Consider the following 54,918-nt stretch of genomic DNA (forward strand, 5'->3'; position numbering starts at 1 on the left):
TCGATGCCAAGACCAACCTGAAAAACGTCAAGGGCGGCCCACCCGGCGGCACCAGCGATGGCGACATGGTCCCGTTCACCACGGTTCCGATGGGCTTCTTCGTCAAGCAACTGGGTAACGGCTGGGCATTGGGTCTGGGGGCCTATGCACCCTTCGGTCTGGTTACCAACTATGAGTCCAGCTCTGCCAGCCGTTATTACGGCGACAAGAGCGTAGTCAAGGTTGTCACTCTGCAACCGACTGTCAGCTATGCCTTCAATGACATGGTGTCGATCGGCTTTGGTCCGACCATCAACCGCCTGAGCGGTGAACTGACTTCTGCTACCCCGTTTCCAAACCCTGCGCTCTTCGGCCGCAATGACGGCAGCGTGAAGATCAAGGGTGACGATACCGCCATCGGCTACAACGTCGGTATTATCGTGCAGCCTACCGAGACCACTCGTCTGGGTCTGACTTACCACTCGAAGGTCAAGTACAAGCTCGAAGGCCACACCAACATTGCCGGCCCGGGCTTTGGTCCGTTCAACGGCGGCCGTTACGATGCTTCGCTGGACATCACCACCCCGGAAGTCGTCGACTTCTCGGTCACCCAGAAGCTGGATGACCAGTGGACCGTCTACGCAGGTAGCACCTGGACTCGCTGGAGCCGCCTGAAAGACATCACCGTGAACAACGAAGGCGTGCCTGCGCTGCTCGGCGGCTCCAGGGGCCCGGTCGGTACCATCACCGAGCCACAGAACTGGCACGATACCTGGGCCTCGGCTGTAGGTGTCTCCTACAAGGTCAACAAAGAGTGGGTTCTGCGCAGCGGCCTCTCGGTTGACCAGGCGCCAACCAACAACACCGACCGTTCCGTACGTATCCCTACCGGTGACCGTAAGGCAATCAGCTTCGGTGCCGGCTACAGCCCGACTGATGACCTGACCCTGGACCTGGCGGTTTCCTACCTGAAGGAAGAAGACGTCAACGTCAACAGAACCGGCAAAGGCAACGCCTACAGCGCTACCTACCAGAACAGCGCATGGGGCTATGGCCTGGGCGCTACCTACAAGTTCTAACGAACGGTAGATCGCGCAGTTTCAAGCCAATAAAAAACCCGCACATGCGGGTTTTTTTATTGGCCATTGAATGAACCGAGTCAGGGCTTCGACGCCAACGCCTTCTCCACCGCTTCAATGAACTCCGGATTATCCGGCTTGGTCAGGCTGGAAAAGTTGGCAATCACATTGCCCTGACGATCCACCACATACTTGTAGAAGTTCCACTTCGGCGCGCTGCTCTGCTCGGCCAGCACCCTGAACAGATGCACCGCATCCGCTCCCCTAACCTTCTGCGGCTCGATCATGGTGAAGGTCACACCGTAATTGACGTAGCAGACCTTGACGGTCTGTGCAGCATCCTTGGACTCCTGCTTGAAGTCATTGGACGGCACACCCAGCACCTCCAGCCCTTGGTCCTTGTAGCGCTGGTACAACTCCTCGAGGCCTTTGAATTGAGGAGCGAAGCCGCAGAAGCTGGCCGTGTTGACCACCACCAGCGGCTTGCCGGCAAAACGCTGGCACAGATCGATGGATTCCTTGGCGTGCAGCTTTGGCAGCGAGCCCTGCAGCAGTGATGGACAGTCCGCCGCCCAGACAGAACCTGTAAACGCCACGAGTAAAGCAGGAACAGCAAACCAGCGCATAACCATGCCCAGCGTCCTTGAAAAGTCGTCAGGCACCGACGTTACTCGTCTGCACCCCGCCCTAGCAAGCACCCATGCCCAGTTGCATCAGGGCCAGCCCACCGCGGTGCCAGCCCCACCAGGCCAACAGCAACAACAGGATGCCGACACTCAGGCCGGCTGCCCAACCGATCAATGGCTTCACGCCGCACTCGCCTGCAAGCGCGCCACCGGGCGCTCGCGTACCGGCCAATTGAGGGCCGCAGCCAACAGGCTGAGAAGAATCGCCACTTGCCAGATCAAGTCGTAACTCCCGGTACGGTCATACACCACGCCCCCGAGCCAGCCACCAAGGAAAGATCCCAGCTGGTGGAACAGGAAGACAATCCCGCCGAGCATGGAGAGGTTTCTTACTCCGAACAAGGTCGCCACTGTGCCGTTGGTCAAAGGGACTGTGGACAGCCACAAGAAGCCCATGGCCATGCCGAACAGATAGGCACTGGTCTGAGTCACGGGCAGCCACAGGAACAGCGCGATCACCACCGCCCGCAACAGATACAGACCGGTCAGCAGGCGCGGCTTGGACATCCGCCCCCCCAGCCACCCGGCCGTGTAGGTACCGAAGATATTGAACAGGCCGATCAGCGCCAGCACCGTGGTCCCGACAGTGGCGGGCAGATGCTGATCCACCAGGTAAGCCGGCAGGTGCACGCCGATGAACACCACTTGGAAGCCACAGACGAAGAAGCCGAACGCCAGCAACCAGAATCCGGAGTGAGAACAAGCCTCGTGCAGTGCCTGCGACAGGCTCTGCTCATGGCCCAATACCGGCAACGGCTTGTCCTTGAGCATGCTCACCAGCGGCACGATCAGCGCCACCAACAGCCCCAGCACCAGCAACGCCGTCGACCAGCCCAGCCAGCCGATCAGCCCCAGGGTCCCAGGGAGCATGGCGAATTGACCAAAAGAGCCCGCAGCGCTCGCAAGCCCCATGCCCATGCTGCGTTTCTCTGGTGGCAGCGCCCGGCCAACGACACCGAGAATCACCGAGAACGAAGTACCGGACAAACCGATTCCGATCAGCAAGCCGGCACTCAGGGACAGCGACAAGGCCGAATCCGACAGCCCCATGAACACCAGCCCGACGGCGTACAGCACTGCACCAACTAGCACCACCTTGGCAGCACCGAAGCGGTCGGCCAAAGCCCCCGTGAACGGCTGGGCCAGGCCCCAGATCAGGTTCTGCAGGGCGATAGCGAAAGCGAAAACTTCACGCCCCCAGCTAAACTGAGCGCTCATGGGCGGCAGGAACAGTCCGAAACCGTGCCTGATGCCCAATGACAACGCCAGAATCAGTGCACTGCCCAGAAGTACCCAGCCGCTGGTACGCCACATCGATGACATTTTATTCTCCAGTTACGGGTATATACCCGCTTATAGTCGAACGAAATGGCTTCAAGCCAGTTCGTTCAGCAAGGCCAACAAGGTTTCACGCTTTTCCACACCCAGGCGGTCGATCAATCGCTGCTGGGCCGCTTCCCAGGCCGGCAAGGCCGCAACCAGCCGCTCGTGTCCGGCCTCGGTCAACTGCACCAGACGATTACGCTGATCATCACCTTCCATCAGCCTGACCAGCCCAGCGCCCTCCAGCACCCGTACATTGCGCCCCAGCGTACTGCGGTCCAGGCCCATGGCTTCAGCCAGGCTGGAAATGCTCGGCTGATCAAGACGCAGCAGGTTGTTCAGCAAGGAATACTGGGCGACGTTGATTCCGAAGCCGTCGAGGGCGCCGTCGTAGTAGCGGCTGACGCCGCGGGCGGCGCGTCGCAGGTTGGTGCACAAACACTGAGAGGGAAGCATGATGCGTGTATATACCCGTGATTAACCCAAGGCAAGATTTTTCAGAAAATTCGCCAAACCCAGACACTGCTCAAAACACCACCAGCCCCAGCAAGACGACGGTCTCCAACAACTCCAGCAAGGCGCCCGCGGTGTCTCCAGTAGTGCCGCCCAAACGCTTCATCATCAAGTGCCGCAACCAGAAGAACACCACCACTGCCAGGAGCACCGCCCACAGCCCGTTGTAGCCCCCCAAGAGCAAACAGGCCAGCACACTCAAACCCAGCACCTGGCGCCCCGCAAGCCGGGGTAGATGATCGGCCAAGGCCTGCCCCAACCCTCCGGCACGCACATACGGCGTGCAGAGGAACAGCCCCAGCAAGGCTGCTCGCCCGATCAACGGTGGCAACAGCAAGGCCCAGCCTTGCTGCTGCTGGATCACTGCCACCAGGGCGGTGAACTTGAGCAGCAACAGCAGCACCAGGGTCACTACGGCGATCGGTCCGCTACGGGGGTCCTTCATGATGCTCAAGGTCCGCTCCCGATCGCCGAAGCCGCCCAGCCAGGCATCGGCGCTGTCCGCCAGCCCATCCAGGTGCAGGCCGCCACTGAGTAGAACCCAGACCGTCAGCAACAGCGCCGCGTGCACCAGCAAAGGCGTACCACCGAGCAGCGCATGGCAGCCCCACAGCAGCAGGCCGAACAACAGCCCCACCAGCGGATAGAACAACAGCGAGCGCCCCAGCTCTTCAGGCTGCGGCATCCCCGGCAGGCGGATCGGCAGGCTGCTGAGAAATTGCAAGGCAATCCAGAACGGCAGCATCTCAGCCCTCTTCGCTCAATTGACCATCGGCGGCCACTCTCAGGCTGAACAAGGCGCCATGCCTGACCTCGACATTCAGCAACTGCTCCCTGGGCAAGCCGCGAGCCCGGGCGAGCAGCAAGCGCATCACCCCTCCATGGCTGATCAGCAGCACACGCCGACCGACATGGGCCTGCAGCAACCCGTCAATCGCCGCCAGCACCCGCTGGGAAAACGCGGCCACCGGCTCACCTTCAGGCGGCGTGAACCCATAGGGGTCGGACCAGAAACGCCCCAGCCCCTCGGCATCGGTTTCCATCAAGGCCGCCGCGCTTTGCCCTTCCCAGGCACCAAAATGCAGCTCTTGCAGATTGCGCTCCAGGGCCAGGGGCAGCTGAAGCTGCGCCGCCAGCACCTCGGCAAAACGCGCACAACGCTGCAACGGCGAACTGACCACAAGATCCCAAGGCCCGCGCTCGCGAACGCCTTCGTGCATCTGCTGCCAACCCAGTTCGGTCAGCCTGTCGTCCAGGCTCCCACGCAGACCACCGCCCAACTCGGTTTCACCGTGGCGCAAAAGGTCCAGGTGCAAGGTCATGCCGGGCGATCGGCCACGGCCGCCTCGGCAAAGGTTGCCATCTGCCCGTGCAGGTCACAGGCCAGCCGCAGCAACGGCACCGCCAACGCGGCGCCACTGCCCTCGCCCAGGCGCAGGCCGAGATCCAGCAGCGGCTCGGCTTGCAGCGTCTGCAGCACATGCCGATGCCCGGGCTCGGCGCCTTGGTGGGCGAACAGCAGCCATGGACGACAGGCCGGGTTCAGACGTACCGCCACCAACGCCGCGACGCTGCAGATAAAACCATCCACCAGTACCGCGATCCCCTCCTGGGCGCAGGCCAGATAAGCCCCCGCCAATGCGGCCACTTCAAAACCTCCGAGACTGAACAGGGTCTGCAAGGCATCGCCACGGGAAGCGGCATGCACTGCCAGGGCACGCTCGATCACTTGGGCCTTGCGACTGACCCCTTCGGCATTCAACCCGGTGCCGGGCCCGGCCAGTTGCACCACGGGGATATCCAGCAAGGCACAGGCGATGGCACTGGCAGCCGTGGTGTTGCCGATGCCCATTTCACCGCCGATAAACAATTGTGCCCCCTGCGCGCGAGCCCGTAGCGCGCTGTCGCGACCGGCCTGCAATGCCAGCTCTCCCTGGGCCCGGGTCATGGCCGGACCCTGGACAAAATTCTGCGTGCCGGCTCCCAGGTCCAAGTGCCGCACACCGGGCAAGCTCAACCCAGGCGTCACCGTTCCCAGGTCCACCACCTCCAACGCTGCCCCCAATTGCCGGGCCAACACGCTGATCGCCGCACCGCCACTGACAAAGTTCAGCAGCATCTGCCCGGTCACTTCTTGCGGGTAGGCGGAAACACCTTCGGCCACCACGCCATGATCACCGGCAAAAATCCCGATCCACACGGAATCGAGACTGGGCTTGAGTCGCCCTTGCAAGCCCGCCAGTTGCACCGCCAGTGGCTCCAGTCGCCCCAGGGAACCGGCCGGCTTGGTCAATTGCTGCTGCCGGGCCAGCGCCTGCTCGACCACCTGGGTGTCGATCGCCTTGCACGGGTTCAGCCACCAGGAGTTACTCATAACGCGGTTCCTTTCAAAGTCAGGGGCAGGCCCGCCACCGTCAGCACCACTCGCTGACAGCGCTCGGCCAGGGCTTGATGCAGCCAGCCGGCTTCATCCACATAGCGGCGAGTCAATTCGCCCAGGGGCACAACGCCCATTCCGGTTTCATTGCTGACAAAAATGATCTCGCCCGGCAAGGTTTCCAGGCACTGCAACAAGGCTTGGCGTTCCGCCGCCAGACGAGCTTCGTCTTCGAGCATCAGCAGGTTGGTCAGCCACAGGGTCAGGCAATCCACCAGCAGGCAACGCTCGACGCTGGCCGCCTGCTGCAGCACCCGGGCCAGTTCCAACGGTTCTTCGATCAACCCCCAGTGTGCCGGGCGACGCTCACGGTGATGAACGATACGTTGATTCATCTCGCCATCCAGCGGCTGGCTAGTGGCGATGTAGGTCACCGCCAGAGCACTGTCGCCGGCGAGCTTTTCAGCCAGGCGGCTTTTCCCGGAACGGGCACCGCCGAGAATCAGTTGCAACATGCTTGGGCACCTTTGAAAAAATGGTCGACCGGACCTACAGGCCGCAGAGCTGACGCAGCGCGCCGGTGTCCAGGTGACGCTCCACCAGGTCCGCCAGCCGTTCGATGTCACGTTCACGCAAGGCGTGGTAATCCACTTCCTGCACCTGCTGCAGACCAGCCCAGCGCAACAGCGCGCCACAGGCGGCCGGCGTCTCGAACAGACCGTGCAGGTAGGTGCCGAGAATCTGCCCATCGAGACTGCAGGCGCCGTCGCTGCGACCATCGTCCAACTGCACGGCGGCCCGTTCCAGGGCCGCCCCCCGGGTCACACCGGCATGGATTTCATAACCGCTGATCGCGGCATTCTCCAAGCTCAGGCGCCCACTGACATTGCGCAGTTGCTTCTGTTCTTCGAGCACGGTTTCAAAAGCCAGCAAGCCCAGGCCGGGGCTGGAGCCAGCGGCACCTTCCAACCCCAAAGGATCGTGCAATTGCTCACCGAGCATCTGCAGGCCACCACAGATCCCCAACAGCTTGCCGCCATAGCGCAAGTGCCGGGCAATCGCCCGGTCCCAGCCGTTGGACCGTAGGTAGTCGAGGTCGGCACGCACGCTTTTCGAACCGGGCAGAATGATCAGGTCCGCAGAGGGAATTGGCTGCCCGGGACCGATGAACTGCAGGTCGACCTGGGGATGCAGGCGCAGTGGGTCGAAGTCCGTGTGGTTGCTGATCCGCGGCAGCACTGGCACCACCACCTTGAGCAGTTGCTCGACCTTGTCGGCCTGGCGCTGGTCGATGCCGTCCTCGGCCTCCAGGTGCAAGTCCATGACATAGGGCAGCACACCGATCACCGGCTTGCCGGTGCGCGCTTCCAGCCAGTCCAGCCCCGGTTGCAGCAGGGCCAGGTCGCCACGAAAGCGGTTGATGATGAAGCCCTTGACCCGAGCCTGCTCACTGGCGGACAGCAGTTCCAGGGTGCCCACCAGATGGGCGAACACGCCACCGCGATTGATATCGGCGATCAGCAGTACCGGGCAATCCACCGCCTCGGCAAAGCCCATGTTGGCGATATCACCGGCCCGCAGATTGATCTCCGCCGGCGAACCGGCGCCTTCCACCATCACCACCTGATAAGCGTCCCGCAAGCGCTCGTGGGAGGCCAGCACGGCCCGCATGGCAATGGCCTTGTAGTCGTGATAGGCCACCGCGTTCATGCTGGTAACCGCACGTCCATGGATGATGACCTGGGAACCGGTGTCGCTATTGGGCTTGAGCAGCACCGGGTTCATATCGGTGTGCGGGGCCAGGTTGGCCGCCTGGGCCTGGACCGCCTGGGCCCGGCCGATCTCGCCGCCATCTGCCGTCACGGCGCTGTTGAGCGCCATGTTCTGCGGCTTGAACGGCACCACTCTTACGCCCTGGCGCAGCAGCCAGCGACACAGCGCGGTGACCAGCGTGCTCTTGCCCGCATCCGAAGTGGTGCCCTGCACCATCAGCGTAGTCATGGGTGGTCCTTGCGATAGGCCTGCAATGCCTGCTCCAGGCGCGCCCAGTCAGCCTCGTCGGCGGGCAGGCCGAAACGCAGGCTGCTGTTGTGGGGGAACAGCCGCAGGAGAATGCCGCGCCGCGCCATGAATTGGTATAGGCCTTCGGCCTCGGCCGTGATCAGCCATTGGAACAGTGCGCAACCGCCCTGGGGCTTGAACCCATGACGGTCGAGGACTTCCACCAGCCGCTGACTCGCCGCCTCGCTGCGCAGCCGTTGCCGGGCATGCCCTTCGACGTCCTGCAGGCAGGCCTGTCCCACCACCCGGGTGGGCCCGCTGACCGCCCAGGGCCCGACCTGCTCGGCCAGCAACTTGAGCAGTCGACGCTCAGCCAGGACAAACCCCAGGCGCACACCGGCCAGGCCAAAGAACTTGCCGAACGAGCGCAGCACGATCAGCCCCACCTGATGGGCGTGCCGGGCCAGGCTCAGGTCCGGCGTGTTGTCCATAAAGGCTTCATCCACCACCAGCCAGCCACCGCGCTGGGCCAGCCGGGCATGCCAGTCCAGCAGGCGTTCCGGCGTCAGGCTCAGGCCCGTGGGATTGTTGGGGTTGACCACCACCAGCACATCGAGGCTGTCGAGAAAGAAGTCCACTTCCTGTTCCAGTACTTCGCGCACCCGATAACCGGTGCGGCGCCAGGCCTCGGCATGCTCGGCGTAACAGGGCGACAGCACCCCGACCTTGCCCGTGCGCCGCAGGCGCGGCAGCAATTGGATGGCTGCCTGGGAACCGGCCACCGGCAAGACTTCGCTGGCGCCGTAATAGGCACAAGCCGCCTGCTCGAGCCCGTCATCGGTTTCCGGCAGGCGCGCCCAGGCACGCAAGGGAATGGCCGGCAGCGGAAAGGGCCAGGGCGCCAATCCGCTGGACAGGTCCAGCCAGGCCTCTTCGGCGATCCCGTACTCCCGGGCCGCCTTGCGCAACCTTCCACCGTGTTCAAGCATAAAGCTCAGCCCCCAGGCAAAGAATCAGCAGCCACAGCCACACACCCCGTTGCACCAATTGCCAACCGCGATCGATGGAACCGGCACTTGCCGGCTCGCCTTCGCCCAAGGGCGGACGCTGATGCAGCTCACCGTGATAGATCGCCGCGCCACCCAGTTCCACGCCCAGGGCGCCCGCGCCGGCGGCCATCACCGGACCGGCATTCGGGCTGTCCCAGGTCGGCCCCTGGCGGCGCCAGCACTTGAATGCCAGGCGGGTCTTGCCCAGCAGGGCGTAGGTCAGGGCCACCAGGCGCGCCGGAATGAAGTTGAGCAGGTCGTCGATCTTCGCCGCCGCCCAGCCGAAGCGCTCGAAACGCTCGTTGCGATAGCCCCACATCGCATCCAGGGTGTTGCTCAGACGATAGAGCACCACTCCTGGCGCACCGGCCACGGCAAACCAGAACAAGGCGGCAAACACAGCGTCGCTGCCGTTTTCCAGCACCGACTCGGTGGCCGCACGGGCCACCTCAGTGCTGTCCAGTTCACTGGTCTGGCGGCTCACCAGAAACCCCACTCGCCGCCGAGCCTCATCCAGATCGTCACTGCGCAAGGCCTGGGCCACAGGCTCGACGTGCTCGCCGAGACTGCGCAAACCCAGGGCGCAGTACAGCGCCAGGACCTCGACCAGCCAACCGATGTAGGGCAGCCAGGAGAGTGCCGTCGCCAGCAGGGTCAAGGGCAGCACCGCGAGGACCCAGGCGGTCACTCCGTGGCTGCGCCAGCCACGGCCGGCAGCGTTGAAACGTTGCTCGATACGATCCGCCACTCGGCCGAACGCCACCAGCGGATGCCAGCGCTTGGGTTCGCCCAGCAGCGCATCGAGCGCCACCCCGGCGACACTCAGCAACGCCACACTCATTGACTCACTCCCCAGCAATTCTCATACAACAACTCACTCAACGGCCGTGGCTGCGCCCAGCCTTGCAGCGCCAGCATCGGTGCCGGGTAAAACTCGGTGACCGGCCCCAGGCACAACACCGCCACAGGCTTGGCACCGGCCGGCAACCCCAGCAGCTCGGCCAGGGCCTGGGGCTCGAACAGCGACACCCAGCCCATGCCCAGGCCTTCGCTGCGCGCGGCCAGCCAGAGGTTCTGAATGGCGCAGGACAATGAGGCCAGATCCATTTCCGGCAGGGTCCGGCGGCCGAACACATGCCGTTCACGCCCGTCCATCAATGCCGCTACCAGGACCTCGGCGCAGTCATTGATGCCCTCGACCTTGAGCTTCATGAACTCGTCGGAACGCTCGCCCAGCGCCTCGGCGGTGCGCACCCGCTCCTCCTCCACCAGCCGCTGGATCCGCCCTCGCAGCTCAGGGTCAGTGATACGGATAAAGCGCCAGGGCTGCATCAGGCCAACACTCGGTGCCTGGTACGCCGCTTCCAGCAGGCGCTGCAACAGCGCCGGCTCGACACTGCCGCCGGCGAAGTGACGCATGTCGCGCCGCTCGGCGATGGCGCGGTAGACCGCGTCGCGCTCGGCCGCAGAAAAAGCCTGATCAGTCACCCGCGACACCCTCAGCACCGACAGCCCCGTCGGGCAGGAACAGCGCCGCCACCGCCACCGGATTGGACGGGAAGTAGAAGTGCACATAAGAGGCGGTCATCCGCCCGTTGCGGTACACCGCTTCCGCGCCGCGGCCACCGTTGGGGCTCAGGCCCCGGGCTATGGGCTCAAGCTCGGTACTGGTCAGCGAATGGTGATAGGTGTGACCACGCAAGCTACCCTCCGGCAGCTCCACTGCCTGCAGGGCCAGGGCAGCCAGGCGCTTCTGCATCACCGCCTCACCGGGCAGCAAGCCGAGCAACTGCGCACGCTGGCCCTCGACGTCGGTCAGGCCATCCAGCAGGTACAGCATGCCGCCACACTCGGCGAGCAATGGCTTGCCTGCACAATGGTGAGCGCGGATGGCCTCCAGCATCGGAGTGTTCTGCGCCAGCGCCAGATGGTGCAGCTCGGGGTAGCCACCCGGCAGGTACAAACTGTCTGCCTCGGGCAATTGCCGATCGTGGATCGGCGAGAAAAAGCTCAATTGCGCGCCCATGGCCCGCAACAGGTCCAGGCTCGCGCCGTAGGTAAAGGCAAACGCCTCATCCCGCGCCACAGCGATGCGCACGCCTGCAAGCAACGGCTCGCAGGCTGCTGGCAGCGGCGGGGCAAACGCCACCGCCGGCGGCAGCGCCACTTCGCAGCTGCCAGCCAGGGCCTCGGCGGCAGCATCCAGGCGCAGGTCCAGGTCATTCAGCTCACTGGCCTGCACCAGCCCCAGGTGACGACTCGGCAGCTCGATCCCGGTTTCCCGGGACAAGGCGCCGTACCAACGTAAGCCTTCGGTGAGACTGCCCTCAAGCAACTGTGCGTGGCGCAAGGTGCCGACCCGATTGGCCAGCACTCCGGCGAACGGCAAGTCCGGCTGGTAGCGCGCCAATCCCAGGGCCAAGGCGCCAAAGGTCTGGGCCATGGCCGTGCCGTCGATCACCCCCAGCACCGGCACGCCGAAATGCCGGGCCAGGTCGGCGCTGGAGGGGCTGCCGTCGAACAGCCCCATGACGCCTTCGATCAGGATCAGATCGGCCTCGCCTGCAGCCTCCCAGAGCAGGCGCCGGCTTTCCTGCTCGCCAACCATCCACATGTCCAGCTGGTACACCGCAGCGCCGCTGGCGCGCTCCAGGATCATCGGATCGAGAAAGTCCGGGCCGCACTTGAACACCCGCACCTTGCGCCCCTGATTACGGTGCAAGCGAGCCAGGGCTGCGGTCACCGTGGTCTTGCCCTGGCCAGAGGCCGGTGCGGCAATCAATACCGCGGGGCAATGACGAATGTCGGTCATGAATTCACACTCACAGCTCGACACCTTTCTGCGCCTTGATGCCAGCCTGGAAGGCGTGCTTGACCACCCCCATTTCGGTGACCGTATCGGCCAGCTCGATCATTTCCGGCTTGGCGCCGCGCCCGGTTACCACCACGTGCTGCATGGGCGGACGGGCTTGCAGGTCACTGAGCACCTGATCCAGGTCCAGATAGCCGTGCTTGAGGGCGATGTTCAGTTCATCGAGCACCACCAGACCGATGGCCGGGTCGCTCAACAGCTCCCTGGAAACGGCCCAGGCAGCCTCGGCAGCAGCGATATCCCGCTGGCGATCCTGGGTTTCCCAGGTAAAGCCTTCGCCCATCACATGAAACCGCACCTGCTCTGGAAAACGGCGGAAGAACAACTCCTCGCCCGTGCTGTTGCGGCCCTTGATGAACTGCACCACGCCGCACTGCATGCCATGCCCCATGGAACGCGCCAGCATGCCGAAGGCCGAACTGCTCTTGCCTTTGCCATTGCCGGTCAGCACCAGCAGTAGCCCGCATTCATTCGGCGCGTTGGCAATGCGCTCATCGATCACGGCTTTTTTGCGCAACATGCGCGCCAGATGGCGCTCGTCACGATCGGGGGATTCACTCATGGGGCAGCTCTCCGTTGGGGCTGGGGAACGGCGGGCAGGAAAACAAACAGATGGCGTCAGCCTGGCATCGCCCACCGTGATGCCGTTGGATGGATCAGGCCGGTCTCCGGGCTCATGAGGGGCATGGCTGCCGGACTGCGCGCCTTCCCGTGTCATCGACACAGTGGCATCCAACGCAGTCTTGACTCATCTACCGTTGCGGGGGCAGCGCCGGAATCGTCGCCCATTCCATCGCTGGAACAGGCCCTGACCGGCTTCCCTGTTTCACTCTGTCGGCCACCGGCCACAGAGCACCTGAAACAAGTCGCGAAGGTTAGAGGGTTGGGGGTGGAGCGTCAATTAAAGCCGGCTGTCGCTCACCGCACAAAACTGCACTGCATCAACAAAATGACGCCAATCTTGTGCCACACTCAGAGCAGTGATATCAAATAGCCACATTCCCGGACATGAAGTCCAGCCACACAACAATAAGGGGTGAGTTCGATGCAAGGCATGATCATCAGCAATCCAAAACTGGAATTTATGCGCCCGATGCTGGAACGCTGGTTCGATTGCATTGACCGCTACAACGCGATTCGCGGTGATAACGAAACCCCGTACTGGTTCGACGAACAGGCCAACCTGGGACTGCTCTCCGCAGCAGCCTGGATGGCCGAGATGGTCAGCCTGGAACACAGCCCGAGCAAAAAGCAGCAGGAAGAAGGTGCTCGCAATGCCCGCACCGACCTGTACCTGGCCACCAAGGAGGAGCGCGCCTATCTCCAGGTCACCCAACGCTGGCCACGGGTCAACAGCCTGCACCTGACCCAGGCACTGCTGGACATCGCCAGCGACGCGAAAAAGATCAGCTACGCCAGCGACTTGAAGCTCGGCTGCCTGTTCGTGGCCCCACAAAAGGCCCAGCACAGCGCCACTCCCGAAGAACTCCAGGACATGCTGGATGAATTGCAGAAGGAACACTGCTGCGCAGTGGCCTGGTACTTCCCCTACGCCTATCGCAAGCTGCGCAACGACGCCGGCAACTATCACCCCGGGGTCGCTGTACTGTTCAAGGAAGCACGCTGATCGGGCGGAACCATCCACTGGCTATGCTCCTCTATGACTACGACGTCCGTGCACTCATAGGGAAATTCGCATGCTCAACGCTCGCCACGCCTTGCTTATCGCCATTGCCGCCAGCCTCACGGCCTGCGGCGAAACCTCCAGCCTGCAGGTTTCGGACGGCACCGGACCGACCCCCAAACTGCCGGAGCCCAATCCGACGCTGATTCCGACGGTCAACATTGCCCCGGCCGTTGGATGGCCTCAGGGGGCGAAACCCGTGGCCGCGCCCGGCACCCAGGTCAATGCCTTCGCCGAAAACCTTGACCATCCGCGCTGGCTCTATGTGCTGCCCAATGGCGACGTGCTGGTGGCAGAAACCAATGCGCCGCCCAAGCCGGATGACAGCCAGGGTATTCGCGGCTGGATCGCCGGCAAGGTGATGGGCCGGGCCGGCGCCGCAGTACCCAGCGCCAACCGCATTACCCTGCTGCGGGATCAGGACCACGATGGCGTGGCGGAAACCCGCACGGTGCTCCTGGAGAACCTCAACTCGCCCTTTGGCATGACCCTGGTGGGCAATGACCTGTACATAGCGGATACCAACAAGCTGCTGCGCTTCCCCTACCAGAGCGGCGACACCCGGATCAGCGCAGCCGCCAGCACAGTGGCCGAACTGCCCGGCGGCCCCCTCAACCATCACTGGACCAAGAACGTCATCGCCAGCAAGGACGGGAGCAAGCTGTACGTCACCGTGGGCTCCAACAGCAACGTCGGCGAAAATGGTCTGGACAAGGAACAGGGTCGGGCGGCGATCTGGGAACTGGATCGCGCCAGCGGCAAGCACCGCCTGTTTGCCACCGGCCTGCGCAACCCCAACGGCCTGGCCTGGGAACCCACCAGCGGCGCACTGTGGACCGCAGTCAACGAGCGGGACGAGATCGGCAGTGACCTGGTGCCGGACTACATCACCTCGGTCAAGGACGGCGCCTTCTATGGCTGGCCCTTCAGTTACTACGGGCAACATGTGGATGTGCGGGTCAAACCCCAGAACCTCGACCTGGTGGCCAAGGCGATCGCTCCGGACTACGCCGTCGGCCCGCACACGGCGTCGCTGGGGCTGGCCTTCGCCGAAGGCAGCAAGCTGCCAGCACCGTTCACCGAGGGCGTCTTCATCGGCCAGCACGGCTCCTGGAACCGCAAGCCCCACAGCGGCTACAAAGTGATTTTCGTCCCCTTCAGTGCGGGCAAACCCCAGGGACAACCTATCGACGTGCTCAGCGGCTTCCTCGACAGCGACGAGAACGCCATGGGCCGCCCGGTGGGTGTGGTGATCGATCAGCAAGGCGATCTATTGGTCGCCGATGACGTCGGCAACAAGATCTGGCGAGTTTCCGCTGCCAAGACACAATAGATTCAGCGCTTGCGGCACAGGCTCAAGCCGTCCCCCAAAGGCAGCAACGACAGGTCGATGCGCGAGTCATCCTTCAAGGCGCGATTGAGCGCCTGGATGGCTCGGGTGTCTTCGCTTTGCGCATCGACCTCCAGCACTCGACCGCTCCACAAGGTGTTATCGAACACAGCCAATCCTCCGACCCGCAGCAAGCGCAATGCGTACTCCAGATAGACCGGGTAATTGGCCTTGTCGGCGTCGATAAAGATCAAGTCGAAGCTCTCGCCCTGCCCTGCTCGCTCCAGCTTGACGAGCGTCTCCAGCGCAGGCGCCAAGCGCAGCTCTATACGCTGATCGAGACCGGCCTCCTGCCAGTAACGACGGGCCGTCGCGTTGTAATCGCCAGGAAGATCACAGCAGGTCAGCGAACCATCCTCAGGCAGTGCCTGGGCCATGCACAAGGCGCTGTAGCCCGTGAACGTCCCCACTTCGAGCACACGACGAGCCCCGATCAGCTTGACCAGCAACGCCAGAAACTGCCCTTGCTCGGGCGCCACCTGCCAGCGAGCGGTGGGCAATGCCTGGGTTTCATCCCGAAGACGGCGCAGCAAGGGCGTCTCGCGCAGGGAGACGTCCAGCAGGTATTGGTAAAGGGTGTCATCGAGGTTGAGCGTACGGGCTGTCACGGGCACCTCGATCAGGTTGGCTTACGGATTGTGCGCCAGGTGTTCCGGCTGCAGCACGCGCTTGGCGCTCAGGTAGGCTTTTTGCCAATAGGCCTTGGACAGGCTATCGAGCTTCACCGTGCCACCGGTGGCCGGCGCATGCACGAAACGCCCTTCACCGACGTAGATCCCGGCATGGCTGACCTGGGAGCCGCCATTGGTGGCAAAGAAGATCAGGTCGCCGGTCTGCAGTGAGCCCTTGCCCACGTCAGGCGCCTGCATACCGATCATTTCCCGGGTCGAACGCGGTAGCGAGATGCCTGCCGCATCACGGTAGACATAACCGATCAGGCCGCTGCAATCGAACCCTGAATCCGGGGTATTGCCACCCCAGCGATAAGGCGTTCCCACCAGACCCAATGCACGAAACAGCACGTCTTCGGCAACCGGAGAAAAGGCTTGAGGGGCGTTGAATACCGGAGCACGTACCACAGGCGCAGGTGGCGGGGTACGGCTGGCACAAGCGCTGAGCAGCGCTGCGAAGGCAATGAGGATGATGCGGGCTGAGGTCGACATAAGCTGAACAATCCTGATCGGGATGCGGCTTTCTCTGCCGTGACACTGAAAACAAAACCGCGTAAGCAGGGCTCACGCGGTTAGTTTCAACAATAGATCAGGATTCTAGCGTCTACACGCCAAACTTCAAGTAAGACTTTAACTTCGCCCTACAAATAGTCCGTTTATTTGCGCGCAGTGACCACGGTTGGAGCCATGGCGAGTGCACGCTTGGCCTCAATGAAGGTCTTGCTCCAGTAGCTGTCGCCCAGGCTATCGACCCGCACACCGCCACTGCGACGGCTGCTGGAATGGATGAACTGATCATCCCCCAGGTAGATCCCGGCGTGGCTGACGCGCCCGCGGCCGTTGGTGCTGAAGAACAGCAGATCACCCGGCTTGAGGTTGTTACGCGCCACCAGAGGGGCCTTGACGTTGATCATTTCGCGAGTGGAGCGTGGCAGGTTCATGCCCGCCTCTTCACGAAACAGGTAACCGATGAAACCACTGCAATCGAAGCCGGCTTCCGAGGTACCGCCGAAACGGTAACGGGTACCGATCAGGGACATGCCGCGCTCGAGGATGCTGTCGGCCAGAACTGGCAACTGGTAAGGCTTGCTGTCAGAAAACTCTGCCAGTTCCTTTTCAGTTGCCAGCTCTTCCTGATCAACAGCGGAAGATTGGTTTTTTACCGAGACTTGAGTCTGTTGCACGGGCTGCTGCTGGGACACCGGAGTGTGTGAAGCGCAACCAAACAACAGGGTGACGAGTGCGAGAGGCACGAGGGGTGCGAAGCGATTTAGCATGGGCACGACCGTGGCTTGAAATAAAAGAAGACGCGACTATGCCTTCTATCGCCCTCATTTGCAAATTCAATCGATCAGAATGTGACTTATGAGTTTCTTGAGTACATCTAAGGCTTTAAGCCCATTTTAAGTCCACCTGCCTCTGGAAAGCCTTCCAAAGGTACGATTTCTGGCGCCTGAAATATGCCGAGAGCCGCTCGCAAAAGCCCTGCAGGCCTTGATTTTACCAACCCAGGGTTTCTTTCAGGAACGGGATGGTCAGCTTGCGCTGGGCTTGCAGTGACGCCTGATCGAGCTGCTCAAGAAGATCGAACAAGGCACTCATGCTGCGCGTACCGCGGGTCAGAATAAAATGTCCAACTTCGTCGGTCAGGTGCAACCCGCGACGGGATGCACGCAACTGCAGGGCACGCAGCTTGTCCTCATCGGACAGCGGGCGCATCTGGAAGATCAGCGCCAGGGTCAGGCGCGATTTCAGGTCCGCCAGCTTCACCGGCAATTCACGGGGCGACGTCGACGCCGCAATCAGCAGGCGCCGGCCACTGTCACGCAAGCGATTGAACAGGTGGAACAGCGCCTCTTCCCAGTCGGCCTTGCCGGCCACCGCCTGCAGATCATCCAGGCAAACCAGTTCGTACTGCTCCAGGTTGTCGAGAATCTCGATCCCGCGATCCAGCAACTCCGCCAGAGGCAGGTACACCGCCGGCTCGCCCATCTGCTCGAAACGCAGACAGGCCGCCTGCAGCAAGTGCGTGCGCCCCACACCATCCTTGCCCCAGAGATAGATCAGGCTCTCGGTCCAGCCGGCGTCGGCTTCGCATAGGCGCTCGACATAGCCGAGTGCAGCGGCGTTGGCGCCTGGGTAGTAGTTGATGAAGGTGGCGTCATCACGCAGACGCACACCTAGGGGCAGCTGAATCGGTTTCATGCTGACTGAACAGTTCCAAAGGAACCGTTAGTGGCCTCTGTGTAAAGTTTGCAAAGTTTATACCCGTGACGCCGAGCGCACAATGCAGCAGACCACAAGCAAAATCAAAGGTTTGCGTCAGCCGAGAGCCAGCCAGGGGGGATCTTTGACAGCCTGGGGGAGCAGAGGCCAAAGCTCACGACTGAACATCCACTCAGGCTGCACGGCGCCTCGCCCCCTGCGCCGCCCTTACAGATCGGGGTCTTCAGCACCGCTGTAAAGATCCGAGTCCTTGTACAGGTCATGCACATGACGCACCAGCACCATGATCACCGCGGCGACCGGCAACGCCAGCAGAACCCCAGTGAAACCAAACAGCTCGCCGCCGGCAAGAATCGCGAAAATCACCGCCACCGGGTGCAGGCCGATGCGATCCCCCACCAACAATGGCGTCAGCACCATTCCCTCAAGCGCCTGCCCGACCATGAACACTGCGACGATGCCAATCATGGGGTACAGATCACCACCGAACTGGAACAGCCCGGCAACCAATGCCGCACCGATGCCGATGACGAAGCCCATGTACGGCACTATCGCCGCCAGCCCCGCTATCAAGCCGATCAACAGCCCCAGCTCGAGCCCCACCAGCATCAGGCCTGCCGCATAGATCACGCCAAGGGCCAGCATCACCAGCAACTGCCCGCGCACGAACGCTCCCAGCACCTCGTGACACTCACCCGCCAGCGCCACTACCCGCTCTTCGCGGTTGCGCGGCAGCAGGCTGCGGATCTTGGCCATCATCAGGTCCCAGTCCCGCAGCAGGTAGAAGCTCACCACCGGGATCAACACCAGGTTGGCCAGCCAGCCGATCAGCGCCAAACCCGAGGCAGTGGCCTGGCTCAGCACCACGCCGACGATATCGGTGGTCTGGCCCATATGCTCGCTGATGGCCGCCTTGACCTTGTCGAACTTCCAGAATCCGTCTGCCAGCCCCAGGCGGGACTGCACCCAGGGCATGGCGGTGTGCTGCACCCAGTCGAGCATCTGCGGCGCCAGCTCATAGAGCCTGACCAATTGTTTGGCCAGCATCGGCACCAGTACTAGCAACAGCGTCATCACGATCAGGGTGAACAGTGCGAACACCGTGACCACCCCCCAGGTTCGCGACAAGCCCCACTTCTCCAGGCGATCCACCAGCGGATCGAACAGGTAGGCCAGCAACAGCGCCACCAGGAACGGACTGAGGATCGGGTGCAGCAGGTAGACAAACCCACAGGCCAGCAAGACCCCACCCAACCAGACCCAACGACGCGTGTCAGCCATACACCACTCCAGCTTCTATATAGAAGGAAACAACCTGCTACCAACGAAAACGCAGCTGCGCCGCCGGCGCCGGCGCCACTGCCGGAACCGCACCTTCGCCAGCCTGCACCGGCGCTTGCACCGGCGCCTGCGCCTCACCGGCAGGAATCTCCTGCAACCTGGCCAGGGACAACTGCGCCCGCAACTGCTCGGCACTGCCGTTGACCCGATAAACGATCCGATCCCCTTCGACACTCTGCAACTGCGCACCGAACGGCTCCAGCAGATGCCCCAGCGCCGCATAGTGCTCAAGATTCATGCCCTGGACTTCCAGCAACTGCTCGCTGGAGGTGCCTGGACGGGTGGCGAAGCGCGGCGCCAGGCGCTGGCTCACCGCCAACAGCACGGCATCGGCCAAGGCTGCGGTGTCCGCGCCCTGAACCGAACCCTGCTCTTTCTGATCGCCGAGCCACAGCCGCCACTTGGCCTGCCACTGGCCACCCTCCTCCCGGGCATGCACCGCCAGCAGCGCGTCAGCGCCATAGCGCTCCGAAGCCTCGCGCAGCGGCGCCGGGTCGGAGCCCTCAAGATTCGGCGCCGTAGCGACGATCTGCTCATTCAGGTCCCCCAGGGGCAAACGCAAGGGCAGCCCACGGTGCTGGGCCGCACGCCGCAGCGGAGCCGCACTGGCCTGGCCATCTCCCACCAGGCTCGAGCCTTCGGTGGAGTCGTTCAGCCACCAGCTCAGGATCGAAGGCCGGTTGTTGCCCCACAGCGACAATCCCGCCTGGCGCAAGGCGCGATCGGTACTGACCGGGTCGAAGTCCACTTGCAGGCTTTCCGGCGGGCCGGCGTCATAGCCGTACTGGCTGATGATCTGCTGCGGGTCCTTGCGGATCGCCGCCAGCCCGGGACCTTGAGCAGCCTTGGCGTCACCGGTGAGACGCAGCACCAGGGTTTCCAGCGCGCGCTGGGTCGCCTGGTCGCGCTCTTCAGGCGACTGGCTGCTGACCGGTTCACGTACTTGATAGAGGCCATTGAGGGTTTCGGCATGACTCGCCAGGCTGATCAATGACAGACAGCCCACAAACAGAAATTTACCCAGACGCATGGAAGATTCCCGACGACAAAAAAAGATTGAAACAGCACGCATCCATCACGGCGAGCAAGGCTGTGACCACAAGCCCCGGCAAAACATTCACCTCGCGCCCGATTGTTTTCGCACTGTCATAACGATAGCCACTTGAACGCTATACCTTATACAGACATGAGCAGGACCACCAACACGGCCAATGGCGGTTTTTTTAAGCGGATATGCCTCTACCCGTCGGCCCGAGGATGGCCGCTGCCCCTCAAGCCTGATAAAATCGCGCGCCTTCGCAGACCGGCATCAGCTGGGCACCCTGAAACACTTTCACAGTGCCTGGGCAGTCTCACTGGATCGGTCGATACCCCTGAATCCCCCCTAAAGGCCTGGATCATGAGCAAGCAACCCTCCCTGAGCTACAAAGACGCCGGTGTAGACATCGACGCCGGTGAAGCATTGGTCGAACGCATCAAGAGCGTCGCCAAGCGCACTGCGCGCCCGGAAGTCATGGGCGGCCTGGGCGGTTTCGGCGCCCTCTGCGAAATCCCGGCCGGCTACAAGCAACCTGTTCTGGTTTCCGGCACCGACGGCGTCGGCACCAAGCTGCGCCTGGCCCTGAACCTGAACAAGCACGACAGCATCGGCATCGACCTGGTGGCCATGTGCGTCAACGACCTGGTGGTCTGCGGTGCCGAGCCACTGTTCTTCCTCGACTACTACGCCACCGGCAAGCTCAACGTCGACACCGCGGCCCAGGTCGTGACCGGCATCGGTGCGGGCTGCGAACTGTCCGGCTGCTCCCTGGTGGGCGGCGAGACCGCTGAAATGCCCGGCATGTACGAAGGCGAAGACTACGACCTGGCCGGCTTCTGCGTTGGCGTGGTGGAGAAATCGGAAATCATCGACGGCTCGAAAGTGGCTGCCGGCGACGCCCTGCTGGCCCTGCCCTCTTCCGGCCCGCACTCCAACGGCTACTCGCTGATCCGCAAGATCATCGAAGTTTCGGGCGCCGATATCGAGAACATCCAGCTGGACGGCAAACCGCTGACCGACCTGCTGATGGCCCCGACCCGCATCTACGTCAAGCCGCTGCTCAAGCTGATCAAGGACACCGGCGCGGTCAAGGCCATGGCCCACATCACCGGCGGCGGCCTGCTGGACAACATCCCGCGCGTGCTGCCAAAAGGCGCCCAGGCAGTGGTCGACGTGGCGAGCTGGCAGCGCCCGGCAGTATTCGACTGGCTGCAGGAGAAAGGCAACGTCGACGAGCACGAAATGCACCGCGTCCTGAACTGCGGCGTGGGCATGGTCATCTGCGTGGCTCAGGATCAGGTTGAAACCGCCCTGAATGCCCTGCGCGCCGCTGGCGAACAGCCATGGGTCATTGGCCAGATCGCCACCGCTGCCGAAGGCGCAGCCCAGGTCGAGCTGAAGAACCTCAAGGCTCACTGATGCAAGAGCGGATGTCGCCGACCTGTGATGTTGTGGTGCTGCTGTCCGGCACCGGCAGTAACCTGCAAGCCCTGATCGACAGCGTGCAGACCGGCGACAGCCCGGTCCGCATCGCTGCCGTGATTTCCAACCGTGCTGATGCCTACGGCCTGCAGCGCGCCAAGGACGCGGGAATCCCCACCCGCTTCCTCGATCACACCACCTTCGAGGGCCGCGAGGCCTTCGACCGCGGGCTGATCGAGCTGATCGATACCTTCCAGCCCAAACTGGTAGTCCTGGCGGGGTTCATGCGCATCCTCAGCGGCGGCTTCGTCCGCCACTATCAGGGTCGCCTGCTGAATATCCACCCGTCGCTGCTGCCCAAATACAAAGGGTTACACACTCATCAGCGGGCGCTGGAGGCCGGAGATACGGAACACGGCTGCAGTGTGCACTTCGTCACCGAGGAACTCGATGGCGGGCCTCTGGTCGTACAGGCTGTGATCCCGGTAGAGTTGCACGACTCGCCGCAAAGCCTTGCGCAGCGAGTGCACGTTCAGGAACACCGGATTTACCCCATGGCCGTACGCTGGTTTGCCGAAGATCGACTGACGCTTGGCGACCAGGGTGCTTTACTGGATGGTCAATTGCTGGCCGCCAGCGGCTATTTGATTCGAACCTAGGAGATTTTATGCGTCGCGCCCTGCTCTTCGCTTGTGCTCTGTTCGCCCTGCCGGCTGTGCAGGCGGCAGACCTTCAACCGTTCTCCGCCAGCTACACCGCCGACTGGAAGCAACTGCCCATGAGCGGCACTGCTGAACGCAGCCTGGAAAAAACCGCCAATGGTGCCTGGAAGCTCAGCTTCAAGGCCTCGATGATGATTGCCAGCCTGACGGAAGAAAGCACCCTGACCCTGGACAAGGACACCCTGGTGCCCCAGTCCTATCACTTCGAGCGTGGCGGTCTGGGCAAGGCCAAGAAAGCCGACCTGGATTTCGACTGGTCCGCCAAGATGGTCACCGGCACCGACCGTGGTGATGCGGTCAAGCTGCCGCTGAACACCGGCATGGTGGACAAATCCACCTACCAGCTCGCCTTGCAGCATGACGTGGCCGCCGGCAAGAAAACCATGAGCTACCAGGTGGTCGATGGCGGTGAAGTCGACACCTACGACTTCCGCGTGCTGGGCGCCGAAAAAGTCGACACCAAGGCCGGCCAGATCGATGCGATCAAGGTCGAGCGCGTGCGCGACCCGACACAAAGCAAGCGCACCACGGTGATGTGGTTCGCCAAGGACTGGGACTACCTGCTGGTCCGCCTGCAACAGGTGGAAACCGACGGCAAGGAGTACAACATCATGCTCCTCAACGGCACCGTCGCCGGCAAGACGGTCAAAGGCAGCTAAGCCAGCAGCCGAACGAAGCCCCGCAATGCGGGGCTTTTTTTGGCTCGCAATTCATGCACCCGGTCTCTTTGCAACGGCCAGTGCAAGGCCGCGAAGATGAAACTTTTGTCATGAAACATCCCGCCCTGCGGCGAAATGTCACGGTTTTCGCGGGCTGCAGGATTGTCTTCAATCCTGCAAAGGTCTGTTGCAGACTCAGGCAATTTACTTAGCAAGCTAACAAAATATATAAAAGAGTCCTGCACACGCCTTGCTGCAGATCAACAGAGATTGGAGCTAGCAGATGACTGTAAAAGTAACTGAACGCGACGATTCACACATGTCCCATGAAGGCGTAGCCGCGGGTGTACGGATCTGGGATGTACATCAACAAGACATGCTGGTGGGCATGTTCCACTCCGAAAGCGACGCCCACAGCTACAAGGCCGAACTGGAAATCCTCGAACAGAACCGCGCCCCCCAGAGTTCCTGACTCCAGGCCAGCGCCGGAGCACCGGGATCTCCACGCGGATCACCGGCCTCCCCTCCCATAAACGACAAACCCCGCCATGAGCGGGGTTTGTCGTCAGTGCAGGCTTACCACATCAGATCGTCAGGGATCTGGTAGGCCGCGTACGGATCATCCTCGTCCGGCGCTTCGGTGGGGGTATTGAGCTGCACGATCCGGCGCGGATCACGCTCCTGGATCTTCAGCGCCGCCTCGCGAGGGATCACCTCATAACCACCGCCGTGATGGACGATGGCCAGGGAGCCGCTGCTCAGCTTGTTGCGCATCAGGGTGTTCACCGACAGACGCTTGACCTTCTTGTCGTCGACGAAGTTGTAGTAGTCCTCGGTGGTCAGCTTCGGCAGGCGCGAGACTTCGATCAACTGCTTGACCTGCGCGGCGCGGGCCTTCTGCTCAGCCTTCTCCTGTTGCTGGCGGTTGAGCTCCTGGTCGCGCTTGACCTTTTCGGCCATGGCCTCCTGGGCGGCACGCTGCTGAGAGTCATCGAGCTCGATCTGGCCCTTGTGGGCCAGACGCTGCTGCTTCTGCTTGTCTTTGCTGACCTGCTTGGCCTGCTTTTGGTTGACCAGCCCTGCTTTGAGCAACTGGTCGCGAAGGGAAAGGCTCATGGTGCTTACTCACTTAGGCAACGGCCTCAGCCGCAGCTGGGCAAATTCTTTTCCTGGCGTTTGGCTTCGCCCCACAGGGCGTCCAACTCTTCGAGGGTGCAATCTTCCATGGGACGGCGGGTGTCGCGCAATGCCTGCTCGATAAATCGAAAGCGCCGGTCAAACTTGGCATTGGCACCGCGCAACGCGGTTTCCGGGTCGACCTTGAGGTGCCTGGCCAGGTTGACCACCACGAACAGCAGGTCACCGATTTCATCAGTGATCGCTGCTGCGTCGTTATCTGCCATGGCTTCCAGCACTTCATCCAGCTCTTCACGGACCTTGTCCACCACCGGCAGGGCTTCGGGCCAGTCAAAACCGACCTGGGCCGCACGCTTCTGCAACTTGGCCGCACGGGACAAGGCCGGCAATGCCACCGGCACATCGTCGAGCAGGGACAACTGCTGGGGGGCGTCGGACTTCTCCGCACGCTCCTCGGCCTTGATCTGCTCCCAGCGCTCCTTGACCTGCTCTTCATCCAGCCGCGGGATGTCCAGCGGCGCATACAGGTCCCCGGTGGGAAACACGTGGGGATGGCGGCGGATCAGCTTGCGCGTGATGCTGTCCACCACCCCGTCGAACTCGAAACGTCCCTCTTCCCGGGCCAGCTGGCTGTAGTACACCACCTGGAACAGCAGGTCCCCCAGCTCGCCCTGCAAGTGGTCGAAGTCGCCGCGCTCGATGGCGTCGGCTACTTCATAAGCTTCTTCCAGGGTGTGGGGGACGATGCTGGCGTAGTTCTGCTTGATGTCCCAGGGGCAACCGTATTGCGGGTCCCGCAGGCGCGCCATCAGGTGGAGCAGGTCTTCAAGGCTGTACATCAGTTCATCCATTTCATACCGGCATCACGGGGTGCGATTGCGCCGGGTCTCGATGATGTTCGGCAACTGGGAAATCCGCCCCAGCAACCGCCCCAATGCGTCCAACCCCGGAATCTCGATGGTCAGGGACATCAGCGCGGTGTTGTCCTCCTTGTTCGAGCGAGTGTTGACCGCCAGCACGTTGATCCGCTCGTTGAGCAGGACCTGAGACACGTCACGCAGCAGACCGGAACGGTCGTAGGCGCGAATGATGATGTCCACCGGGTAGGTCAGCACCGGCACCGGGCCCCAACTGACCTGGATGATCCGCTCAGGCTCACGCCCGGCCAATTGCAGCACCGAAGCGCAATCCTGGCGGTGAATGCTCACGCCCCGCCCCTGGGTGATGTAGCCAACGATCGCATCCCCAGGCAGTGGCTGGCAGCAGCCGGCCATCTGGGTCATCAGGTTGCCTACGCCCTGGATCTGGATATCGCCACGCTTGCCCGGCTTGTAGCCCGTCGCCTTGCGCGGAATCAGTTCCAGCTGCTCGTTGCCACGTTCCGGCTCCACCAGCTGCTGGGCCAGGTTGACCAGTTGCGCCAGGCGCAGGTCGCCTGCGCCCAGGGCGGCGAACAGGTCCTCGGCGGTCTTCATGTTGGCCTTGTCGGCCAGCTTGTCGAAGTCCACCTGGGGCAGGTCCAGGCGGTTGAGCTCGCGCTCCAGCAGGGTCTTGCCGGCCGCGACGTTCTGATCGCGGGCCTGCAGCTTGAACCAGTGGACGATCTTCGCCCGCGCGCGGGACGTGGTGACATAGCCCAGGTTGGGGTTCAGCCAGTCGCGGCTCGGCGTGCCGTGCTTGCTGGTGATGATTTCCACCTGCTCGCCGGTCTGCAGGCTGTAGTTGAGGGGCACGATGCGCCCGTTGATCTTCGCGCCACGGCAGTTGTGGCCGATCTCGGTGTGCACCCGGTAGGCGAAGTCCAGCGGCGTGGCACCCTTGGGCAGGTCGATGGCGTGGCCATCCGGGGTGAAGATGTACACCCGGTCCGGCTCGATATCCACCCGCAGCTGTTCGGCCAGGCCGCCGATATCCCCCAGCTCCTCGTGCCATTCCAGCACTTGGCGCAACCAGGAGATTTTCTCTTCGTAATGGTTGGAGCCGGACTTGACGTCGGTGCCCTTGTACTTCCAGTGGGCACAAACCCCCAGCTCGGCCTCTTCGTGCATGGCGTGGGTGCGGATCTGCACTTCCAGCACCTTGCCCTCGGGGCCGATCACCGCGGTGTGCAGCGAGCGGTAGCCGTTCTCCTTCGGGTTGGCGATGTAGTCGTCGAACTCTTTGGGGATGTGCCGCCACAGGGTGTGCACGATGCCCAGCGCGGTGTAGCAATCGCGCATCTCCGGCACCAGCACCCGCACTGCGCGCACATCGTAGATCTGGCTGAACTCCAGGCCCTTGCGCTGCATTTTGCGCCAGATCGAATAGATGTGCTTGGCCCGCCCGCTGATATCGGCGTTGACCCCGGTGGCCTGCAGTTCGTTCTGCAACTGGTTCATCACATCGGAAATGAACCGCTCGCGATCCAGGCGCCGCTCATGCAGCAACTTGGCGATCTGCTTGTACTGCTCGGGCTCCAGGTAACGGAAGGACAGGTCCTCCAGTTCCCACTTGATATGCCCGATCCCCAGGCGATGAGCCAGGGGCGCGTAGATGTCGAAGACTTCCCGGGCGACCCGGTTGCGCTTCTCTTCATCGGCACTTTTTACCGCACGAATGGCGCAGGTCCGCTCGGCCAGCTTGATCAGTGCCACCCGCACGTCGTCGACCATGGCCACCAGCATCTTGCGCAGGTTTTCCACCTGCGCCTGAGTACCCAGTACCAAAGATTGACGAGGGCTGAGGCTGGCAGTGATCGCGGCCATGCGCAGCACGCCATCGATCAGCTTGGCCACCACCGGACCAAAACGCTGGCTGACCGCCGGCAGCTGGATCTGCCCCTCGCGGACGCCGCGGTAGAGCACGGCGGCGACCAGGGAATCCTGGTCCAGCTTGAGATCGGCGAGGATCTCGGCGATCTCAAGGCCCGTGCTGAAACTCGACACGTCCTCGGCACCCAGGCTCTTCGCCGCACTGTGTTTCAGCTCTGCCTCGCGAGCGAACTCGCAGGCTTCCTTCAAGGCTTCACGGTCCAGTGCCATGTCGACGCTGACCGTATGATCGAGCCACGCCTCGAGATTGATACTGCCGTCGGTGTTGATCGGCTGGTGCGCTCTCACCTGTACCATCTTGCTTTACCTTCCCTACGACGCACATTCAGTGCGTCAAATCGCTGACCTTCAATCCCCAGGCAAGACTCGCAGGGCCAGCGAGCGATGCCTGAAAGGCCAGTCGGATTAGACAAGCCATCCTAGCTCGCTTCGAATAACGCCATGGCTTCGACATGCGCCGTCTGAGGAAACATATCGAGAATCCCGGCACGTTTTAACCGATAGCCCTGCTTGATCAGTTCGACCGTGTCACGCGCCAGTGTTGCCGGATTGCATGACACGTACACCAACCGTTTGGCACCCAGGGTCGCCAACGTGCGGACCACCTCGAAAGCACCGTCGCGGGGTGGGTCCAAGAGTACCGCAGAAAAGCCTTCATCGGCCCACTCGGCAGTGCTCAGGGGTTGGGATAAATCGGCTTGAAAAAAGCGGGTGTTATGCAAATTGTTGCTGGCAGCATTTTCCGCCGCCCGAGCCACCATGGTTGCCACGCCTTCCACCGCCACCACTTCGCGCACTTGCCGGGCCAAGGGCAAGGCAAAGTTGCCAAGGCCGCAGAACAGATCCAGGACCCGCTCATGGGCTTGCGGCGCGAGCCACTCCAGTGCCTGGGCCACCATCGCCTCGTTGACCCCGGCGTTGACCTGGACAAAATCCCCCGGTCGATACGCCAGGTGCAAATCCCACGACTCCAGGCGGTAGCCCAGGGTCTTCGATGGATCGAAGGGCTGCGGCTCGCCTTCACCGTGCAGCCACAATTGCGCCTGATGGAAATCGCAGAAATCCTTGAGGATGCCCAGGTCGGCTTCGGACAACGGCGCCATGTGCCGCAGCAGCACGGCCAGGGACGAACCGCTGAACAACTCCACATGCCCCAGCGCCTGGGGTTTGCTCAAGCGTCGGAGCATCGCCGGCAAGCGGCTCATGATCGGTTGCAAGGCTTGTACCAGCACCGGGCAATCATCGATGGCGACGATGTCCTGGCTGCCCGCGGCGCGAAAGCCCACTTGCAGTTGCTTGCCCTTCATGTCCCAGCGTACCGCCACGCGGGCACGACGCCGGTAACCGAACTCCGGGCCACTCAAGGGGGCGGCCCAGGCCTCGGGCTCGACACCGGCGACCCTGGACAACTGGTCGGCGAGCATGCGCTGTTTCAGGGCAAGTTGTTCTTCATGGGGCAGATGCTGGACGCTGCAACCGCCACAGCGCCCGGCATGGGCGCAGGCCGCCGGACGGCGCAAGTCGCTGGCGTTGAAGATGCGCTCGGCACGGGCCTCCACGACCTTGCCGTGGGCCCCCAGCACCCGAGCCTCGACGTCTTCACCGGCCAGGGCACCACTGACAAACCAGGTGCGTCCGTCGATGAAGGCAATGCCGCGACCATCATTGGCCAGGCGCTGAATGTTCAGGCGCTGCTTCTTGCCAACCGGAACCTGCGGGGCGCGACTGCCACCCGCCGGCTGGAAGCGCAGGCCTCTCTCGTGCTTAGCCATCAGTTGGGCGCATCGAAAATGCCGGTCGACAGGTAACGATCGCCACGGTCACAGATGATCGCGACCATGACCGCGTTTTCCACTTCCCGGGACAGGCGCAGCATCGCTGCCACCGCACCGCCGGAAGACACGCCACAGAAGATGCCCTCTTCACGGGCCAAGCGCCGGGTCACGTCCTCGGCTTCGCTCTGGGCCATGTCGACAATCCGATCGACCCGGCTGGCCTGGTAGATCTTCGGCAGGTACTCCTCGGGCCAGCGGCGGATGCCGGGAATGGCCGAGCCTTCCATGGGCTGCAGGCCGATGATCTGCACCCCAGGATTCTGTTCTTTCAAATAGCGCGAGGTGCCCATGATGGTGCCGGTGGTGCCCATCGAGCTGATGAAATGGGTGATGCTGCCCTGGGTCTGGCGCCAGATTTCCGGACCGGTTCCCGTGTAGTGGGCCTCCGGGTTGTCGCCATTGGCGAACTGGTCGAGCACCTTGCCGCGACCTTCCGCCTGCATCCGCTCCGCCAGGTCACGGGCACCTTCCATGCCCTCTTCCTGGCTGACCAGAATCAGTTCGGCACCGTAGGCGGTCATCGCCGCCTTGCGCTCGGCGCTGGAGTTGTCGGGCATGATCAGGATCATCTTGTAACCCTTGATCGCCGCCGCCATCGCCAGGGCAATCCCGGTGTTGCCCGAGGTCGCTTCGATCAGCGTATCGCCGGCCTGGATCTGCCCGCGCAACTCGGCGCGGGTGATCATCGACAGTGCCGGACGGTCCTTGACCGAGCCCGCCGGGTTATTGCCCTCAAGCTTGAGCAGCAGGGTATTGCTGGTGACGCCAGGCAGGCGCTGCAAACGAACCAGCGGGGTGTTGCCGACGCAATCGGCGATGGTTGGGTACTGCAAGGTCATGGCGTATTCGCAATCCAGACTGCGGGGGCGCCTATCATACCGGCAAACGTCCGAGCGCCATATCACGCAAAGTGCGGGGCTTATGGCTTATTGATATAAGACCGCCCATGCCGGGGCTCAAGCGCCCAACAGACGCAGATGAATGCGCAGCCCGCGGCCGGTGTTCTGTGCCCACAACTGCCCGCCCTGGCGCCACACCGCATTGCGCGCGATGCTCAGGCCCAGGCCGAACCCCCCATCCCCCGGCCGCGAACCGTCCAGACGGATGAAAGGATCGAAGATCCGTTCCAGCTCTTCTTCGGCCACACCCGGGCCTTGATCATCCAGCCACAGATGCCAGTATTCGCCGTCGCGCCGCCCATCGAGCGTAACCAGGGCCCCGGGGGGCGAATGTCGAATGGCGTTGCGCAGGATGTTTTCAAGGGCCTGGGCCAGGGTATTGAGATGACCACGCACCCAGCACTCCCCTCCTAGCTCGCAGCGCAGCTGTTCGGAGGGCCAGCCGCTTTCGAAACAGGCGTTTTCACAGAGCATTTCCCACAGTGCCTGGAGCTGGATCTGCTCATCGGGCAAGGGCGCTCTTTCCGTGTCCAACCAGGCCAGTTGCAGCGTGTCCTCTACCAGCCGCTGCATGCCGTCGACCTCCCGGGCCAGGCGGTCACGCAACGCTGGCAGGTCCTGTTCACTGTCACAGGCCACCCGCAGACGACTCAGGGGCGTGCGCAACTCGTGGGACAGGTCCCGCAGCAACTGCTGCTGCACCGCCACAGTGCTCTGCAGGCGCTCGGACATCTGGTCGAAGGCCCGTCCCAGCTCTCCCAGTTCATCCTTGCGCTGAGTGGTCTGCGAAGACAGGCGAGCGTTCAACTGCTCCGCCCGCCAGGCATTGGCCTGTTCACGCAACTGGTTCAGCGGCACCACCAGCAAGCGGTACAGACCGACGCACAGCAGCAAGGTGAACAGACCGGGGATCACACCGTTGGTGATCACCCGCCAGAACGCCCGGTAGCGCCCGGGCATGAAACGTTGCGGCAACTCGATGACCAGGCTGCCGAGGGACGGATCATCGGGAAATGCAATCTTCAGCCACGGCAAACCCTGGGCATGGCGACTGACCGGCCAGTCGGCGCCCCGCAGGAAGGTCAGGTGCTGGGCCTCCCGCGAGGTCAGCGGATAGCTGCTCAGCGATTGCAGGTCACTGCCGATGACCCCGATCCAGCTGCTCTCGCGGCTGGCCACCTGCTGGATCCAGGCATCGACGCCGGCATTCTGGCCATTTTTCCAGGCCTGCTCGGCCTCCCGCGCATAATTGCCGAGGGTGGCTCGTGCCTCATCGGAGAGGTAGAGGTTCTTCTGCTCCACATAGCGGCCCCAGGACCAGCTCAGCCAGATCATCAACAGGCAGAAGGCGACCAGCAGGCAGGCCAGCTTCCAGAATAACGAGTGCCGCCCGGGCAGATCAGGCCAGTTCATCAAAGGCGCCCAGCACGTAACCCTTGCCCCACACCGTGCGTAGCTCCCGCTCGCTGTAGCCAAGTGCCTTGAGCTTGCGGCGAATCTGGCTGACGTGCATGTCCAGGCTGCGATCGTGGGCCGCATAGCCTCGCTGCAACACATGCTGATAAAGGAAGGCCTTGCTCAGCACCTCATCGCCATTGCGGTGCAAGGTCTCGAGCAGACGGTACTCGCTGCGGGTCAGGCCGGCCCATTGCTCGGCAAAGAACACATCGCACAGTTCATCGTCAAAACGCAGGCTCTGCACAGAGCTGCTGGGCACCGGCGGCATCGGTCGCCGATCCAGCGCCACCCGGCGCAGAATGGCTTCGATGCGTACCCGCAACTCGGCCATGCTGAACGGCTTGGGCAAGTAATCATCGGCGCCCAGGCGAAAGCCGCTGATGCGATCGGCCTCTGCCCCCAGGGCCGACATCAGCAGCACCGGCGTGGAGTGGCTCTGGCGAAAGTGGGTCAACAGCGCCAGGCCGTCCATCCCCGGCAGCAGGATGTCCATCAGCACCACATCGAAGCTTTCACGGCGGGCGATCCCCAGGCCTTCTTGGCCGTTCTGGCACCAGGTCACGGCAAAGCCGCAACGCCCCAGTTGCTCGTGCACATAGGCACCGAGCACCGGGTCGTCTTCAATGGTCAGGATGCGGGGCGGCTCAACAGCTACGGGAGTCATTAGCTTCTGCAAGTCATTCTCAGTTGGACGATTATTCAAGATTGCCCGGATCACGGCAACCAATGCCTTGGTCGCAGCCTCCTGCTCAACTGCCCGGCCGTCGCTTGCCCCGCCACAATTTGCCGAGATCAGCCCCGGGCAAATCGTTACACTGCGCAGGTGGCGCATCACGGACGTGCCCGTCGACCTTTCAAAACAGCGTGGAAGCAGGAGAGTTGCGTGCTCAAGAAACTGGGAATCAAAGGCCGCGTACTGTTGCTGACCTTGTTGCCCACCAGCCTGATGGCCCTGGTGCTGGGTGGCTACTTCACCTGGATGCAGCTCTCGGACCTGCAGACCCAGCTCCTGCAGCGCGGCGAAATGATCGCCGAGCAACTGGCCTCCCTGGTGGCTCCGGCCATGGGCAATCACAACGCGCCGATGCTCGAGCGCATCGCCACCCAGGCCCTGGAACAACAGGACGTGCGCGCGGTGTCCCTGCTCGCCCCCGACCGCACTCTCCTGGCCCACGCCGGGCCGAGCATGCTCAACCCGGCACCCTCGGGTAATAGCACCCACATGATGCAGCGTACCGGCAATGACGCGACCCGCTATCAGTTGCCGGTCTTCGGCCGGCATCGCAACCTCGCCGGCGACCTGATCCCCGATGAGTCCGACCGTCTGTTGGGCTGGGTGGAACTGGAGCTGTCCCACAGCGGCATGTTGCTGCGCGGCTACCGCAGCCTGTTCGCCAGCCTGCTGCTGATCGCCGCGGGCCTGGCCGTCACCGCTCTGCTGGCCGTACGCATGGGGCGCACCATCAACAATCCCCTGGGGCAGATCAAGCAGGCCGTGGGACAACTTAAGGACGGCAACCTGGAAACCCGCCTGCCGCCTCTGGGCAGCCAGGAGCTGGACGAGCTGGCCTCGGGCATCAACCGCATGGCCAGTACCTTGCAGAATGCCCAGGAAGAACTGCAGCACAGCATCGACCAGGCCACCGAGGACGTGCGCCAGAATCTGGAAACCATCGAGATCCAGAACATCGAGCTGGACCTGGCCCGCAAGGAGGCCCTGGAAGCCAGCCGGATCAAGTCGGAGTTCCTGGCCAACATGAGCCATGAAATCCGCACGCCGCTCAACGGCATCCTCGGCTTCACCCATCTGCTGCAGAAAAGCGAGCTGACGCCGCGCCAGCTGGATTACCTGGGCACCATCGAGAAATCCGCCGACAGCCTGCTGGGAATCATCAACGAGATCCTCGACTTCTCGAAAATCGAAGCCGGCAAGCTGGTGCTCGACAGCATCCCCTTCAACCTGCGGGACTTGCTGCAGGACACCCTGACCATCCTCGCCCCGGCGGCCCACGCCAAGCAGCTGGAACTGGTGAGCCTGGTCTATCGCGATACGCCCCTGTCCCTGGTAGGCGATCCGCTGCGGCTCAAGCAGATCCTCACCAACCTGGTGAGCAATGCCATCAAGTTCACCCGCGAAGGCACCATCGTCGCCCGGGCCATGCTGGAAGAAGAACACGAAGACAGCGTGCAGCTGCGCATCAGCATTCAGGACACCGGCATCGGCCTGTCGAACCAGGACGTGCGCGCCCTGTTCCAGGCCTTCAGCCAGGCCGACAACTCGCTGTCCCGCCAGCCTGGTGGCACGGGTCTGGGGCTGGTGATTTCCAAGCGCCTGATCGAGCAGATGGGCGGCGAAATCGGCGTCGACAGTACCCCCGGCGAAGGATCGGAGTTCTGGATCAGCCTGAGCCTGCCGAAAACCCGCGACGATGCCGAGGACCTGCCCGGCCCGCCGTTGCTGGGGCGACGGGTCGCGGTGCTGGAGAATCACGAACTGGCGCGTCAGGCCCTGCAACACCAGTTGGAAGACTGTGGCCTGGAAGTGACGCCATTCAACACCCTGGAAGCCCTGACCAATGGCATCACCGGCGTCCACCAGAGCGATCAGGCGATCGACCTGGCGGTGCTCGGCATCACCACCAACGACATGTCTCCCGAACGCCTGAGCCAGCATATCTGGGACTTGGAGCACCTGGGTTGCAAGGTCCTGGTGTTGTGCCCGACCACCGAGCAGACGCTGTTCCATCTGTCAGTGCCCAACCCCCACAGCCAGTTGCAGGCCAAGCCGGCCTGCACCCGCAAACTGCGCCGTGCCCTGTCCGACCTGGTCACCCCGCGCCGGGCCCGCAGCGAACCGGAGGAAAGCCTTTCCAGCCGTGCACCGCGAGTCCTGTGTGTCGATGACAACCCGGCCAACCTGCTGCTGATCCAGACCCTGCTCGAGGACATGGGTGCCAAGGTGCTGGCGGTGGATAACGGTTACGCGGCGCTGAATGCGATCCAGAACGAGCCTTTCGACCTGGTGATGATGGACGTGCAGATGCCCGGCATGGACGGCCGACAAAGTACCGAGGCAATCCGCCAGTGGGAAAGCGAACGCCACGGCACGCCGCTGCCCATAGTCGCCCTGACCGCCCACGCCATGGCCAACGAAAAGCGCGCCCTGTTGCAAAGTGGCATGGACGACTACCTGACCAAGCCCATCAGTGAACGGCAACTGGCCCAGGTGGTGCTGAAGTGGACCGGGCTGGCGTTGCGCAACCAAGGACCGGAGCGGGCCAGCGAGCGCCCGGAACTGGGCCTGGAACTGCAGGTTCTGGATCAGGAAGAAGGCTTGCGCCTGGCCGCTGGCAAGGCCGATCTGGCGGCAGACATGCTGGCCATGCTGCTGGCGTCCCTGGAAGCCGATCGCGAAGCCATCAACGCCGCCCGCGCGGCCAACGATCACAGTGCGCTGATCGAACGGGTCCATCGTCTCCACGGCGCCACCCGCTATTGCGGGGTGCCACAGTTGCGAGCGGCCTGCCAGCGCAGCGAAACCCTGCTCAAGCAGGAAGATGCCAAGGCCTTTGCCGCCCTGGATGAACTCGACCATGCCATTGGCCGCCTGGCCAGCGAGGCGCGGATCAACGCCTGACCCAGGGCAACACCTGCCCGGCGTCCAGCCATCATGCTGGGCGCCCCGAACAAGGATGCAGCCATGCGCACGATTCTTTTCAGCAGCCAGAACTATGACCGCGAGAGTTTTCTCGGCACCTCGCTGCCCGCGGGCATCGAACTGCAATTCCAGGCCGCCCGGCTGAGCCTGGACACTGCCGCTCTGGCCGAACACCATGAAGTGGTCTGCCCCTTCATCAATGACGACCTCAGTGCCCCGGTGCTGGAACAGCTGGCTGCCGGCGGCACTCGCCTGATCGCCCTGCGCTCGGCCGGCTACAACCATGTCGACCTGCCAGCCGCCAAGCGCCTGGGCCTGGATGTGGTGCGAGTGCCGGCCTACTCTCCGCATGCAGTGGCCGAACACGCCGTGGCCCTGATCCTGGCGTTGAACCGGCGCCTGCACCGGGCCTACAACCGCACCCGCGAAGGGGACTTCACCCTGCACGGGCTGACCGGGTTCGACCTGGTGGGCAAGACTGTGGGGATCGTCGGCACCGGGCAGATTGGTGCCACCTTCGCCCGGATCATGGCCGGCTTCGGCTGCCAACTGCTGGCCTACGACCCCTACCCCAATCCCGCCGTCGAGGCCTTGGGCGCCCGCTACCTGAGCCTGCCGCAACTGCTGGCCCAGGCACAGATCATCAGCCTGCACTGCCCACTGACCGAAGACAGCCGCTACCTGATCAACCAGGACAGCCTGGCGCACATGCAGCCCGGGGCGATGCTGATCAACACCGGGCGCGGCGGCCTGGTGGATACACCGGCGCTGATCGAAGCCCTGAAGAGCGGCCAGTTGGGTTACCTGGGCCTGGACGTCTACGAAGAGGAAGCCCAACTGTTCTTCGAAGACCGCTCCGACCTGCCACTGCAGGATGATGTACTGGCCCGGCTGCTGACCTTTCCCAACGTGATAGTCACCGCGCACCAGGCCTTCCTGACCCATGAAGCCCTGGCAGCCATCGCCGACACCACCTTGCACAACATTGCCTGCTGGGCTGCGGGCCAGCCGCAGAATCAGGTCCAGGGCTGAACCCCGCGCCGCGGGCTGATCGAAGGTCACCCGCCTACAACCTGCGGGGCCAGGGCCCGTGCTAGCATACGCGGCATATTTGGAGGACCCATGGTCGAACACGATTTCCGCTACACCCTGATGAGCCCGCAACACACCCTGATCGAATGCCGCGCCCTGGTACCGGGACGCTATCAGGTCACCGGCAATGGTGGCTCGATCCGCGCCGACGACGTACTGCTGGTGACCCTCAAGGGCAGCAAGGACCTGTCCATGCGCCTGACCGTGGACACCGTTCGCCACCTGATCAATCCACTCGGCCAATGGGTCGCGGTGGCCCGCGGCCCGGTATTCGGCGAACTGGCGATTCATCAGTGGCAGGTCAACTGCGACAGCTGCGCAACCGAACTCGCCTTCGAGTTCGCAGTGGACGCCAAGCTCGGCAACAAGGCCCAGAAGCCGGCTGCCAGTGCGCGAATAGCCGAACTGGGCTGGACCAGCGAAGGTGAGCGCCACCTCTGCCCGAAATGCCAGCAGGCCAGCCAATGAAATCCCTGGTGCTGCTCGCGGCGTTGGGGGCCGGCCTGATGGGCTGCGCCGCCGAGCCGCTGAAGCTGCAACAGGACCGCAGCTACGTCCTGGAATGGATCGGTGAGCGTCCGCTGATCGATTACAGCCACCTGACCATCACCCTTGGCGAGGATGGCCGGGCCTATGGCAATGGTGGCTGCAACCACTGGTTCGCGCCCTACACCCTGGAAGGCGACAAACTCAGCTTCGGCAAGGTCGGCAGCACTCGCAAGCTCTGCGCGCCGGCGCTGATGGAACAGGAGCGGCGTTTTCTCCAGGCCCTGGAGACTGTCCAGCGCTGGGATGTCTCGCCGATCGAGCAAGTGCGTTTCTGGCCCGCCGAAGGCAAGCCGCTACGCTGGTGGCTGGAAGAAGGCTGATAGCCCTGCAGGCGCCAAGGGCGGCCCGCCTGGGTCGCCCACCTGCCTCAACGCCAGGCGCGGGTGCAACCCGCACCAGCCGCCCCATTCGTCTCAATGCCCGCGCAGGGCCTGCAGTTTCTCCAGCACGCCCGCCGCGGTCTGCTCGCCCAGCAGTTGTTCACGCACCTTGCCCTTGTCGTCGATGATGTAGGTCACCGGCAGCGCCTCGCTGCGTGGCAGGTCGAAGATTTCCGCCGGATTCTGCGCCAGCACGGTGAACTTGATCCCCAGCTTCTCGCTGGCGCTCTTGAGCTCGTCACCCTGCACATTATCGAAGTTGACGCCCAGTACCGTCGCCGACTGCCCCTTGAGCTGCTCGTCCAAGGCGTTCAGTTCGGGAATTTCAGTGCGGCAGGGGCCACACCATTCCGCCCAGTAGTTGAGCACCAGCCATTGCTTGTCCAGGCGTTCGGCGGCGACTTTCTGGCCATACTGGTCGACCCCATAGTCATTGCCGCAGCCACCAAGCAGCAAGGTGGTGAAGATCGCCAATGCCGCTGCCAATTGCCGTGCCATGCCCTGTTCCCTGTATTGAAAGATGTCTTGAAAGTGTTCGCGACCCCACAGTCGCTGCGACCTATCGACTCTCAAGGTTCAGGAGAGCCCGCCGCGCGGGTAGAATAGCCGCCACCTTACGCAAGATGCGACCCGCACATGACCGATCTGACGCTTTATCACAACCCGCGCTGCTCGAAATCCCGCGGTGCGCTGGAACTTCTGGAACAACGCGGCCTGGCTCCGACCGTGGTCCGCTACCTGGAAACCCCATTGGACGCGGCCCAGTTGCGCAGCCTGCTGAACAAGCTGGGCCTCAGCGCGCGCCAGTTACTGCGCACAGGCGAGGACGAGTACAAGAGCCTCAACCTGGCAGACAGCAGCCTCAGCGAAGCGCAATTGATTGCCGCCATCGCCCAGCACCCGAAACTCATGGAACGGCCGATTCTCGAAGCCGGCGACAAGGCCATCATCGGCCGGCCACCGGAAAACGTGCTGGAGATCCTGCCTTGAGCACGCCCTACATCCTGGTGCTGTATTACAGCCGCAACGGCTCGACCAACGAGATGGCCCGGCAGATCGCCCGGGGCATCGAGCAGGCTGGCCTGGAAGCCCGCCTGCGCACCGTCCCGGCGATTTCCGCCGAATGCGAAGCCATAAGCCCGGACATCCCCGACAGCGGCGCCCTCTACGCCAGCCTCGACGACCTGAAGAACTGCTCGGGCCTGGCCCTGGGCAGCCCTACCCGCTTCGGCAACATGGCAGCCCCGCTTAAGTACTTCCTCGATGGCACCAGCAACCTCTGGCTGACCGGCGCCCTGGTGGGCAAGCCCGCCGGCGTGTTCACCTCCACCGCCAGTCTGCATGGCGGCCAGGAAGCCACCCTGCTGTCGATGATGCTGCCGCTGTTGCACCACGGCATGCTGATCACCGGCCTGCCCTACAGCGAATCGGCCCTGCTGGAAACCCGAGGTGGCGGCACCCCCTACGGCGCCAGCCATCATGCCGGGGCGGACGGCAAGAGCCCGCTGGACGAACACGAGATCGCCTTGTGCCGGGCCTTGGGCCTGCGCCTGGCGAAAACCGCCCAGCGACTGGAGAGCGACCGTGGCTAAAAAGCCGAAGATCCTGCCGGCGGTGGAATGGCTGGAGCCGCGAGTCCGGGTGACTCGGATCCTCAGCCTGGTCTGTTTTTTTGGCCTGGTGGGCCTGCTCTGCGTGTATTACCTGCTGATCGCTGACCTGCACGGCGCCCGGCCCTGGGTCATCCTGCTGATCGAACTGGCCCCCCTGCTGTTAATGGCGCCCGGCATGCTCAGCGGCAGCGCTCGCGGGCATTCGTGGATGTGCTTCGTGGTCAACCTGTATTTCATCAAGGGCGCGCTGGCCGCCTACGATCCAAATCGGCAGGTGTTCGGCCTCTTGGAAATGCTCGCCAGCCTGGCCGTATTCAGCTCGGCGCTGCTCTACGTACGCTGGCGCTTCCAACTCAATCGCCGGCTCGCGGGCGAAGGTGCCAGCCCGGCCTGACTCCGGTGCCCCAGGATTCCCGGAGTGCGCGTGAGCACCCCGGGGAACTTGCATCCGCGCTTCGCGCCCCAACCTTGGTCAACAGACTCATCGACCGACACTCCCGAACCCTCCCGGAGCAGGCATGCACGATTACAAATGGCTGAACGAATACTGTCTCAACCGCTTTGGTTCCGCCGCGGCCCTGGAAGCCCAACTGCCGACCCCGGCCAGCAACGACTACCTGCGCTCCCTGAGCGCTGACCGCTACCTGTCGACCCTGGCCCTGCGCGTCTTTCGCGCGGGCCTGAAACACAGCCTGGTAGATGCCAAGTGGCCAGCGTTCGAACAGGTGTTCTTCGGCTTCGATCCGGAAAAAGTGGTGCTGATGGGGGCCGAACATCTCGAGCGGCTGATGCAGGACACGCGAATCATCCGCCACCTGGGCAAGCTCAAGAGCGTGCCGCGCAACGCCCAGATGATCCTCGATGTGGAAAAGCAGCACGCCAGCTTCGGCGCGTTCATTGCCGACTGGCCGGTCCAGGACATCACCGGGCTCTGGCAGTACCTGGCCAAGCACGGCAACCAGATGGGCGGTCTTTCAGCCCCGCGCTTTCTACGCATGGTGGGCAAGGACACCTTCATTCCTACCTGGGACGTGGTGGCGGCCCTCAATGCCCAGGGCATCATCGACAAGGTTCCCAGCAGCAAGCGCGACCAGGCCCTGGTACAGGAAGTGTTCAACCACTGGCAGCAGGAAAGCGGCCGGCCGCTGTGCCAGCTCTCGGCAATGCTGGCCTATACCGTCAACCACTGAACCCTGCCTCTCCAAACCTTGCGCCCTGCCCCCATAACCGGCAGGGCGGCCTCCCCTTCCTCAAGTCGTCAGCGCATCCAAGCTGACAATAAGCTGAACTAAACGCGAGGTTTTTTCATTCGCTGTTTCTTATCGGCTAGAGTTCACCCCGCACGCTCTATCGGGTTAAGACGCTCGGCAAAAAGTTGCTGCGGCCGGCACGCTAAAGCCATTAAACATTTACAAGCGGATAACAAAGCACTGATCAGGCCAATAACCTGAACACAGGCTGTCTGACTTTAAAAGAATGGTCGTCACCCATTCGTTTTTTTCACATTGCTTTCACCCTCCGCCCACCTGGCCCGACCTACATTGGCCCCAGTTGCAGCGCTGGCCCCGGTGTGCACATGCCGGTCTGTCGAGAAACATCAGTTCCATCCCTTTAGGCAGTCCCTATCAAAAACTTATTCAGGTAAGCGACGTGGTCAATACTGCTGAAACAGGCACTGGCGGCGAGAAACCCCGAATGCCCCGATCGCGAAAGGTCGTGCTCGGAGTGAGCGCGACAGTTCTGACGATCCTGGTCAGCGGCTTCGTCCTGTGGCCTGGCACGCCGCTGGACCTGGGGGTCGGCAACCAGATGCAGCAGTCGGGTGCCTACCGCCACTGGCAAGGCGGCGAGGTGATTGCCCTGGTACGTCATGCCGAGCGTTGCGACCGCTCCGAGAAACCCTGCCTGGGGCCCGAGGATGGCATCACTCTGGACGGAAGCAGCACCGCCAGCGAAGTGGGCCAGGCCTTTCGCAGCCTGGGTATGGCCGCGACCGATGTTTTCAGCAGCCCGGCCACCCGCACCCGGCAAACCTCGGAATACATGTTCCAGCAACCGGTACAGACCCAGGACTGGCTGGCCAACTGCGGGGATGATTTCGAACAGGTGATCAAGGCGCACAAATCCCTGAAGCGCAATCTGGTCCTGGTTACCCACAGCGACTGCATCAGCGATCTGGAGCGTCAGTTGGGTTATGAACATGCCCTGGCCAGTGAATACACCAGCTCATTGTTTGTCACCCTGAACGGGGACGGTTCCTTGCAAATACTGGGAATCGTCAATGCTAGAAACTGGCCACGGACACTTGAACAGCTGCGCCCTTGAGTTGTAACTATTTTTAACAACAAACCAACAGACTTTATTGTTCGAACAGACAAACTAATTGGCCAACTAGCTGGCTAGACAAGTTATGCGCTAGTTGCAAGACCTATCCCTGTTTTTGCCAATAAAGCATGCAAGCAGTCCGGCATCTCATCCAAAAACATGCCGCGACTTGAGAAACCCGCATATTCGACAACACTGACCGTTCATCAGCAGCACTTGATCAAAGTAACGACTCACCGCTATCGGCACATGACCTCGAGGATAGAAATGCACCGCACTTTACCGCCCCAAGCTTATGGAACAAGCGCCACGCCTTCTGGCTACACCGTGGGTGGGAGTACAGCCGAGCTGATACAGCGTTGGGCACTACCCTTTCTGCTGCTGGCCTTCGGGCTGTTCTACCTGCTGCCATTGACCAGCCACGGCCTGTGGATTCCGGATGAAACCCGCTACGCGCAGATCGGCCAGGAGATGCTGCTCAAGGGAGACTGGGTTGCCCCGCACTTCATGGGCATCCGCTACTTCGAAAAACCCATTGCCGGCTACTGGATGATCGCTATCGGCCAGGCCGTGTTCGGCGACAACCTGTTTGGCGTGCGCATCGCCTCCGCCGTGAGCACCGGCCTGAGCGTGCTGCTCGCCTACCTGATTACTCGCCGGATGTGGAACGACCCACGCAAGAGCTTTGCCGCAGCCTTGCTCTACATGAGTTTTGGCCTGATTGCCGGCCAAGCCGGATACTCCAACCTCGATCCCCAGTTCACCTTGTGGGTCAACCTGAGCCTGGTAGCACTCTGGTTTGCCCTGGACAGCCAGACGTTGCGTGCCCGGCTGCTGGCCTGGGCTTCACTGGGTGCGGCCTGCGCGATGGGCTTCATGACCAAGGGTTTTCTGGCCTGGTTGCTGCCGGTGCTGATCGCCCTGCCCTACATGCTCTGGCAGCGGCGCTTCACCGAGTTGCTGCGCTTTGGCCTGGTGGCGCTGCTGGTGGCGATCGTTATCAGCCTGCCCTGGGTGCTGAGCATTCATGCCCATGAGCCCGACTTCTGGCGTTTTTTCTTCTGGCATGAACACATTCGGCGCTTCGCCGCCGAGAACGCCCAGCACACCCGCCCCTGGTGGTTCTACCTGCCACTGCTGGTCGCCTCCAGCCTGCCTTGGGCGGCGCTGCTGCCGGGCACCTTGATCCAGGGCTGGAAGGACAAACGCCAGGCCAACACCGGTTTCCTGCTGCTGTGGTTCCTGTTGCCCCTGGTGTTTTTCAGCCTCAGTCGCGGCAAGCTGCCGACCTACATCATGCCGTGCCTGCTGCCACTGGCGGTGCTCATGGGCAGCACCCTGATCGATCGGATCAACGCTCAGATGACCCGGGCGATCCGCCTCAATAGCCTGCTCAACCTGCTGATCGGCGTCAGTGCGCTGATCGCCCTGGTGGTTATCCAGATCACCCGCCCGGTCTACGGCCATGATGAGATGTTCAGCCTGTCACTGGTGTTCATCATGCTCATGGGCTGGATCATCGCCAACCTGCTGTCTGCCTCCCGCCCTCTTGGCTACTGGGCGGCGCCGGCCCTGGGTATCTGGCTGCTGGTGGCCCTGCTGCCGGCGGGCATGCCGGGAGTGATCGTGCACAACAAGATGCCGGACCAGTTCATCAAGGAACACCTTGAAGAACTCCAGCAGACCCAGTCGCTGTTGAGCAATGACCTGGGGGCTGCCTCGGCCCTGGCCTGGCGCCTGAAGCGCACAGACGTGACGCTGTACAACACCGAGGGCGAATTGAAATATGGCCTGGCCTATCCTGACTCGGCCCAGCGCAAGGTTGACATGGCGCAAGTTGGCCAATGGCTGAGCGATGCACGCAAACAGGGCTCGGTCGGGGTGGTCATGCGGGTCAAGGATGTCCTGGAAAACCAGGAAGTCGCGCTGCTGCCACCTGGAGGCAAACGTTATGTGCAGGACAACCTGCTGATCCTGATCCTGCCAGCGGCACAGCCCTGACCTGAGCAGCACAGCCGGCAACGTCCGCCTCAACTGCGATTGAGGCGGGCACTACTCCTCAACCCTTCGAGTGGCGACAACCCGCCACTCTTGCACCCTTGTCTTCCGGAACCCCACCATGACGAGCCACAATTCTGAGCGCAGGGCCCTGGCCCTGCTTCTTGGCGTGTCCGCCCTGATCCTGTTGCTCGGCCTGGGCTCCCGTGAGCTATGGGGAGCAGAAACCCGTTGGGCCAATATCGTCCTGCAGATGCTGCAGAGCGGCGACTACTTCGATCCCTACCTCAAGGGCAGCCCCTACTACGACAAGCCCCTGCCGTCCTACTGGCTGATCAGCGCCTGCGCCTGGCTGATGGGCGGACTGGGGCCCTGGTCACTGCGCCTGTCGTCGGTACTCGCCGCATGGTTGAGCATCTGGCTGGTGTACCTGATCGGTGAACAGCTGTTTCGCAAGGGCACCGGGCTGATCGCCGGCTGGATGCTGGCCACGACCTTCTACTTCGCGTTCTGGGCCCGAGTGGCCACCGCCGACATCCTGACCGTCTGTGGCGTGCTGGCCGCGGTGTTGTGGTACTGGCGCGGCCCCGAGGACACGCGCCTGGGACGCTACAGCGTGTTCTTCCTGCTGCTGGCCGCGACTTCGCTGCTCAAGGGCCTGATCGGTTTTGTCCTGCCGGGGTTGATCCTGCTGCCACACCTGGTCAGCCAGGGGCGCTGGAAACGCCATCTGAATCTGCGCCTGTGCCTGGCGCTGGTGATTGCCGCGGGGTTCTACATGGTGCCTTTCGTGCTTTCCCATCTGTATGGCGCGCCAACCTACGGTGAAAGTGGCCTGAGCCTGGTGTTTCGCGAGAACGTCGTACGCTTCTTCGATCCCTTCGACCACGTCGGACCGATCTACACCTACCTGATCTATCTGCCGGCCTATACCTTGCCCTGGGCGCCCTGCTGGATCCTCGGCCTGTGGCTGGCCCTTCGGCACTGGCGCCAGTTGCAACCCAACGAGCGCTGGCTGGTCTGGGCCCTGGCCTTGCTGTTCCTGTTCTTTACCGCCAGCGGCAGCCGACGCAGCTATTACGTACTGCCCATGGTGCCCTTTGCCCAGCTGTTGGGGGCCTGGTGGCTGAACCGCTACCTGCAGCAGAAACGCGACAGCGGCAAGGGCCGCGACCGACGCTGGGCCATTGGCTTTGCCAGCGCTGCGGCGTTGCTATTGCTGGTGTTGGGAGTCGCCTACCCCTGGAGCAACGGTGGTGGAGGCGTGATCGGATTCAGCGCACAGGTCAAGACCGAGGCGAGCCGCATAGCCCCCTGGAATCAATGGCGGATGGTGATGGTCGAGGTCGACAACAAGCTGCCGATGTACCTGCAGAATCAGGGCGCACCGTTCTACTACGTGGCGCAAACCCAGGACTTTCCGAGAGCCGGCAGCAGCGCAGACTTCATGGCCTGGCTGGACAAGACCAGCGGCCAGCACTGGGATCCCCAGCGCACCCTGATCTTCGTGCAGCAGACCCCGGATGAACCGCTGCTGCTGGGCTATCTGGGTAGCGATCATCAACTGATCCGCACCACGCCGACCAACGGCGAACGGCTGGCCAGGAAATCCGCAGAAGGTAGCGTGGCCTTTATCCCGCGGGCACCGAGCGACTGAAAGCTGCGCCGCTGCGCTGCTGAAACAGCGGCGCGGCGCCCCTGAGCCGCCGTGTGCGCATCACAGATTCAGCACATTGACGAAACGTGATGCGGCGCTCTCATCGATACGCAACTGGGTGAAGTCGAACAGCTTGCGGTCCGCCAGTTGCGAGGGGATGACATTCTGCAGGCCACGGAAGATGCTCTCGGTACGCCCGGGGCTCTTGCGCTCCCACTCCTGAAGCATCTCCTTGACCACCTGGCGCTGCAGGTTCTCCTGGGAGCCGCAGAGGTTGCAGGGAATGATCGGGAACTGCTTGAGGTCGGAATAGGCCTGGATATCCTTCTCGCTGCAATAGGCCAGGGGACGGATCACCACGTTGCGCCCGTCATCGGCCAACAGCTTGGGCGGCATGGCCTTGAGCGAGCCGTTGTAGAACATGTTGAGGAAGAAGGTCTCGACAATGTCGTCGCGGTGGTGACCGAGGGCCATCTTGGTCGCGCCGATCTCGTCGGCAAAGGTGTACAAGGTGCCGCGGCGCAGGCGCGAGCACAGCGAACAGGTGGTCTTGCCCTCCGGGATCAGCTCCTTGACCACCGAGTAGGTGTCCTTCTCGACGATGTGGTACTCGATCCCCAGCTCCTTGAGATAGGCCGGCAGCACATGCTCGGGAAAACCCGGCTGCTTCTGGTCCATGTTCACCGCGACGATCTCGAACTTGATCGGCGCCACCTTCTGCAGGTGCAGCAGCACGTCGAGCATGGTGTAGCTGTCCTTGCCGCCGGACAGGCAGACCATGACCTTGTCGCCCTCTTCGATCATGTTGAAATCGGCGACCGCTTCGCCCGCCAGTCGGCGAAGGCGTTTCTGCAGTTTGTTCTGGTTGACCGTAAGAGTGCCCATGGCGCTTGAAATCCGCGAGGTGTGTGACGAAAAGCCGGACATTTTACGCAAAAACCCCAGCCCCGCGAAAGCATCGCCAGCCCCGTCCGCCAGGCGTGCAATGACAGACGCGACGGCGATTAACCCGGGGCTTTACAGCGCAATTTGCTCTAAAGGTGCGCCCATCTGAGGAAAACTCCTCCCTATACTGCGACATAAGGTCGCACGCGCACATAGACCTATACTGACTGTGCCACTTGGCTGTAAGCGCTCCGTTGGGGGGCGATGGCAACAATAAAGGAGTGACTGACCATGATTCATCATGTCGTAGGACTCTTCACCCACCCCGATCAGGAATGGCGAGACATCCGTGGCGATGCCGAGGAAAGCATCAGCCACATGTACCTAACCCACACGCTGATCCTGGCGGCCATCCCCGCCATCTCGGCGTTTATCGGCACGACCCAGGTCGGCTGGGTCATCGGCAGCCGCGCGCCGGTGATGCTGACCATGGAAAGCGCCCTGTGGATGACCATCATGTCGTACCTGGCGATGCTCGGCGGCGTGGCGGTCATGGGCGCCTTCATCCACTGGATGGCCCGCACCTATGACGCCAACCCGAGCCTGTCACGCTGCGTGGCCTTCGCCACCTACACCGCGACACCGCTGTTCGTCGGCGGCCTGGCGGCGCTGTATCCCCACATGTGGCTGGGGATGATCGTCGGCACGGCGGCCATCTGCTACACGGTGTACCTGCTCTACGTCGGCTTGCCGACCTTCATGAACATCCCATCGGACGAGGGATTCCTGTTTTCCAGCTCAGTCCTGGCGGTGGGGCTGGTGGTACTGGTGGCGATCATGGCCTTCACCGTGATTGTCTGGGGCCTGGGCGTCGGCCCCGTGTACACCAACTGACGCCGCACCAATAATAATCCTCTGTCTGCCAACACAGGCCGCCGCAAGGCGGCCTTCTTATGTGTACCCGCCAGATGACCATTCGGCGCCTGGGCGATTCGGAATTCCCCCTGTTTGCGGCATACTCCCCCTCTCTGGAGAGCCGCTAAGCATGCCCGAGCAACTCAATACCCGCGTCGAAGATTGTTTCCTACTCGCTGAATCCTTTTTCAAACGTCCTTTCAAACGCCCGGTGGTCAGCCTCAAGTTACGCGGCCAGAAAGCCGGGGTCGCTCACCTGCACGAAAACCTGCTGCGCTTCAATCCGCAGCTGTACCGGGAGAACACCGAGGACTTTCTCAAGCAGACCGTGGCCCATGAAGTCGCGCACCTGATCGCCCACCAACTGTTCGGCGAACGCATCCAGCCCCATGGCGAAGAATGGCAGTTGATCATGCGCGGGGTGTATGAACTGCCGCCCAATCGCTGCCACACCTATGAAATCAAGCGGCGCAGCGTGACTCGCTACATTTACCGCTGCCCCTGTGCCGACAGCGACTTCCCCTTCTCGGCGCAGCGCCACAAGCTGGTGGCCCAGGGGCGCCGCTACCTGTGCCGACGCTGTCGGCACACCCTGGTCTACAGCGGGGAAACCCGGATCGAGTGACCCGAGGCCAGGCCTCATCGGGACGCCGAGGCGGCATTTGAGTTAGCCAACGACCCCGTTGCGCCTTAGCGCCTCGATACTCTGCGGGCTGTAGCCCAGCTCGGCGAGCACCTGGTCGGAGTGCGCCCCCAGCCGGGCGCCAATATGCCGAGGCGCAGGCAAACCCGCGGAGAACTTCAACGGGCAGGCGATCTGTGCCTGCAGGCTGCCGTCATCACGGGGCACCTGGCTGACCAGTTGACGGGCCTGTAACTGAGGATGATCCACCGCCTCGGCCAGGCTCAGGACCGGCTCGACACAGGCATCCAACCCGGCGAACAACTGGCAGAGCTCGGCAAAGTCGTGTTTTTCGAACTCCATCTGCAAGGCGTGCTTGAGAGCCTGTTGCTGCTCGGGACGAGGGGACAGGCCCTGGGCTGCCAGCTCCGGCCGCCCCAAGGCCTGACACAACTGCTGCATGAACACCGGCTCCAGGCTGCCCACGGATAACCAGCGGCCATCGCGGCTGCGGTAGTAGTCATAGAAGCTGCCACCGTTGAGCATTTGCTGCTCCATCTCAGGTTCCACTCCACACGCCAGGTAACCGGCGCCGGCCATGGCATTCAGACTGAACGCACAGTCGGTCATGCTCACATCCAGGTGCTGGCCCTGACCACTGTGCTGGCGAGCGATGACTGCCGCCAGCAGGCCGATCACCCCGTGCAGGGAGCCCCCGGCGATATCCGCCGCCTGAATCCCCAGGGGCAACGGCCCCTGGTCACGGCGCCCGGTCTGGCTGGCCAACCCGGCCAGGGCCAGGTAGTTGATGTCATGCCCGGCACGATCGCGGTAGGGACCGGTCTGGCCATAGCCGGTAATGGAGACGTAGATCAGTCGGGGGTTGATCGCCTTCAAGGCTTCATACCCCAGCCCCAGGCGCTCCATCACCCCCGGGCGGAACTGTTCGAGGACAATGTCATGCTCGCGCACCAACTGCCGGACCACCTCCAGCGCCTCGGGCCGCTTGAGGTCCAGGGCCAGGCTGCGCTTGTTGCGATTGAGGTAGGCGTGACTGGCGGAAACCCCGGCATCGTGGGGCGGCAGTACCCGTACCAGGTCCATACGGGTCGGCGACTCGATGCGCAGCACCTCGGCGCCCATGTCGGCCAGCAGCAACGAGGCGAACGGCCCCGGCAACAGGGTGGAGAAATCCAGTACCTTGAGTGACGCCAATGGCCCTTGCATATGCCCTCCTCTGCTCTTGATCGACTGCCCACAGAGTAGGCAGGCGCAACCGCCCCAACAATTACCACAACGGTCACCCGGACTGACCGTTGCGCTCAATTGCCAGGCAATAAAAAACCCGCCGAGGCGGGTTTTCTATCAGCAGCAGGGGTTACTTGATGCTCGGCGCCGGGCCTTCGGCCACGCCCAGGTCATCGGTCTCACGGGTGTCGGTAATCGGCCGACCGCCGGAAGCCAATTCGGCCTGCAGCTTGTCTTCATCCAGCTCCTTGACCCACTTGGCGACCACTACGGTGGCCACGGCATTGCCCACCAGGTTGGTCAGGGCGCGGGCTTCGGACATGAAGCGGTCGATACCCAGGATCAGCGCCAGGCCAGCCACCGGCAAGTGCCCCACGGCCGACAGGGTGGCGGCCAGAACGATGAAGCCACTGCCGGTCACGCCAGCGGCGCCCTTGGAGGACAGCAGCAACACCAGCAGCAGGGTGATCTGGTGGGTGATGTCCATGTGGGTGTCAGTAGCCTGGGCAATGAATACCGCGGCCATGGTCAGGTAGATCGAGGTGCCATCGAGGTTGAAGGAATAGCCGGTTGGGATCACCAGACCGACCACCGACTTCTTCGCGCCCAGGCGCTCCATCTTGATCAGCATGCGTGGCAGGGCCGATTCCGAGGAAGAGGTTCCCAGCACGATCAGCAGCTCTTCACGAATGTAGCGGATCAGCTTGATCACGCTGAAGCCGTGGGCGCGGCAGATGGCGCCCAGGACCACCAGGACGAACACCACGCAGGTGATATAGAAGCAGATCATCAACTGGCCCAGTTGCACCAGGGAGCCCACACCGTAGGCACCGATGGTGAACGCCATGGCACCCAGCGCACCCAGGGGCGCCAGCTTCATGATCATGTTGATGATGTTGAACATCACGTGGGCGAAGCGATCGATGAAATCCAGCACCGGCTTGCCGTAGGCACCCAGGCGATGCAGGGCGAAGCCGAAGATCACCGAGAACATCAGCACTTGCAGGATATCGCCGTTGGCGAAGGCACCGACGATGGTCGACGGGATGATGTTGAGGATGAAGCCGACGATGCTCTGGTCATTGCCCGCGGTCACGTAGGCGGCGACTTTGGAAGCGTCGAGGGTCGAGGCGTCGATGTGCATGCCGGCGCCCGGCTGCACCACGTTGACGACCACCAGGCCGATCAGCAGGGCAATGGTCGAAACGATTTCGAAGTACAGCAACGCGTAACCGCCGGTCTTGCCCACCGACTTCATGTTCTGCATGCCGGCGATGCCGCTGACCACGGTGCAGAAGATGATCGGGGCAATCACCATCTTGATCAGTTTGATGAACCCGTCACCCAAAGGCTTCAGGGCCACACCGGTCTGCGGGTAGAAGTGCCCGAGCAGAATGCCGATGGTGATGGCAACGATCACCTGGAAATACAGGGATTTGTACAGTGGCTGACGAGTCGTCATTGCAAAGTTCCTCAAGAGCCCCGGCATGCAAGTTCCGTCGATGCATGCGGTGCCTAAAGTGCGAACCCTCCTGCGCTGGAGGGATTTGTTGTGTCGAACTGCGTGCTGGCAGATCTTCCGGCTCTATCGCAAAGCCCGTGCCACCTTGTCGAAATGCCCTACAGGCCTTTAGACATCAGGGTCTCGAGCTGATCTTTGCTTCCGTTGCGCACGGTGCACCTGGCGGATTTCCGCCCTTTCACCGAGTCTCGTCCTACAATTTGGCGGATATCCGCCTTGCCCCCATCCTGGGGGCTGACTAACATCCGCCCTTCAATGGACGGATCAGCCTGCATGCGCGAACGCACCATCGCCAGCCACTTTGCCCGTGCCGCCCTGGGCGGAGCACGTCGGCGCGGCTACGACTACCGGCCGCTGCTGCAGACGCTGGGCATCAGCCCCGAGCTGCTGAGCCAGCCCAAAGCCCGCATCGCCCCCGAGCAATTCACCCGCCTGCTGCAGCAACTGTGGCTGGAGCTGGACGATGAGTACCTGGGCTTCGGCCAGGGCCCCAGCAAGCGCGGGACCTTCGCCATGATGTGTCACGCTCTGATCCATTGCCGCACCTTGGAAAAAGCGCTCAATCGAGGCTTATTATTTTATAGCTTGTTTGCGCAAGCCCCGCGCCTGAGTCTGACGCGAGAGGGAGAAATGGCCCGCCTGAGCCTGGATGATTCCGAGCTATGGGACCCCGAACACTTCCTCAGCGAAAGCCTGCTGGTGATCTGGCATCGCCTGGGCAGTTGGCTGATCGGCCAGCGCATTCGCCTGGAACAGGCTTGTTTCAGCTACCCGAAGCCCGAGCACGGTGCGGAATATGACCTGCTCTTCCCCTGCCCGCTGCAGTTCGCACAAACCCGCAGCAGCCTGCTGTTCCACAGCCGCTACCTGAACATGCCGCTGCTGCAGGATGAACGCACCCTCAAGCACTTCCTGGAGCGCTCACCCGCCGACCTGCTGTCCCGTCCGGACGAGGGCGACAGCCTCAGCAGCCAGCTACGGCGCCTGCTCAGCCGGGACCGTGAGCGCTGGCCCGACCTGGAAAGCGTTGCCCAGCACCTGCACGTCAGCCCGCAGACGCTGCGTCGACATTTGCGGGAGGAGGGTTCGAGCTTTCAGCAACTCAAGGATGAGCTGCGCCGCGACATTGCCATCTACCACCTGGGCCGCGCCGACCTGTCCTTGCAACAGATCGCCGAGCAACTGGGATTTTCCGAGCCTTCGGCCTTTCATCGGGCCTTCAAGAAGTGGACCGGCCTGACCCCGGGCGCCTACCGCGCCCAGGAACAGTGAGGTTTACAACGCAGGGAAGTGAATCCGGAAAGCCGCGCCGCCCAGGGCCGAATCGCCCAGGGTCAGTTGCGCGCCGTAACTCTCGATGATGTCCTTGACCACGGCCAGGCCAATGCCTTGGCCCGGGTGCTGGCGATCCAGACGCTCGCCGCGCTGGAGGATCCGCGCCCGCTGATCCGGCGGCACGCCCGGCCCATCGTCTTCCACGCACAGCTCCGCGCCATCCAGCGTCTCGCGCACGCTGATGCGCACCGAGCTCAGGCACAGACGGTAGGCGTTCTCCAGCAGGTTGCCGAGCAGCTCCAGCAGGGCTCCATGCTCGATCGGCAAATAGCAGCGTTCGGGCAAATCGAACGACACCCGTACCTGCTTGTCGCGGTAGACCTTGTCCAGAGTGTCGCACAGGCTTTGCAGCACCGGCCGCAGGCGCACCTGGTGGCGGACCAGGCCGCTCTTGCGCAAGCTGGCACGCTGTAGCTGGTAGCTGATCTGCTGGCTCATGCGCTCGATCTGCGCCTGCAGGACCCAGGCCTGCTCGCGATCCTGGGGCCGTTGCGCCATGTCTTCACTGACCCCCTGCAACACCGTCAACGGGGTTTTCAGGCTGTGGGCCAGGTCATCCAGGGAGTCGCGGTAGCGGCTGCGTTGCTCACGCTCGCTTTGCAGCAGGCGGTTCAACGAACCGGTCAGGCGCAGCAATTCCCGCGGATGCTCCTCGCTCAAGCTCTGGCGCGTGCCGCTCTCGATCTGGTCCAGCTCCTGACTCAAGCGGCGCAGGGCCTGCAGGCCCCAGGTCAGCCCCAGCCAGAGCAGCGCCAGCAGCACCAGCAACGCCGCGCCAAAACCCAGGTAGAGGTTTTCCCTGACCCCTTCCAGGGTTTGCTGGTATTCGCGCACCGGTTGCAGCGCCACGATGCTGAAGGCCGCATTCTTGCCTCCCAGCAGCTTGATCTCGACGTCGTAGACGAAGAACTCCTGGCCATTGGCTTCACGGATCCTGGCGAACTCGTTACCGCGCCCGTCGTAACGTGGGCGGTAGTTGATGTTCTCTTCCTGGGTCGCCCGGGAGCGCCAGACCAGGTGCCCTTCGCGGTCGTAGATATAGCCCAGCAGCCGGCTGTCGGCGAGATTGAAACGCTCGTCCGGCAACTGCGCCGGCATCTGCAAACGGTTGTTCTCGATCCGCGCCGCCGAAATCAGGGTGGTGACGTCGGAGGCCAGGCGCTGTTCGATGGAGTCCTGCAGCGCCAGGCTGAACGCCCCCTGCATGGCTGGCAGCAATGCCAGCATGAACAGCACCGCCAGCGTGGTGGCCGCCAGCATCAACCGCAGGCGCAGCGATCGAATCATCGGCAACGCTCGGTGAACAGGTAGCCCAGGCCACGCACGGTATCGATCGGCTTGAAGCCCGACGGCCCTTCCAGCTTGCGCCGCAGGCGCCCCACCAGCACTTCAATGACATTCGGATCGCGCTCGTCGTCATCCGGGTACAACTGCTCCATCAGCCGATCCTTGGCCACCACCTGCTGGTGGTGGCGCATCAGGTACTCGAGAATCCGGTACTCGTAGGCGGTCAGGGCCAGGGGCTGTTCTTCCAGCGAAGCCTGCTTTCGGTTCAGGTCCAGCAGCAACGGGCCGGCGATGATGGTCGACTGGGTGAACCCGCTGGAGCGCCGCAGCAATGCATTCAAGCGCGCATCCAGTTCCTCGAACTGAAACGGCTTGACCACATAGTCGTCGGCACCGGCGGCCAGGCCCTCGACCTTGTCCTGCCAGTTGCCGCGGGCGGTGAGGATGAGGATCGGGAACGTCTTGCCACGGGCGCGCAACTGACGGATCAGGTCCAGTCCGCCCATGCCGGGCAAACCCAGGTCGATCACCGCCAGATCATGATTGAACTGCTCGGTCTGATACAGCGCCTCCTCGGCATTCGCCACGGACTCGACGACATGACCACTGTCAGTGAGGCGGGTTTGCAAATGATGGCGCAACAGCGCCTCATCTTCGACAACCAGCAATTTCATAACGCTCTCCCAGGCAAAATTCGACATCTCCAAGGGCGCTCCTGCGCCCGGATGATTAATGCGCCAACGCCGGACCGTGCCCAAGGCACGATCCGGCGCGGGTCAGGCCAGGCCGCTTATCAGAAAGCGTAGTTGGCCGACAGGTAGGTCTGGGCGCTGCTGGTCAGACTCAGCGAACCCTGCTTGCTGCCACCACGCTCGCTCATTTCGGTCCCGGCATTGCTGCGCAGGTAACGGTAGCCGAGCTCCACCGAGGTATTTTGTGAAACCTGTTGCAGGACACCAGCCTGCACCCCTACCGCGTAACCGATATCGCTGTCACGGCTGAACCCCGGGGACTCCTGGGCCAACTTGGTCAGGCCGGCGGTACCGCCGCCGAACAGTTTGGTGCTGCTGGTCACCGGCAGGAACATATCGTAACTGCCCAGCAGGTTCTGCTGGCGCAGTTTAATGCCATTGTGGGAACCGGAAACGTAATCGTAGGTGGCGTAGTAACGAGCCTGGTCGTTCTGCCGACCAGCGCGTATGCCCCAAGTGTTGTCCTTGCCAATCACGCCATCGGCGTTCGGATGGCCAAGGTTGCTGTTGAGCTGGGTGGATTTTTTAACCTTGTCGCTGGTTTGACCGAACGTCAGGCTGGCAAAGTTGCTGTCAGCGGCTTGGGCAGCGGCGCTGGCGCCGAGAACAGTAAAGGCGAGGATCAGTTTTTTCAACGAAGTCATAGGAAAGCTTCCTTTGCGCTATTGGCTTTTTGGGTACGGGGCTAGAGTAAACAGCCCGCCCTGAACTCCCCCTGAACACACCCTTAACCTCGCCTGAACCAGCTTGATGAAAACATTCGCCGTTTTTCCTCGCCGGCATCGCGCCCAGGCACTCGCTCCAGAGGCTTATTGCGTAACGCACGACTACCCTCGAAGTCGGCAACCCGGCACACTAGCGACCATGAATGCTCTCCCTCCCCTCCCCACTTGCTGCACCCCATTGAACGCATCCTGGCCGCTGCCGGATGCCCTGCCCCACACTTGCTGGCGGAGCACCCGGTTCAACCCCGGGCAGCTGAGCGCAGATGATTTCCAGCGCAGCGGCATCGTCGCGCCACCGAGCATCCAGCGCTCGGTGGCCAAGCGCCAAAGCGAATTCCTCGCCGGGCGCCTGTGTGCCCGGGCGGCCTTGTGGCAACTGCAGCAACTGGACTGGGTCCCCCCCATCGGTGATGACCGGGCACCGATCTGGCCATCTCATATCAGCGGCTCGATCACCCACAGCACCGGACACGCCGCTGCCATCGTCGCCGACAAACAGCACTGGCAAGCCCTGGGAATGGACCTGGAAAACCTGCTCGCCAGCGAGCGCGCGGCCAACCTGGCGGACCACATCCTCACGCCTGCAGAACTCCAGAGACGGGACCTGCTCCCCCTCGAACAACAGGCCCTGGCAGTGACCCTGACCTTCTCGATCAAGGAAAGCCTGTTCAAGGCCTTGTATCCGCTGGTGCTCAAACGCTTCTATTTCGAACACGCCGAAGTGCTGGAATGGACCCCCGAGGGAAAAGTGCGGATGCGCCTGCTGACCGAACTCAGCGAAGAATGGCACCTGGGACGTGAGCTAGAGGGGCAATTTGCAGTCGAGGATGATCAGCTACTGAGCCTGGTTGCCATCAAGGCCTGAGCCAGCCGCGCAGTCAGCGAGGCTCCTGGTGCCGCGGCCAGCTCAGGCTGAAGCAGGCGCCGCCCAGATTCCTGCTTTTACCAATCAGGGCCCGGCCATCGTGCCAGTGGATGATCCGGCGAACGATCGACAATCCCAAGCCATGCCCGCCAGACGCCCGGGTACGGCTGTCATCCAGTCGCAGGAAGGGTGTGAAGATCTTCTCCCAGGCGCTTTCCGGCACCCCGGGACCGTCATCCTCCACATCCACCCGGCAACGCAACTGCCCCACCTGATAGCTGACAGTCACCTGGGACTCGGCGTGGCGCATGGCATTGC

Annotated in this window: 57 protein-coding genes and 1 riboswitch (2 of these 58 cut by a window edge); of the genes, 22 read left to right on the forward strand and 35 right to left on the reverse strand. The window is 62.7% G+C overall.

Annotated features, from left to right (window positions below):
- Positions 1-1,058: the 3' portion of an OmpP1/FadL family transporter gene (locus tag ACZ5BO_RS26075; protein WP_025127033.1), read on the forward strand. It extends 223 nt beyond the left edge of the window; 1,058 of the gene's 1,281 nt are visible here — the last part of the coding sequence; the start codon falls outside the window, past its left edge; the stop codon is at positions 1,056-1,058.
- A gap of 80 nt (positions 1,059-1,138) precedes the next feature.
- Here the strand turns inward: ACZ5BO_RS26075 and ACZ5BO_RS26080 are convergent, their stop codons facing one another.
- The 14 genes from ACZ5BO_RS26080 to cobO all read right to left on the reverse strand — a co-directional run bounded on the left by ACZ5BO_RS26080 (position 1,139) and on the right by cobO (position 12,441).
- Positions 1,139-1,690 (reverse strand): glutathione peroxidase, encoded by a 552-nt coding sequence (locus ACZ5BO_RS26080; protein WP_464701383.1) that lies wholly within the window; start codon positions 1,688-1,690, stop codon positions 1,139-1,141.
- A 55-nt stretch (positions 1,691-1,745) separates the two neighbouring features.
- Positions 1,746-1,868 carry a hypothetical protein gene (locus tag ACZ5BO_RS26085; protein ID WP_256244284.1) on the reverse strand — a complete coding sequence of 41 codons (123 nt, stop codon included), beginning with the start codon at positions 1,866-1,868 and terminating at the stop codon, positions 1,746-1,748.
- Positions 1,865-3,067, reverse strand: coding sequence for an MFS transporter (locus tag ACZ5BO_RS26090; protein WP_464696942.1), 1,203 nt, complete (start codon positions 3,065-3,067; stop codon positions 1,865-1,867). The genes ACZ5BO_RS26085 and ACZ5BO_RS26090 overlap by 4 nt, the downstream gene beginning before the upstream one ends.
- A gap of 51 nt (positions 3,068-3,118) precedes the next feature.
- Positions 3,119-3,523 (reverse strand): MarR family winged helix-turn-helix transcriptional regulator, encoded by a 405-nt coding sequence (locus ACZ5BO_RS26095; protein ID WP_025127030.1) that lies wholly within the window; start codon positions 3,521-3,523, stop codon positions 3,119-3,121.
- Between the two features lie 70 nt (positions 3,524-3,593).
- Positions 3,594-4,325, reverse strand: coding sequence for an adenosylcobinamide-GDP ribazoletransferase (locus ACZ5BO_RS26100; protein ID WP_464696943.1), 732 nt, complete (start codon positions 4,323-4,325; stop codon positions 3,594-3,596).
- Position 4,326: 1 nt separating this feature from the next.
- Complete coding sequence (gene cobC / locus ACZ5BO_RS26105; RefSeq protein ID WP_464696944.1) at positions 4,327-4,902, reverse strand: alpha-ribazole phosphatase family protein; 576 nt, start codon at positions 4,900-4,902, stop codon at positions 4,327-4,329.
- The gene (gene cobT / locus ACZ5BO_RS26110; RefSeq protein WP_464696945.1) at positions 4,899-5,954 is read right to left on the reverse strand and encodes a nicotinate-nucleotide--dimethylbenzimidazole phosphoribosyltransferase; all 1,056 of its coding nucleotides are present in this window, start codon (positions 5,952-5,954) and stop codon (positions 4,899-4,901) included. Before cobT ends, cobC begins: the two co-directional genes overlap by 4 nt.
- Entirely contained in the window at positions 5,951-6,472 is a 522-nt protein-coding gene (cobU, locus tag ACZ5BO_RS26115) for a bifunctional adenosylcobinamide kinase/adenosylcobinamide-phosphate guanylyltransferase (protein ID WP_025127026.1), read from the reverse strand. The genes cobT and cobU overlap by 4 nt, the downstream gene beginning before the upstream one ends.
- Positions 6,473-6,506: 34 nt before the next feature.
- Positions 6,507-7,958 carry a cobyric acid synthase gene (locus tag ACZ5BO_RS26120; RefSeq protein ID WP_464696946.1) on the reverse strand — a complete coding sequence of 484 codons (1,452 nt, stop codon included), beginning with the start codon at positions 7,956-7,958 and terminating at the stop codon, positions 6,507-6,509.
- Complete coding sequence (cobD, locus tag ACZ5BO_RS26125) at positions 7,955-8,947, reverse strand: threonine-phosphate decarboxylase CobD (RefSeq protein ID WP_464696947.1); 993 nt, start codon at positions 8,945-8,947, stop codon at positions 7,955-7,957. The genes ACZ5BO_RS26120 and cobD overlap by 4 nt, the downstream gene beginning before the upstream one ends.
- Positions 8,940-9,848 carry an adenosylcobinamide-phosphate synthase CbiB gene (gene cbiB, locus ACZ5BO_RS26130; RefSeq protein ID WP_025127023.1) on the reverse strand — a complete coding sequence of 303 codons (909 nt, stop codon included), beginning with the start codon at positions 9,846-9,848 and terminating at the stop codon, positions 8,940-8,942. Before cbiB ends, cobD begins: the two co-directional genes overlap by 8 nt.
- Positions 9,845-10,495: a 5,6-dimethylbenzimidazole synthase gene (bluB, locus tag ACZ5BO_RS26135; protein WP_464696948.1), complete on the reverse strand. Its 651-nt coding sequence runs from the start codon at positions 10,493-10,495 to the stop codon at positions 9,845-9,847. Before bluB ends, cbiB begins: the two co-directional genes overlap by 4 nt.
- Positions 10,488-11,819, reverse strand: coding sequence for a cobyrinate a,c-diamide synthase (locus ACZ5BO_RS26140; RefSeq protein WP_464696949.1), 1,332 nt, complete (start codon positions 11,817-11,819; stop codon positions 10,488-10,490). The genes bluB and ACZ5BO_RS26140 overlap by 8 nt, the downstream gene beginning before the upstream one ends.
- A 10-nt stretch (positions 11,820-11,829) precedes the next feature.
- Positions 11,830-12,441, reverse strand: coding sequence for a cob(I)yrinic acid a,c-diamide adenosyltransferase (gene cobO / locus ACZ5BO_RS26145; protein ID WP_025127020.1), 612 nt, complete (start codon positions 12,439-12,441; stop codon positions 11,830-11,832).
- Between the two features lie 80 nt (positions 12,442-12,521).
- Positions 12,522-12,754: riboswitch (cobalamin riboswitch) on the reverse strand.
- Positions 12,755-12,924: 170 nt separating this feature from the next.
- Here cobO and ACZ5BO_RS26150 point away from each other — a divergent pair.
- On the forward strand, positions 12,925-13,506 hold the full coding sequence (locus tag ACZ5BO_RS26150; protein WP_025127019.1) for a hypothetical protein: 582 nt from the start codon (positions 12,925-12,927) through the stop codon (positions 13,504-13,506).
- A gap of 70 nt (positions 13,507-13,576) precedes the next feature.
- A complete protein-coding gene (locus ACZ5BO_RS26155) occupies positions 13,577-14,896 on the forward strand; it encodes a PQQ-dependent sugar dehydrogenase (RefSeq protein WP_464696950.1) in 1,320 nt (439 codons plus the stop codon).
- A 2-nt stretch (positions 14,897-14,898) separates the two neighbouring features.
- On the opposite strand, the gene ACZ5BO_RS26160 is transcribed toward ACZ5BO_RS26155, so the two are convergent.
- The 6 genes from ACZ5BO_RS26160 to ACZ5BO_RS26185 all read right to left on the reverse strand — a co-directional run bounded on the left by ACZ5BO_RS26160 (position 14,899) and on the right by ACZ5BO_RS26185 (position 20,221).
- The gene (locus ACZ5BO_RS26160) at positions 14,899-15,561 is read right to left on the reverse strand and encodes a class I SAM-dependent methyltransferase (protein ID WP_025127017.1); all 663 of its coding nucleotides are present in this window, start codon (positions 15,559-15,561) and stop codon (positions 14,899-14,901) included.
- A gap of 21 nt (positions 15,562-15,582) precedes the next feature.
- Entirely contained in the window at positions 15,583-16,116 is a 534-nt protein-coding gene (locus tag ACZ5BO_RS26165; RefSeq protein ID WP_025127016.1) for a C40 family peptidase, read from the reverse strand.
- Between the two features lie 164 nt (positions 16,117-16,280).
- A complete protein-coding gene (locus ACZ5BO_RS26170) occupies positions 16,281-16,901 on the reverse strand; it encodes a C40 family peptidase (RefSeq protein ID WP_025127015.1) in 621 nt (206 codons plus the stop codon).
- 223 nt (positions 16,902-17,124) lie between these two features.
- The gene (gene hda, locus ACZ5BO_RS26175) at positions 17,125-17,829 is read right to left on the reverse strand and encodes a DnaA regulatory inactivator Hda (RefSeq protein ID WP_025127014.1); all 705 of its coding nucleotides are present in this window, start codon (positions 17,827-17,829) and stop codon (positions 17,125-17,127) included.
- 228 nt (positions 17,830-18,057) lie between these two features.
- Complete coding sequence (locus tag ACZ5BO_RS26180; protein WP_025127013.1) at positions 18,058-19,131, reverse strand: AI-2E family transporter; 1,074 nt, start codon at positions 19,129-19,131, stop codon at positions 18,058-18,060.
- 37 nt (positions 19,132-19,168) lie between these two features.
- Positions 19,169-20,221: a DUF2066 domain-containing protein gene (locus ACZ5BO_RS26185; RefSeq protein WP_464696952.1), complete on the reverse strand. Its 1,053-nt coding sequence runs from the start codon at positions 20,219-20,221 to the stop codon at positions 19,169-19,171.
- A 369-nt stretch (positions 20,222-20,590) separates the two neighbouring features.
- On the opposite strand from ACZ5BO_RS26185, the gene purM reads away from it, so the two are divergent.
- The 4 genes from purM (at position 20,591) to ACZ5BO_RS26205 (ending at position 23,505) form a co-directional block, all read left to right on the forward strand.
- The gene (gene purM / locus ACZ5BO_RS26190) at positions 20,591-21,649 is read left to right on the forward strand and encodes a phosphoribosylformylglycinamidine cyclo-ligase (RefSeq protein WP_025127011.1); all 1,059 of its coding nucleotides are present in this window, start codon (positions 20,591-20,593) and stop codon (positions 21,647-21,649) included.
- An 11-nt stretch (positions 21,650-21,660) separates the two neighbouring features.
- Positions 21,661-22,311: a phosphoribosylglycinamide formyltransferase gene (purN, locus tag ACZ5BO_RS26195; RefSeq protein WP_025127010.1), complete on the forward strand. Its 651-nt coding sequence runs from the start codon at positions 21,661-21,663 to the stop codon at positions 22,309-22,311.
- Positions 22,312-22,319: 8 nt separating this feature from the next.
- Positions 22,320-23,033 (forward strand): DUF3108 domain-containing protein, encoded by a 714-nt coding sequence (locus tag ACZ5BO_RS26200; protein ID WP_464696953.1) that lies wholly within the window; start codon positions 22,320-22,322, stop codon positions 23,031-23,033.
- A gap of 283 nt (positions 23,034-23,316) precedes the next feature.
- A complete protein-coding gene (locus ACZ5BO_RS26205) occupies positions 23,317-23,505 on the forward strand; it encodes a hypothetical protein (RefSeq protein ID WP_025127008.1) in 189 nt (62 codons plus the stop codon).
- 104 nt (positions 23,506-23,609) lie between these two features.
- Here ACZ5BO_RS26205 and ACZ5BO_RS26210 read toward each other — a convergent pair whose 3' ends face one another.
- From ACZ5BO_RS26210 to ACZ5BO_RS26240, 7 genes are all read right to left on the reverse strand, one after another.
- Positions 23,610-24,149, reverse strand: coding sequence for a DUF2058 domain-containing protein (locus tag ACZ5BO_RS26210; RefSeq protein ID WP_025127007.1), 540 nt, complete (start codon positions 24,147-24,149; stop codon positions 23,610-23,612).
- Between the two features lie 26 nt (positions 24,150-24,175).
- Positions 24,176-25,009, reverse strand: a complete 834-nt coding sequence (mazG, locus tag ACZ5BO_RS26215; RefSeq protein WP_464696954.1) for a nucleoside triphosphate pyrophosphohydrolase — start codon at positions 25,007-25,009, stop codon at positions 24,176-24,178.
- Positions 25,010-25,033: 24 nt separating this feature from the next.
- Positions 25,034-27,277 carry a GTP diphosphokinase gene (relA, locus tag ACZ5BO_RS26220; RefSeq protein ID WP_464696955.1) on the reverse strand — a complete coding sequence of 748 codons (2,244 nt, stop codon included), beginning with the start codon at positions 27,275-27,277 and terminating at the stop codon, positions 25,034-25,036.
- Between the two features lie 122 nt (positions 27,278-27,399).
- Positions 27,400-28,752, reverse strand: a complete 1,353-nt coding sequence (gene rlmD, locus ACZ5BO_RS26225; RefSeq protein ID WP_464696956.1) for a 23S rRNA (uracil(1939)-C(5))-methyltransferase RlmD — start codon at positions 28,750-28,752, stop codon at positions 27,400-27,402.
- A complete protein-coding gene (gene cysM / locus ACZ5BO_RS26230; protein WP_025127003.1) occupies positions 28,752-29,654 on the reverse strand; it encodes a cysteine synthase CysM in 903 nt (300 codons plus the stop codon). The genes rlmD and cysM overlap by 1 nt, the downstream gene beginning before the upstream one ends.
- A gap of 117 nt (positions 29,655-29,771) precedes the next feature.
- A complete protein-coding gene (locus ACZ5BO_RS26235) occupies positions 29,772-31,127 on the reverse strand; it encodes a histidine kinase sensor domain-containing protein (RefSeq protein WP_464696957.1) in 1,356 nt (451 codons plus the stop codon).
- A complete protein-coding gene (locus ACZ5BO_RS26240) occupies positions 31,114-31,836 on the reverse strand; it encodes a response regulator transcription factor (protein ID WP_025127001.1) in 723 nt (240 codons plus the stop codon). The genes ACZ5BO_RS26235 and ACZ5BO_RS26240 overlap by 14 nt, the downstream gene beginning before the upstream one ends.
- A gap of 219 nt (positions 31,837-32,055) precedes the next feature.
- Here ACZ5BO_RS26240 and ACZ5BO_RS26245 point away from each other — a divergent pair, with 219 nt between their 5' ends.
- The 4 genes from ACZ5BO_RS26245 (at position 32,056) to ACZ5BO_RS26260 (ending at position 36,791) form a co-directional block, all read left to right on the forward strand.
- Positions 32,056-34,809: a response regulator gene (locus tag ACZ5BO_RS26245; protein WP_025127000.1), complete on the forward strand. Its 2,754-nt coding sequence runs from the start codon at positions 32,056-32,058 to the stop codon at positions 34,807-34,809.
- A gap of 63 nt (positions 34,810-34,872) precedes the next feature.
- The gene (locus ACZ5BO_RS26250; protein WP_025126999.1) at positions 34,873-35,862 is read left to right on the forward strand and encodes a 2-hydroxyacid dehydrogenase; all 990 of its coding nucleotides are present in this window, start codon (positions 34,873-34,875) and stop codon (positions 35,860-35,862) included.
- 90 nt (positions 35,863-35,952) lie between these two features.
- Positions 35,953-36,390, forward strand: coding sequence for a hypothetical protein (locus ACZ5BO_RS26255; RefSeq protein ID WP_025126998.1), 438 nt, complete (start codon positions 35,953-35,955; stop codon positions 36,388-36,390).
- Positions 36,387-36,791 carry an META domain-containing protein gene (locus tag ACZ5BO_RS26260; protein ID WP_025126997.1) on the forward strand — a complete coding sequence of 135 codons (405 nt, stop codon included), beginning with the start codon at positions 36,387-36,389 and terminating at the stop codon, positions 36,789-36,791. The genes ACZ5BO_RS26255 and ACZ5BO_RS26260 overlap by 4 nt, the downstream gene beginning before the upstream one ends.
- Positions 36,792-36,884: 93 nt before the next feature.
- Here the strand turns inward: ACZ5BO_RS26260 and ACZ5BO_RS26265 are convergent, their stop codons facing one another.
- Positions 36,885-37,349, reverse strand: coding sequence for a TlpA disulfide reductase family protein (locus tag ACZ5BO_RS26265; RefSeq protein ID WP_464696959.1), 465 nt, complete (start codon positions 37,347-37,349; stop codon positions 36,885-36,887).
- Positions 37,350-37,487: 138 nt separating this feature from the next.
- Here ACZ5BO_RS26265 and arsC point away from each other — a divergent pair, with 138 nt between their 5' ends.
- From arsC to ACZ5BO_RS26300, 7 genes are all read left to right on the forward strand, one after another.
- Positions 37,488-37,841, forward strand: coding sequence for an arsenate reductase (glutaredoxin) (gene arsC, locus ACZ5BO_RS26270; RefSeq protein ID WP_464696960.1), 354 nt, complete (start codon positions 37,488-37,490; stop codon positions 37,839-37,841).
- Positions 37,838-38,443 carry an NAD(P)H:quinone oxidoreductase gene (gene wrbA, locus ACZ5BO_RS26275; protein WP_025126994.1) on the forward strand — a complete coding sequence of 202 codons (606 nt, stop codon included), beginning with the start codon at positions 37,838-37,840 and terminating at the stop codon, positions 38,441-38,443. Before arsC ends, wrbA begins: the two co-directional genes overlap by 4 nt.
- Positions 38,436-38,858 carry a DUF2069 domain-containing protein gene (locus ACZ5BO_RS26280; protein ID WP_025126993.1) on the forward strand — a complete coding sequence of 141 codons (423 nt, stop codon included), beginning with the start codon at positions 38,436-38,438 and terminating at the stop codon, positions 38,856-38,858. Before wrbA ends, ACZ5BO_RS26280 begins: the two co-directional genes overlap by 8 nt.
- Positions 38,859-38,982: 124 nt before the next feature.
- A complete protein-coding gene (locus ACZ5BO_RS26285; RefSeq protein WP_025126992.1) occupies positions 38,983-39,654 on the forward strand; it encodes a DNA-3-methyladenine glycosylase I in 672 nt (223 codons plus the stop codon).
- A gap of 505 nt (positions 39,655-40,159) precedes the next feature.
- Positions 40,160-40,789 carry a lipopolysaccharide core heptose(II)-phosphate phosphatase PmrG gene (pmrG, locus tag ACZ5BO_RS26290; protein ID WP_464696961.1) on the forward strand — a complete coding sequence of 210 codons (630 nt, stop codon included), beginning with the start codon at positions 40,160-40,162 and terminating at the stop codon, positions 40,787-40,789.
- A gap of 249 nt (positions 40,790-41,038) precedes the next feature.
- Positions 41,039-42,790, forward strand: a complete 1,752-nt coding sequence (arnT, locus tag ACZ5BO_RS26295; RefSeq protein WP_464696962.1) for a lipid IV(A) 4-amino-4-deoxy-L-arabinosyltransferase — start codon at positions 41,039-41,041, stop codon at positions 42,788-42,790.
- A 118-nt stretch (positions 42,791-42,908) separates the two neighbouring features.
- Positions 42,909-44,444, forward strand: coding sequence for an ArnT family glycosyltransferase (locus ACZ5BO_RS26300; protein WP_464696963.1), 1,536 nt, complete (start codon positions 42,909-42,911; stop codon positions 44,442-44,444).
- 60 nt (positions 44,445-44,504) lie between these two features.
- Here ACZ5BO_RS26300 and ttcA read toward each other — a convergent pair whose 3' ends face one another.
- Positions 44,505-45,329: a tRNA 2-thiocytidine(32) synthetase TtcA gene (gene ttcA / locus ACZ5BO_RS26305; RefSeq protein ID WP_025126988.1), complete on the reverse strand. Its 825-nt coding sequence runs from the start codon at positions 45,327-45,329 to the stop codon at positions 44,505-44,507.
- A 291-nt stretch (positions 45,330-45,620) separates the two neighbouring features.
- Between ttcA and ACZ5BO_RS26310 the strand changes: the two genes are divergently transcribed.
- Positions 45,621-46,223 carry a Yip1 family protein gene (locus ACZ5BO_RS26310; RefSeq protein ID WP_025126987.1) on the forward strand — a complete coding sequence of 201 codons (603 nt, stop codon included), beginning with the start codon at positions 45,621-45,623 and terminating at the stop codon, positions 46,221-46,223.
- 151 nt (positions 46,224-46,374) lie between these two features.
- Positions 46,375-46,869 carry a SprT family zinc-dependent metalloprotease gene (locus ACZ5BO_RS26315; RefSeq protein WP_025126986.1) on the forward strand — a complete coding sequence of 165 codons (495 nt, stop codon included), beginning with the start codon at positions 46,375-46,377 and terminating at the stop codon, positions 46,867-46,869.
- Positions 46,870-46,911: 42 nt separating this feature from the next.
- On the opposite strand, the gene ACZ5BO_RS26320 is transcribed toward ACZ5BO_RS26315, so the two are convergent.
- Together ACZ5BO_RS26320 and ACZ5BO_RS26325 are read right to left on the reverse strand one after the other, a co-directional pair.
- Positions 46,912-48,093, reverse strand: a complete 1,182-nt coding sequence (locus tag ACZ5BO_RS26320; protein WP_025126985.1) for a CaiB/BaiF CoA transferase family protein — start codon at positions 48,091-48,093, stop codon at positions 46,912-46,914.
- Between the two features lie 151 nt (positions 48,094-48,244).
- Complete coding sequence (locus tag ACZ5BO_RS26325; RefSeq protein ID WP_025126984.1) at positions 48,245-49,576, reverse strand: dicarboxylate/amino acid:cation symporter; 1,332 nt, start codon at positions 49,574-49,576, stop codon at positions 48,245-48,247.
- A gap of 333 nt (positions 49,577-49,909) precedes the next feature.
- On the opposite strand from ACZ5BO_RS26325, the gene ACZ5BO_RS26330 reads away from it, so the two are divergent.
- A complete protein-coding gene (locus ACZ5BO_RS26330) occupies positions 49,910-50,908 on the forward strand; it encodes an AraC family transcriptional regulator (RefSeq protein ID WP_464696964.1) in 999 nt (332 codons plus the stop codon).
- A gap of 3 nt (positions 50,909-50,911) precedes the next feature.
- Here the strand turns inward: ACZ5BO_RS26330 and ACZ5BO_RS26335 are convergent, their stop codons facing one another.
- The 3 genes from ACZ5BO_RS26335 to ACZ5BO_RS26345 form a co-directional block, all read right to left on the reverse strand.
- Positions 50,912-52,258, reverse strand: coding sequence for an ATP-binding protein (locus ACZ5BO_RS26335; RefSeq protein WP_025126982.1), 1,347 nt, complete (start codon positions 52,256-52,258; stop codon positions 50,912-50,914).
- Positions 52,255-52,932, reverse strand: coding sequence for a response regulator (locus tag ACZ5BO_RS26340; protein WP_025126981.1), 678 nt, complete (start codon positions 52,930-52,932; stop codon positions 52,255-52,257). The genes ACZ5BO_RS26335 and ACZ5BO_RS26340 overlap by 4 nt, the downstream gene beginning before the upstream one ends.
- 119 nt (positions 52,933-53,051) lie before the next feature.
- Positions 53,052-53,654 carry a hypothetical protein gene (locus ACZ5BO_RS26345; RefSeq protein WP_464696965.1) on the reverse strand — a complete coding sequence of 201 codons (603 nt, stop codon included), beginning with the start codon at positions 53,652-53,654 and terminating at the stop codon, positions 53,052-53,054.
- Between the two features lie 220 nt (positions 53,655-53,874).
- On the opposite strand from ACZ5BO_RS26345, the gene ACZ5BO_RS26350 reads away from it, so the two are divergent.
- Positions 53,875-54,600 carry a 4'-phosphopantetheinyl transferase family protein gene (locus ACZ5BO_RS26350; protein WP_464696967.1) on the forward strand — a complete coding sequence of 242 codons (726 nt, stop codon included), beginning with the start codon at positions 53,875-53,877 and terminating at the stop codon, positions 54,598-54,600.
- 13 nt (positions 54,601-54,613) lie between these two features.
- On the opposite strand, the gene ACZ5BO_RS26355 is transcribed toward ACZ5BO_RS26350, so the two are convergent.
- Positions 54,614-54,918, reverse strand: partial view of an ATP-binding protein gene (locus ACZ5BO_RS26355; protein ID WP_464696968.1) — the 3' portion only. It continues 1,306 nt past the right edge of the window; only the last 305 of its 1,611 coding nucleotides appear in the window; the start codon falls outside the window, past its right edge — the gene reads right to left on this strand; it ends in the stop codon at positions 54,614-54,616.

This window comes from Pseudomonas sp. FFPRI_1, assembly GCF_055384485.1.

What these genes read in the sequence shown, in the direction of transcription:
- ACZ5BO_RS26320 (WP_025126985.1), bottom strand. Translation starts at nt 48,093, where the DNA reads ATGCAAGGGCCATTGGCGTCACTCAAGGTACTGGATTTCTCCACCCTG.
- ACZ5BO_RS26095 (WP_025127030.1), bottom strand. Translation starts at nt 3,523, where the DNA reads ATGCTTCCCTCTCAGTGTTTGTGCACCAACCTGCGACGCGCCGCCCGC.
- arnT (WP_464696962.1), top strand. Translation starts at nt 41,039, where the DNA reads ATGACCTCGAGGATAGAAATGCACCGCACTTTACCGCCCCAAGCTTAT.
- pmrG (WP_464696961.1), top strand. Translation starts at nt 40,160, where the DNA reads ATGCCCCGATCGCGAAAGGTCGTGCTCGGAGTGAGCGCGACAGTTCTG.
- ACZ5BO_RS26350 (WP_464696967.1), top strand. Translation starts at nt 53,875, where the DNA reads ATGAATGCTCTCCCTCCCCTCCCCACTTGCTGCACCCCATTGAACGCA.
- cobD (WP_464696947.1), bottom strand. Translation starts at nt 8,947, where the DNA reads ATGCTTGAACACGGTGGAAGGTTGCGCAAGGCGGCCCGGGAGTACGGG.
- ACZ5BO_RS26210 (WP_025127007.1), bottom strand. Translation starts at nt 24,149, where the DNA reads ATGAGCCTTTCCCTTCGCGACCAGTTGCTCAAAGCAGGGCTGGTCAAC.
- purN (WP_025127010.1), top strand. Translation starts at nt 21,661, where the DNA reads ATGTCGCCGACCTGTGATGTTGTGGTGCTGCTGTCCGGCACCGGCAGT.
- ACZ5BO_RS26150 (WP_025127019.1), top strand. Translation starts at nt 12,925, where the DNA reads ATGCAAGGCATGATCATCAGCAATCCAAAACTGGAATTTATGCGCCCG.
- ACZ5BO_RS26255 (WP_025126998.1), top strand. Translation starts at nt 35,953, where the DNA reads ATGGTCGAACACGATTTCCGCTACACCCTGATGAGCCCGCAACACACC.
- ACZ5BO_RS26330 (WP_464696964.1), top strand. Translation starts at nt 49,910, where the DNA reads ATGCGCGAACGCACCATCGCCAGCCACTTTGCCCGTGCCGCCCTGGGC.
- ACZ5BO_RS26165 (WP_025127016.1), bottom strand. Translation starts at nt 16,116, where the DNA reads ATGTCGACCTCAGCCCGCATCATCCTCATTGCCTTCGCAGCGCTGCTC.
- rlmD (WP_464696956.1), bottom strand. Translation starts at nt 28,752, where the DNA reads ATGGCTAAGCACGAGAGAGGCCTGCGCTTCCAGCCGGCGGGTGGCAGT.
- cobO (WP_025127020.1), bottom strand. Translation starts at nt 12,441, where the DNA reads ATGAGTGAATCCCCCGATCGTGACGAGCGCCATCTGGCGCGCATGTTG.
- purM (WP_025127011.1), top strand. Translation starts at nt 20,591, where the DNA reads ATGAGCAAGCAACCCTCCCTGAGCTACAAAGACGCCGGTGTAGACATC.
- ACZ5BO_RS26205 (WP_025127008.1), top strand. Translation starts at nt 23,317, where the DNA reads ATGACTGTAAAAGTAACTGAACGCGACGATTCACACATGTCCCATGAA.
- cbiB (WP_025127023.1), bottom strand. Translation starts at nt 9,848, where the DNA reads ATGAGTGTGGCGTTGCTGAGTGTCGCCGGGGTGGCGCTCGATGCGCTG.
- ACZ5BO_RS26300 (WP_464696963.1), top strand. Translation starts at nt 42,909, where the DNA reads ATGACGAGCCACAATTCTGAGCGCAGGGCCCTGGCCCTGCTTCTTGGC.
- ACZ5BO_RS26315 (WP_025126986.1), top strand. Translation starts at nt 46,375, where the DNA reads ATGCCCGAGCAACTCAATACCCGCGTCGAAGATTGTTTCCTACTCGCT.
- ACZ5BO_RS26260 (WP_025126997.1), top strand. Translation starts at nt 36,387, where the DNA reads ATGAAATCCCTGGTGCTGCTCGCGGCGTTGGGGGCCGGCCTGATGGGC.
- ACZ5BO_RS26325 (WP_025126984.1), bottom strand. Translation starts at nt 49,576, where the DNA reads ATGACGACTCGTCAGCCACTGTACAAATCCCTGTATTTCCAGGTGATC.
- ACZ5BO_RS26170 (WP_025127015.1), bottom strand. Translation starts at nt 16,901, where the DNA reads ATGCTAAATCGCTTCGCACCCCTCGTGCCTCTCGCACTCGTCACCCTG.
- ACZ5BO_RS26200 (WP_464696953.1), top strand. Translation starts at nt 22,320, where the DNA reads ATGCGTCGCGCCCTGCTCTTCGCTTGTGCTCTGTTCGCCCTGCCGGCT.
- arsC (WP_464696960.1), top strand. Translation starts at nt 37,488, where the DNA reads ATGACCGATCTGACGCTTTATCACAACCCGCGCTGCTCGAAATCCCGC.
- ACZ5BO_RS26180 (WP_025127013.1), bottom strand. Translation starts at nt 19,131, where the DNA reads ATGGCTGACACGCGTCGTTGGGTCTGGTTGGGTGGGGTCTTGCTGGCC.
- ACZ5BO_RS26250 (WP_025126999.1), top strand. Translation starts at nt 34,873, where the DNA reads ATGCGCACGATTCTTTTCAGCAGCCAGAACTATGACCGCGAGAGTTTT.
- ACZ5BO_RS26345 (WP_464696965.1), bottom strand. Translation starts at nt 53,654, where the DNA reads ATGACTTCGTTGAAAAAACTGATCCTCGCCTTTACTGTTCTCGGCGCC.
- cobT (WP_464696945.1), bottom strand. Translation starts at nt 5,954, where the DNA reads ATGAGTAACTCCTGGTGGCTGAACCCGTGCAAGGCGATCGACACCCAG.
- ACZ5BO_RS26265 (WP_464696959.1), bottom strand. Translation starts at nt 37,349, where the DNA reads ATGGCACGGCAATTGGCAGCGGCATTGGCGATCTTCACCACCTTGCTG.
- cysM (WP_025127003.1), bottom strand. Translation starts at nt 29,654, where the DNA reads ATGACCTTGCAGTACCCAACCATCGCCGATTGCGTCGGCAACACCCCG.
- ACZ5BO_RS26140 (WP_464696949.1), bottom strand. Translation starts at nt 11,819, where the DNA reads ATGACCGACATTCGTCATTGCCCCGCGGTATTGATTGCCGCACCGGCC.
- cobC (WP_464696944.1), bottom strand. Translation starts at nt 4,902, where the DNA reads ATGACCTTGCACCTGGACCTTTTGCGCCACGGTGAAACCGAGTTGGGC.
- hda (WP_025127014.1), bottom strand. Translation starts at nt 17,829, where the DNA reads ATGAAACCGATTCAGCTGCCCCTAGGTGTGCGTCTGCGTGATGACGCC.
- ACZ5BO_RS26310 (WP_025126987.1), top strand. Translation starts at nt 45,621, where the DNA reads ATGATTCATCATGTCGTAGGACTCTTCACCCACCCCGATCAGGAATGG.
- ACZ5BO_RS26285 (WP_025126992.1), top strand. Translation starts at nt 38,983, where the DNA reads ATGCACGATTACAAATGGCTGAACGAATACTGTCTCAACCGCTTTGGT.
- ACZ5BO_RS26340 (WP_025126981.1), bottom strand. Translation starts at nt 52,932, where the DNA reads ATGAAATTGCTGGTTGTCGAAGATGAGGCGCTGTTGCGCCATCATTTG.
- ACZ5BO_RS26090 (WP_464696942.1), bottom strand. Translation starts at nt 3,067, where the DNA reads ATGTCATCGATGTGGCGTACCAGCGGCTGGGTACTTCTGGGCAGTGCA.
- ACZ5BO_RS26120 (WP_464696946.1), bottom strand. Translation starts at nt 7,958, where the DNA reads ATGACTACGCTGATGGTGCAGGGCACCACTTCGGATGCGGGCAAGAGC.
- ACZ5BO_RS26080 (WP_464701383.1), bottom strand. Translation starts at nt 1,690, where the DNA reads ATGGTTATGCGCTGGTTTGCTGTTCCTGCTTTACTCGTGGCGTTTACA.
- ACZ5BO_RS26155 (WP_464696950.1), top strand. Translation starts at nt 13,577, where the DNA reads ATGCTCAACGCTCGCCACGCCTTGCTTATCGCCATTGCCGCCAGCCTC.
- ACZ5BO_RS26335 (WP_025126982.1), bottom strand. Translation starts at nt 52,258, where the DNA reads ATGATTCGATCGCTGCGCCTGCGGTTGATGCTGGCGGCCACCACGCTG.
- ACZ5BO_RS26240 (WP_025127001.1), bottom strand. Translation starts at nt 31,836, where the DNA reads ATGACTCCCGTAGCTGTTGAGCCGCCCCGCATCCTGACCATTGAAGAC.
- ACZ5BO_RS26100 (WP_464696943.1), bottom strand. Translation starts at nt 4,325, where the DNA reads ATGCTGCCGTTCTGGATTGCCTTGCAATTTCTCAGCAGCCTGCCGATC.
- mazG (WP_464696954.1), bottom strand. Translation starts at nt 25,009, where the DNA reads ATGTACAGCCTTGAAGACCTGCTCCACCTGATGGCGCGCCTGCGGGAC.
- relA (WP_464696955.1), bottom strand. Translation starts at nt 27,277, where the DNA reads ATGGTACAGGTGAGAGCGCACCAGCCGATCAACACCGACGGCAGTATC.
- ACZ5BO_RS26185 (WP_464696952.1), bottom strand. Translation starts at nt 20,221, where the DNA reads ATGCGTCTGGGTAAATTTCTGTTTGTGGGCTGTCTGTCATTGATCAGC.
- cobU (WP_025127026.1), bottom strand. Translation starts at nt 6,472, where the DNA reads ATGTTGCAACTGATTCTCGGCGGTGCCCGTTCCGGGAAAAGCCGCCTG.
- ACZ5BO_RS26235 (WP_464696957.1), bottom strand. Translation starts at nt 31,127, where the DNA reads ATGAACTGGCCTGATCTGCCCGGGCGGCACTCGTTATTCTGGAAGCTG.
- ttcA (WP_025126988.1), bottom strand. Translation starts at nt 45,329, where the DNA reads ATGGGCACTCTTACGGTCAACCAGAACAAACTGCAGAAACGCCTTCGC.